General features: G+C 49.4%; 52 protein-coding genes and 1 tRNA gene (1 of these 53 running past the window's edge). 26 read left to right on the forward strand and 27 right to left on the reverse strand.

All coding sequences use genetic code 11. The annotated features are described in order from the left end of the window. The 9 genes from nth to ACW9SV_RS09290 form a co-directional block, all read right to left on the reverse strand. Positions 1 to 264: the beginning of an endonuclease III gene (gene nth, locus ACW9SV_RS09250; RefSeq protein ID WP_479556452.1), read on the reverse strand. The gene continues 414 nt to the left of window position 1, outside the view; the window shows 264 of its 678 coding nt (coding positions 1-264); it begins with the start codon at positions 262 to 264; its stop codon lies beyond the left edge, outside the window. Positions 265 to 504: 240 nt separating this feature from the next. Continuing rightward, positions 505 to 1,077 (reverse strand): heme NO-binding domain-containing protein, encoded by a 573-nt coding sequence (locus ACW9SV_RS09255; RefSeq protein ID WP_479556453.1) that lies wholly within the window; start codon positions 1,075 to 1,077, stop codon positions 505 to 507. A 311-nt stretch (positions 1,078 to 1,388) separates the two neighbouring features. Beyond that, positions 1,389 to 1,811: a hypothetical protein gene (locus tag ACW9SV_RS09260; protein ID WP_479556454.1), complete on the reverse strand. Its 423-nt coding sequence runs from the start codon at positions 1,809 to 1,811 to the stop codon at positions 1,389 to 1,391. Between the two features lie 3 nt (positions 1,812 to 1,814). Next, positions 1,815 to 2,324: a GAF domain-containing protein gene (locus ACW9SV_RS09265; RefSeq protein ID WP_479556455.1), complete on the reverse strand. Its 510-nt coding sequence runs from the start codon at positions 2,322 to 2,324 to the stop codon at positions 1,815 to 1,817. Between the two features lie 243 nt (positions 2,325 to 2,567). Next, complete coding sequence (locus tag ACW9SV_RS09270) at positions 2,568 to 2,798, reverse strand: anti-sigma factor (RefSeq protein WP_062543750.1); 231 nt, start codon at positions 2,796 to 2,798, stop codon at positions 2,568 to 2,570. Continuing rightward, positions 2,773 to 3,372 carry an RNA polymerase sigma factor gene (locus ACW9SV_RS09275; protein WP_479556456.1) on the reverse strand — a complete coding sequence of 200 codons (600 nt, stop codon included), beginning with the start codon at positions 3,370 to 3,372 and terminating at the stop codon, positions 2,773 to 2,775. The genes ACW9SV_RS09270 and ACW9SV_RS09275 overlap by 26 nt, the downstream gene beginning before the upstream one ends. Positions 3,373 to 3,816: 444 nt before the next feature. Continuing rightward, positions 3,817 to 4,704 (reverse strand): YitT family protein, encoded by an 888-nt coding sequence (locus ACW9SV_RS09280; RefSeq protein WP_479556457.1) that lies wholly within the window; start codon positions 4,702 to 4,704, stop codon positions 3,817 to 3,819. Positions 4,705 to 4,719: 15 nt separating this feature from the next. Further along, positions 4,720 to 5,352 carry a DUF6799 domain-containing protein gene (locus tag ACW9SV_RS09285; RefSeq protein ID WP_479556458.1) on the reverse strand — a complete coding sequence of 211 codons (633 nt, stop codon included), beginning with the start codon at positions 5,350 to 5,352 and terminating at the stop codon, positions 4,720 to 4,722. A 628-nt stretch (positions 5,353 to 5,980) separates the two neighbouring features. After that, the gene (locus ACW9SV_RS09290; RefSeq protein ID WP_479556459.1) at positions 5,981 to 6,376 is read right to left on the reverse strand and encodes a group III truncated hemoglobin; all 396 of its coding nucleotides are present in this window, start codon (positions 6,374 to 6,376) and stop codon (positions 5,981 to 5,983) included. Positions 6,377 to 6,702: 326 nt separating this feature from the next. Between ACW9SV_RS09290 and ACW9SV_RS09295 the strand changes: the two genes are divergently transcribed. Next, entirely contained in the window at positions 6,703 to 8,037 is a 1,335-nt protein-coding gene (locus ACW9SV_RS09295; protein ID WP_479556460.1) for a cytochrome ubiquinol oxidase subunit I, read from the forward strand. 9 nt (positions 8,038 to 8,046) lie between these two features. Beyond that, complete coding sequence (locus ACW9SV_RS09300) at positions 8,047 to 9,066, forward strand: cytochrome d ubiquinol oxidase subunit II (protein ID WP_479556461.1); 1,020 nt, start codon at positions 8,047 to 8,049, stop codon at positions 9,064 to 9,066. A gap of 143 nt (positions 9,067 to 9,209) precedes the next feature. Here ACW9SV_RS09300 and ACW9SV_RS09305 read toward each other — a convergent pair whose 3' ends face one another. Beyond that, the gene (locus ACW9SV_RS09305; protein WP_479556462.1) at positions 9,210 to 9,644 is read right to left on the reverse strand and encodes a hypothetical protein; all 435 of its coding nucleotides are present in this window, start codon (positions 9,642 to 9,644) and stop codon (positions 9,210 to 9,212) included. A gap of 183 nt (positions 9,645 to 9,827) precedes the next feature. Here ACW9SV_RS09305 and ACW9SV_RS09310 point away from each other — a divergent pair, with 183 nt between their 5' ends. Then, positions 9,828 to 11,087, forward strand: a complete 1,260-nt coding sequence (locus tag ACW9SV_RS09310) for an MFS transporter (RefSeq protein ID WP_479556463.1) — start codon at positions 9,828 to 9,830, stop codon at positions 11,085 to 11,087. Between the two features lie 117 nt (positions 11,088 to 11,204). Here the strand turns inward: ACW9SV_RS09310 and ACW9SV_RS09315 are convergent, their stop codons facing one another. Next, positions 11,205 to 11,333: a 30S ribosomal protein THX gene (locus tag ACW9SV_RS09315; protein ID WP_479556464.1), complete on the reverse strand. Its 129-nt coding sequence runs from the start codon at positions 11,331 to 11,333 to the stop codon at positions 11,205 to 11,207. A 277-nt stretch (positions 11,334 to 11,610) separates the two neighbouring features. On the opposite strand from ACW9SV_RS09315, the gene uvrA reads away from it, so the two are divergent. The 9 genes from uvrA (at position 11,611) to ACW9SV_RS09360 (ending at position 26,892) form a co-directional block, all read left to right on the forward strand. Further along, entirely contained in the window at positions 11,611 to 14,427 is a 2,817-nt protein-coding gene (uvrA, locus tag ACW9SV_RS09320) for an excinuclease ABC subunit UvrA (RefSeq protein ID WP_479556465.1), read from the forward strand. Between the two features lie 124 nt (positions 14,428 to 14,551). Further along, entirely contained in the window at positions 14,552 to 15,256 is a 705-nt protein-coding gene (locus ACW9SV_RS09325; protein ID WP_479556524.1) for a YiiX family permuted papain-like enzyme, read from the forward strand. A gap of 100 nt (positions 15,257 to 15,356) precedes the next feature. Next, positions 15,357 to 16,022, forward strand: a complete 666-nt coding sequence (locus tag ACW9SV_RS09330) for a carotenoid biosynthesis protein (protein WP_479556466.1) — start codon at positions 15,357 to 15,359, stop codon at positions 16,020 to 16,022. After that, positions 16,012 to 17,163 carry a lycopene cyclase family protein gene (locus ACW9SV_RS09335; protein ID WP_479556467.1) on the forward strand — a complete coding sequence of 384 codons (1,152 nt, stop codon included), beginning with the start codon at positions 16,012 to 16,014 and terminating at the stop codon, positions 17,161 to 17,163. Before ACW9SV_RS09330 ends, ACW9SV_RS09335 begins: the two co-directional genes overlap by 11 nt. Positions 17,164 to 17,346: 183 nt before the next feature. Further along, complete coding sequence (gene tpiA / locus ACW9SV_RS09340) at positions 17,347 to 18,111, forward strand: triose-phosphate isomerase (protein ID WP_479556468.1); 765 nt, start codon at positions 17,347 to 17,349, stop codon at positions 18,109 to 18,111. Between the two features lie 267 nt (positions 18,112 to 18,378). Beyond that, positions 18,379 to 19,218, forward strand: coding sequence for a 50S ribosomal protein L11 methyltransferase (gene prmA / locus ACW9SV_RS09345; RefSeq protein ID WP_479556469.1), 840 nt, complete (start codon positions 18,379 to 18,381; stop codon positions 19,216 to 19,218). A gap of 20 nt (positions 19,219 to 19,238) precedes the next feature. Next, the gene (locus tag ACW9SV_RS09350; RefSeq protein WP_479556470.1) at positions 19,239 to 24,467 is read left to right on the forward strand and encodes a hypothetical protein; all 5,229 of its coding nucleotides are present in this window, start codon (positions 19,239 to 19,241) and stop codon (positions 24,465 to 24,467) included. Between the two features lie 212 nt (positions 24,468 to 24,679). Beyond that, on the forward strand, positions 24,680 to 25,324 hold the full coding sequence (plsY, locus tag ACW9SV_RS09355) for a glycerol-3-phosphate 1-O-acyltransferase PlsY (protein ID WP_479556471.1): 645 nt from the start codon (positions 24,680 to 24,682) through the stop codon (positions 25,322 to 25,324). A gap of 197 nt (positions 25,325 to 25,521) precedes the next feature. Next, entirely contained in the window at positions 25,522 to 26,892 is a 1,371-nt protein-coding gene (locus ACW9SV_RS09360) for a dipeptidase (RefSeq protein ID WP_479556472.1), read from the forward strand. 119 nt (positions 26,893 to 27,011) lie between these two features. Here ACW9SV_RS09360 and ACW9SV_RS09365 read toward each other — a convergent pair whose 3' ends face one another. From ACW9SV_RS09365 to ACW9SV_RS09405, 9 genes are all read right to left on the reverse strand, one after another. Next, positions 27,012 to 27,662 (reverse strand): porin family protein, encoded by a 651-nt coding sequence (locus ACW9SV_RS09365; protein ID WP_479556473.1) that lies wholly within the window; start codon positions 27,660 to 27,662, stop codon positions 27,012 to 27,014. Between the two features lie 188 nt (positions 27,663 to 27,850). Next, positions 27,851 to 28,504: a porin family protein gene (locus ACW9SV_RS09370; RefSeq protein ID WP_479556474.1), complete on the reverse strand. Its 654-nt coding sequence runs from the start codon at positions 28,502 to 28,504 to the stop codon at positions 27,851 to 27,853. A gap of 427 nt (positions 28,505 to 28,931) precedes the next feature. Then, a complete protein-coding gene (locus ACW9SV_RS09375; protein WP_479556475.1) occupies positions 28,932 to 29,537 on the reverse strand; it encodes a porin family protein in 606 nt (201 codons plus the stop codon). A 71-nt stretch (positions 29,538 to 29,608) separates the two neighbouring features. Beyond that, positions 29,609 to 30,220, reverse strand: a complete 612-nt coding sequence (locus ACW9SV_RS09380; protein WP_479556476.1) for a porin family protein — start codon at positions 30,218 to 30,220, stop codon at positions 29,609 to 29,611. Between the two features lie 382 nt (positions 30,221 to 30,602). Then, positions 30,603 to 32,141 (reverse strand): YifB family Mg chelatase-like AAA ATPase, encoded by a 1,539-nt coding sequence (locus ACW9SV_RS09385; RefSeq protein WP_479556477.1) that lies wholly within the window; start codon positions 32,139 to 32,141, stop codon positions 30,603 to 30,605. Between the two features lie 288 nt (positions 32,142 to 32,429). Continuing rightward, a complete protein-coding gene (lpcA, locus tag ACW9SV_RS09390) occupies positions 32,430 to 33,014 on the reverse strand; it encodes a D-sedoheptulose 7-phosphate isomerase (RefSeq protein ID WP_479556478.1) in 585 nt (194 codons plus the stop codon). 3 nt (positions 33,015 to 33,017) lie between these two features. Continuing rightward, positions 33,018 to 33,503 (reverse strand): hypothetical protein, encoded by a 486-nt coding sequence (locus tag ACW9SV_RS09395; RefSeq protein WP_479556479.1) that lies wholly within the window; start codon positions 33,501 to 33,503, stop codon positions 33,018 to 33,020. 168 nt (positions 33,504 to 33,671) lie between these two features. Beyond that, complete coding sequence (locus ACW9SV_RS09400; protein ID WP_479556480.1) at positions 33,672 to 35,504, reverse strand: ABC transporter ATP-binding protein; 1,833 nt, start codon at positions 35,502 to 35,504, stop codon at positions 33,672 to 33,674. 156 nt (positions 35,505 to 35,660) lie between these two features. Continuing rightward, positions 35,661 to 37,352 carry a hypothetical protein gene (locus tag ACW9SV_RS09405; RefSeq protein ID WP_479556481.1) on the reverse strand — a complete coding sequence of 564 codons (1,692 nt, stop codon included), beginning with the start codon at positions 37,350 to 37,352 and terminating at the stop codon, positions 35,661 to 35,663. Between the two features lie 216 nt (positions 37,353 to 37,568). Between ACW9SV_RS09405 and ACW9SV_RS09410 the strand changes: the two genes are divergently transcribed. From ACW9SV_RS09410 to ACW9SV_RS09420, 3 genes are all read left to right on the forward strand, one after another. Then, positions 37,569 to 38,531 (forward strand): GNAT family N-acetyltransferase, encoded by a 963-nt coding sequence (locus ACW9SV_RS09410; protein WP_479556482.1) that lies wholly within the window; start codon positions 37,569 to 37,571, stop codon positions 38,529 to 38,531. Next, positions 38,486 to 39,139 carry a uracil phosphoribosyltransferase gene (gene upp, locus ACW9SV_RS09415; protein WP_479556483.1) on the forward strand — a complete coding sequence of 218 codons (654 nt, stop codon included), beginning with the start codon at positions 38,486 to 38,488 and terminating at the stop codon, positions 39,137 to 39,139. Before ACW9SV_RS09410 ends, upp begins: the two co-directional genes overlap by 46 nt. Positions 39,140 to 39,293: 154 nt before the next feature. After that, entirely contained in the window at positions 39,294 to 39,752 is a 459-nt protein-coding gene (locus tag ACW9SV_RS09420; RefSeq protein WP_479556484.1) for a hypothetical protein, read from the forward strand. 116 nt (positions 39,753 to 39,868) lie between these two features. Here ACW9SV_RS09420 and ACW9SV_RS09425 read toward each other — a convergent pair whose 3' ends face one another. Both ACW9SV_RS09425 and ACW9SV_RS09430 read right to left on the reverse strand, forming a co-directional pair. Further along, positions 39,869 to 40,531 (reverse strand): DMP19 family protein, encoded by a 663-nt coding sequence (locus ACW9SV_RS09425; protein ID WP_479556485.1) that lies wholly within the window; start codon positions 40,529 to 40,531, stop codon positions 39,869 to 39,871. A gap of 22 nt (positions 40,532 to 40,553) precedes the next feature. Further along, the gene (locus ACW9SV_RS09430; protein ID WP_479556486.1) at positions 40,554 to 41,993 is read right to left on the reverse strand and encodes a DEAD/DEAH box helicase; all 1,440 of its coding nucleotides are present in this window, start codon (positions 41,991 to 41,993) and stop codon (positions 40,554 to 40,556) included. Positions 41,994 to 42,128: 135 nt separating this feature from the next. Here ACW9SV_RS09430 and ACW9SV_RS09435 point away from each other — a divergent pair, with 135 nt between their 5' ends. The 4 genes from ACW9SV_RS09435 (at position 42,129) to ACW9SV_RS09450 (ending at position 45,428) form a co-directional block, all read left to right on the forward strand. After that, positions 42,129 to 43,469 carry a dihydroorotase gene (locus tag ACW9SV_RS09435; protein WP_479556487.1) on the forward strand — a complete coding sequence of 447 codons (1,341 nt, stop codon included), beginning with the start codon at positions 42,129 to 42,131 and terminating at the stop codon, positions 43,467 to 43,469. Positions 43,470 to 43,700: 231 nt separating this feature from the next. Then, positions 43,701 to 44,171 (forward strand): hypothetical protein, encoded by a 471-nt coding sequence (locus ACW9SV_RS09440; protein WP_479556488.1) that lies wholly within the window; start codon positions 43,701 to 43,703, stop codon positions 44,169 to 44,171. A gap of 111 nt (positions 44,172 to 44,282) precedes the next feature. Beyond that, positions 44,283 to 44,359 (forward strand) — tRNA-His (locus ACW9SV_RS09445). A gap of 145 nt (positions 44,360 to 44,504) precedes the next feature. Further along, positions 44,505 to 45,428: a PfkB family carbohydrate kinase gene (locus ACW9SV_RS09450; protein ID WP_479556489.1), complete on the forward strand. Its 924-nt coding sequence runs from the start codon at positions 44,505 to 44,507 to the stop codon at positions 45,426 to 45,428. A gap of 121 nt (positions 45,429 to 45,549) precedes the next feature. Here the strand turns inward: ACW9SV_RS09450 and ACW9SV_RS09455 are convergent, their stop codons facing one another. Next, a complete protein-coding gene (locus ACW9SV_RS09455; RefSeq protein WP_479556490.1) occupies positions 45,550 to 45,924 on the reverse strand; it encodes a hypothetical protein in 375 nt (124 codons plus the stop codon). 158 nt (positions 45,925 to 46,082) lie between these two features. Between ACW9SV_RS09455 and ACW9SV_RS09460 the strand changes: the two genes are divergently transcribed. Together ACW9SV_RS09460 and ACW9SV_RS09465 are read left to right on the forward strand one after the other, a co-directional pair. Beyond that, the gene (locus ACW9SV_RS09460) at positions 46,083 to 46,397 is read left to right on the forward strand and encodes a hypothetical protein (RefSeq protein WP_479556491.1); all 315 of its coding nucleotides are present in this window, start codon (positions 46,083 to 46,085) and stop codon (positions 46,395 to 46,397) included. 67 nt (positions 46,398 to 46,464) lie between these two features. After that, the gene (locus ACW9SV_RS09465) at positions 46,465 to 46,746 is read left to right on the forward strand and encodes a hypothetical protein (protein WP_210461896.1); all 282 of its coding nucleotides are present in this window, start codon (positions 46,465 to 46,467) and stop codon (positions 46,744 to 46,746) included. Positions 46,747 to 46,868: 122 nt separating this feature from the next. Here ACW9SV_RS09465 and ACW9SV_RS09470 read toward each other — a convergent pair whose 3' ends face one another. From ACW9SV_RS09470 to ACW9SV_RS09480, 3 genes are all read right to left on the reverse strand, one after another. Further along, entirely contained in the window at positions 46,869 to 47,762 is an 894-nt protein-coding gene (locus ACW9SV_RS09470) for a serine hydrolase (RefSeq protein ID WP_479556492.1), read from the reverse strand. 114 nt (positions 47,763 to 47,876) lie between these two features. Then, positions 47,877 to 49,628, reverse strand: a complete 1,752-nt coding sequence (locus tag ACW9SV_RS09475) for a M61 family metallopeptidase (RefSeq protein WP_479556493.1) — start codon at positions 49,626 to 49,628, stop codon at positions 47,877 to 47,879. Positions 49,629 to 49,721: 93 nt separating this feature from the next. Beyond that, complete coding sequence (locus tag ACW9SV_RS09480; protein WP_479556494.1) at positions 49,722 to 49,904, reverse strand: hypothetical protein; 183 nt, start codon at positions 49,902 to 49,904, stop codon at positions 49,722 to 49,724. 116 nt (positions 49,905 to 50,020) lie between these two features. On the opposite strand from ACW9SV_RS09480, the gene rpmH reads away from it, so the two are divergent. From rpmH to ACW9SV_RS09505, 5 genes are all read left to right on the forward strand, one after another. Then, positions 50,021 to 50,179, forward strand: a complete 159-nt coding sequence (rpmH, locus tag ACW9SV_RS09485) for a 50S ribosomal protein L34 (protein ID WP_071885432.1) — start codon at positions 50,021 to 50,023, stop codon at positions 50,177 to 50,179. A 35-nt stretch (positions 50,180 to 50,214) separates the two neighbouring features. Beyond that, entirely contained in the window at positions 50,215 to 50,625 is a 411-nt protein-coding gene (gene rnpA, locus ACW9SV_RS09490) for a ribonuclease P protein component (protein ID WP_479556495.1), read from the forward strand. A gap of 26 nt (positions 50,626 to 50,651) precedes the next feature. Continuing rightward, positions 50,652 to 52,313 carry a S41 family peptidase gene (locus ACW9SV_RS09495; RefSeq protein ID WP_479556496.1) on the forward strand — a complete coding sequence of 554 codons (1,662 nt, stop codon included), beginning with the start codon at positions 50,652 to 50,654 and terminating at the stop codon, positions 52,311 to 52,313. Between the two features lie 108 nt (positions 52,314 to 52,421). Continuing rightward, a complete protein-coding gene (tsaB, locus tag ACW9SV_RS09500; RefSeq protein ID WP_479556497.1) occupies positions 52,422 to 53,111 on the forward strand; it encodes a tRNA (adenosine(37)-N6)-threonylcarbamoyltransferase complex dimerization subunit type 1 TsaB in 690 nt (229 codons plus the stop codon). A 6-nt stretch (positions 53,112 to 53,117) separates the two neighbouring features. Then, positions 53,118 to 53,642 (forward strand): DUF2480 family protein, encoded by a 525-nt coding sequence (locus ACW9SV_RS09505; protein ID WP_479556498.1) that lies wholly within the window; start codon positions 53,118 to 53,120, stop codon positions 53,640 to 53,642. 317 nt (positions 53,643 to 53,959) lie between these two features. Here ACW9SV_RS09505 and ACW9SV_RS09510 read toward each other — a convergent pair. After that, positions 53,960 to 54,255: hypothetical protein (locus ACW9SV_RS09510; RefSeq protein WP_479556499.1), on the reverse strand; the 296-nt coding region annotated here is incomplete at its 5' end.

Here is a 54,255-nt window from a genome sequence, read left to right on the forward strand (position 1 = left end):
CTTGGCCTTGTTGTTGGGGTAGGAGATACTTTTGATGTAAGGGAAAATATCTTCAGAAGTGGCGGTAGCCAGCACATCTGGAGATGGGAAAGCTTCAAACAGAGCAGGAGTAACCAGATTTACCCGCTTGTCGGTGCACTGGGCGCTCAGGACCACGGCTACCAACAGTTCATACGGATTGCGGTAGTCCAGCTCGGTTTCGGCTTCCGGAAAGTTCTGGGTAAAATAAGAGATTAAGTGACGGTACCGCTCTGGTTTGCGCATCTGGTTAGCATGTTAAGAATACAAACTTAGCCAAAACGAGGCTTTCTTCCAGAACTAATTGGCTAAGGTTAGAGAGGGGAATCGGATTGCTGCGTCAGCAGCATAGGATATAAGGATTGGGATTTTAGCTTACTTTCGCAGAGAAGAGGACAAACTACGGGAAAGTACACGATTAAGAAGGCTGTTCTGCTTTTCTACAGGCAAATGCCTATGGGTTAAACCTGTTCTGGGATAACAAAGTTAGTCCTTAAAATCAACCAGAATCTGCACCCTTTCCGCATAAGGGTCGCTCATCCGGGTGACCGTTATCCTGTCGGACTCGCCGTAGTACTTGGCTATTCCTTTGATGATACCCACCGCTACCCCGCACATGCGCCGCTTGGAATGATAGTCAATGATCAGGCGATTGGCTCCCTGCTTTGTCACCAGCAATTTGGGGGGAGATGTTCGGGAGTCTTCCTTCTTGACTGCCCCGTGCATAGACTCTTCGGTGTTGAGCAGCATTTCGTAGGTGCGCCACTCGGGCTTAATGTATTTTTTGTAAACCAGCAGCAGGTCAGGTACCAGAAACTCTCCGTACTGCTCCATCAACTCATATGCGGGAATGCCTGTATCTTCAGAGGCCTGGTGCACGATGGCAAAGAGTTCATCAGTGGGGTACATGCCCTGCATCTGGTAAGACGGATGCTCCACCCCCACTTTCTCTAACAGCCGCACCCAGGTGCTGTAGTCATAGGTGCTTTCTACGAAACGTTTTAATAGCACGAAGATGGAGCCGTGCATCATGTCATGGAGACCCGTTTCAGTTGTCATTTGTCTGTTTGTTGTCTTAAGTATAAATACGAGGAAGCGTCTAAAGGTTTCTAGTGCCGCTAAGAGTGGGCAATCAGTTGTCTTGTTTGAGGCACCGGTCTCCGGCTTGCCGCAGTAGTTATTCTTGTAGAAGATACTACTGCGGCAAGCTTTGCTGTGCTCCCTATTTTTTCTGCGTTCAGGTCTAATTAAGCCTAAAGCCATGCACTGTTTGGCTTTACAAAGCAGTTTGCAGCAAATCTTATACGGAGAAGCACTTGCCGGGTAGATAAGTGAGTCTAGTTAACTCCGAAATCAGGGTTAAGCGTGTATTAAACTGCCATGAGCCACTCCTCAGCGGCCACTCTGCCTTGGAAAGTGGCTACCATCACTCCCTTGATTCCATACTCAATGGCTTTGTCAGCCGAGAGCCTCGCGTAGACATCGGGGGAGTAAACGTGGCCCAGGAATCGGCACCCGGCCTTCGCCATTCTAGGGACCCAGTCCAGGGCCACCCACTCCGCCGCGTCTGACCACATGCCCGTCACATGGGTGTTGTCATTAAGCAACTTGGTGCAGCGGTACACGGTCATGAACTTGAGGATCTTCTCGCAACCATCGCGCACAGTTGCTTCGGTCTGCTCGCCTTGCCAATCGGCGTACAGGGTGTCATTTACCACGTCACACCGTATGGCAATGTGGGGCTCGTTGGCCAGCAGTTTCCCGTGCATGTTAGCGTTCTTATGGTGTTCCATAAATTAGGTGGTGCCTCGCTCAATGTTCTCCATTACTACGGATGCGAGGCTTTCCAGTACACGCTGATCAGCTTCAGAGAACTCTCTTGGTTCCGTATCCACAATGCAAAGGGCACCTATGTTAAAGCCGTCGCTGCTTTTCAGCGGTGCCGCCGCGTAAAAGCGTAAACCAAACTCGCCCGTCACCATGGGGTTGGCTAACAGGCAGGGTTCTTCCAATGCATTCTCAAACACCGTGGCTCCATCTTTGAGCACTGCCAAGGAGCAAAGGCTAGTGCCTCTGGGCACCGGGTTCTTTACTTCCATTCCTACGCTGGCTTTGGTGTGCACATATTCGCTGTCTACCAGGTTCACAAGGGCGATGGGTACAGAAAACATGTGGGTGGCCATGCTGGCGATGTGTTTGAACGTGCCCTCTTCGCGGTGGGTGTTCAAGATATAAAGGCTACGCAGTTTGGCCAGTCTCTCCTCTTCGTTATCGGGTATAATCGGCAGGCCGAACGTGTTCATCATAGGGTGTTGTAAGTGAAAATAAAAGGGGTTTGTTCGAGGTTGTGCCTACTAGCAGGCAATAGGGGCTGTCAAAGATAGGCTTAAAATGCATGTGGTTGGCATTTTCAGTGTATTACCACCAAAGCGTTGCCGCCTTCACTAGGCGCTTTCTTTTAGCTGGAGTTTCTGAAATAAGCACTTAAAACATAAAGGCCTGATTACCATGAAGGTAACCAGGTCTTTGTCTTACTTTAATTTTGTTTCTTAAGGGTGAAAACTTACAGTTTTGGAGTAACTAATGATAGCGTCGGTGACCCGCTCGCTTGGTTGGGTGAGCGCTTCCTCCAAGCTAAGCTGGGTGAGGAGCAGATCAGCACAGGCTTCGGCTAGTTCCTGGTCCACCATCAAGGCTTCTTCCAGGGCTAAGCGTTGCTTTTTAGGCAGTTCGTTGTAAAGGTACTGTACTAGATCATGATGAGTAAAGGTTTTGGTCATAGGCTGTTTTATCATTGGACATTTTTTTCCGCAAATTGATTAATGCGTATCTCATTCTGCCCAAAGCCGTGTTAATGCTTACACCGGTAGCCTCTGCGATCTCCTGAAAACTCATGTCAGCGTAGTGGCGCATGATCAGCACCTCTTTCTGCGCGGCCGGTAACTGTTGAATCAGTTCCCGTAGACGGGCATGGGTTTCCTCTTTGATCCGGATGGATTCCACTGATTCCTCAGAGAAGCTTAACGTGTTAAACACATTACTGCCGTCTTCCAATGTAATCATAGGGCTCCGTTTCTCCCGACGGAAGTAATCAATAGCCAAGTTATGGGCGATACGGCAGATCCAGGATGAAAATTTGCCTTCTTCGTTGTAACGACCGCTCTTCATGGTATGGATGGCCTTCACAAACGTTTCCTGTAACAGGTCTTCGGCTGTGTAGGTATCTTTTACTATAAGCAGAATAGTGGTGTAAACCTTGCTCTTGTGGCGGCTAACCAATTCCTCAAACGCGCTCTCGTTACCAGCGATATACGACGTTACTAACGCCGAATCATTAAGCTGTACTGTATTCATCTAAATCTACAAATAAGGTAACGTAGAGGTTTATGCCATATTGTGAGGTTAGGTTTTTAAGATTGGTTTTCTATGATTACCAAATATATAAAATAACAGATCGAAATACAACGGGTGAAAACTTCTGAAAAATATTTTTTTTCCGTTTTTAGTAGATTCCCAAAATCTGGGTTTAAAACCGCTAAAACCAGAAAATCAAATCGCCTCAAATATCACACCAGTACTCCTGATCAGATCTTGAAGATACTACTTTCTGCTGTACAAATGAAAGCAAAGCCGCTACTTTTTACGCCAGAAAAAATGAAAAATTTGAGGAGAGTAGTAGCGGAGAGTGTATAACCTATTGAAAGAAAGCATCTACTGTCTCTCAAGTTGGTTAGGTGCAATGTCAATCGGCCGCTTTTGAGGTAGGCGACTAAAGTGGTAAAAACTGGAGGGAGTAGGCTAATGGGAAAGCGGTCTTTTCTTGATCATGCCCCCAGAGGTGTCATTGATACTGTGCATGATCAGGAAGGCGCCGGGGTCCAGTTCGGTGATGAGGTTTTTGAGCCGTTGCACCTCCAGGCGGGTGACCACGCAATACAGAATGTCAATCTCCTCACCCGAGAAGCCCCGCTGTCCTTTGTAAATAGTAACCGCCCGGCCTAGTTGGGTTAAGAGGGCCTGCCGGATGATGACGTTGTTTACCGACACAATGGTGACGCCAGTGTACTCTTCAATCCCATGGATAAGGAAATCAATGGTTTTGGAGGCAGTAAGATAGGTGAGCACCGAGTACATGGCGGGCTCTGCCCCCAACAAAAAGGCCGCACCCATGAATAGGATTAGATTGATGACCAGAATCACGTCGCCAATGGTGAGGCTGGTGCGTTTGCTTACCAGCAGAGCCAAAATTTCGGTGCCATCCAGCACGCAACCACCCCTGATGGACAAGCCAATGCCCGCCCCTAGAAAGAAGCCGCCAAAAACCGCCGTCAGAAGTTTGTCATCGGTGATGGTGGGGAAATCAAACGTGAGCAGCAAGGCGGCTAACCCTATCACTGCTAACAAGCTTTTTAGTGCAAATGACCTAGCCACCAGTTGATACCCCGCAATCAAGAAGGGGCCATTGATAAACAGAATCAGTAGTGGCAAAGGGGCACCTGTGCTTTTAGAAAGCAGCATGGAAAGGCCCGTCACGCCCCCGTCAATGAAATGGTTAGGAATGAGAAAACCTTTCAGCCCTACCCCCGCAGAGCAGATGCCAAAAACAATGAACAGAAAATCGCGGAGCCGGCCCCAAGGGCGCTTTATTTTTAAAACGGAGAGCTTTGAGGGTAAAGGCTGGTTCAAGGAAACTGCGGCTTTTTATTTAACAGAAGGGGAAAGGGTCTGCAACTGCTGATCTAAAGCAGTAAGTTGCTTGTTTAAGCCATTATAATACGCTTCTATGCTCTTGCGCTCAGCCGCGGAAAGGCTGGCTTCCAGAAGGGCTGCGCGTTGCTCCTGCAGCTTTACAATCTGCTCTAGCACCTGAATCTTTTTCTCCTGTGGTAGCTTATAGGTGAATTTCTGCTTCTGATTACCCGCCGATACAATCTGCCCATCTACAGTGACAATGCGCACCTCTGTGTCTCCCACTACTTTCTTTTCGTGCGCCACGATGGTACTATGGGTGAAAATGTCATCGGCGACTAATACTACCCGGCCCTGCGGATTGACGGCATTCTTTTGTTTAAGGGTGTAGTTTTTGCCATCTGGTAACCGTACCTGCCCGCTGGGCGAGACAATAGTGCCGTTGCTATATTGGATAGGCTCTTGCAACTCAAACAACTTTCCGCCTTTGTGCTGAACCAGGGTGCCCTTGTGCCAGAAGATTGTGTTGTCTTTAATGTTAGCCTGCGTGATGAGGCTGTCAGTCGTTTGCTGGGCAAAAGAAATTTGAGTAGTGCCTAGTAAGGTAAAAACAAATAATAGGCAGTATAGAACGGGTGTTTTCATAGTCATGCTTTTTGAGTCAGGATCTATATACGGGATATGCTATCTAGATGATTAGGGATAGATTCATAGAAAACCTGCTGCTCTCAATGGTTACTTGAAAGATGCAGAAAGGTTCTTTATAAAGTTAAATTTACAGCACATCTTTCCTTGAATCATAGGCGTATAAACCAGTGTATGAAATATGAAATTAACATGACGCCCGAATCTTGGGGATAGGGTGAGAGAGACTTCTAGGGAAAGAAGCCTTCATGTGAAAATCAAAGGTTTTTAATGATTGAGTAAAACTTGTTTATAGTAAACAATAGCAATACCAATCAGGAGTAACTCAAATAAGAAAGTTGATTATTTGGATTTTAGATGAAATAAAGGAGTGTGGCGGTCGTACGAAAGGGTGCTGTTGGAATGCAAATCCGCCCGCTTCTTTTTCTTTTCTCTTTCCGAATGGCAGACCTCAAGACAGGTGCCATCTAGATATATAAATAATATAATTAAAAGCAGAAGCGGAAGCCCCATAAGGCTTCCGCTTCTGCTTTATGCGGTCACCTAACTTAAGGACAGGTGAATTTAGGAGACCTGACGGTGTATTCTGTGTTTAGGACTTGGTTTCTAGAAATTGGGTTTAAAGCCATCAAGGCTTGACCAGCGGGGTAGCCCACAACCCCATTTTCATCTGGAAGATATTGGCAATGCTGGTGGCTTTTTGCTTTGCCTGGTCTGCCATGGAGCCCGTAAACAACTCATCCACGGTTTGGGTGAAAAGAGTGATCCAGCGGGTGAAATGCGCACGGTCTACCGGCAGGGCCAGGTGCTTGGGAAAGGGTTGCCCCTTATACGCCATGGAGCCAAACAAAACGGTGCTCCAGAAAGCGTACATCTTAGGGAGATGCTCTTCCCAGTTCACTTGGGCAAACCCGTTGAAGACCGGGCCCAGCAACTCATCCTGGTTCACGTGGTCATAAAAGGTATCTACCAATCGCTTTATATCGTCTTCAGAGACTATGTCTGGTTTTTGTTCTTCGCTCATATGCTCATTGCTTCTACAGAAGGTTCACCTTCTCTTTAACACAACAAGGTTAGCAGATGGTGCGCAGACTTGAAATGATATTGGTCATTTCAAAGGTGTTTTTAGCTAAACAGCCCTAAAATAATTAAAAGTGCTCTGGGTAAAAGAAAGGCGCCAGTTCCCCGGAAATAGTGAACAGAAGCAGGGAAGAGGGTGTTTTCTATATGAAGGGGTAAGAAAGATTGGCCTGGGGCTCCTGAAGAAATCTGTTGTTTTCCTGTACTCCTAACCTTTCCTGTCTTACCTTACCGTCCATTTGGACGGAGTATCCACTTATCTCTTTTGTCATGGATGACCTGTTTGCCGCCCGGTCGCAGATGGCGCTGTCGCTGGGATTTCATATTATCTACGCCTGCATTGGCATGGTCATGCCGTTCTTCATGGCCGTCTCGCATTACAACTATCTTACTACCCACCAAGACGTTTACAAACGCCTCACCAAGGCTTGGAGCAAGGGCGTAGCCATCTTCTTCGCCACCGGTGCTGTCTCGGGAACCATGCTGTCGTTTGAGTTGGGGCTGCTGTGGCCCAAGTTCATGGAGCACGCCGGGCCTATCTTCGGGATGCCGTTTTCGCTGGAGGGGACCGCTTTCTTTATTGAAGCCATTGCGTTGGGGTTCTTCCTTTACGGATGGGGCCGGTTCAACCCTTGGTTCCACTGGTTTACCGGAGTGGTGGTGGGCCTAAGCGGATTAGCCTCCGGGATTCTGGTGGTTGCTGCCAACGCTTGGATGAACAGCCCCGCGGGGTTTGATTACGTGAACGGGCAATACCTGAACATTGACCCCATCAAAGCCATGTTCAACGATGCCTGGTTTTCCCAAGCCTTGCACATGACCCTGGCCGCATTCACCGCCACCGGTTTCGCGGTAGCGGGGCTGCACGCCCTGATGATCCTGAAGAAGCGAAACGTGGTTTTTCATGCTAAAGCCTTTAAGATAGCCGCTATTTTTGGGGCAGTGGCAGCCATTTTGCAACCTATCTCCGGTGACATCTCCGCGAAGGATGTGGCCCAGCGGCAACCTGCAAAGTTGGCAGCCATGGAAGCTCATTTCCATACTGAGAAATCAGCGGATCTGGTGTTGGGTGGTTTGCCTGATGAAGACAAGAAACAGGTAAACTATGCCATTAAGATACCGGGTATGCTGAGTTTCCTAGCGCACGGCAACTTTGAGCAGGAAGTGATTGGTTTGGATAAGTTCCCGAAAGAAGACCAGCCGCCGGTGTTGGTGACGCACATCGCTTTTCAAATCATGGTAGGCTTGGGTTCGTTCCTGATGCTGGTTTCACTGTTTTATCTGCTGGCCCTCTGGAAGAAAAAGAACTGGCTGTACAGCACCTGGCTGCTTCGGCTGTTTGTGGTGGCAATCCCGCTGGGCTTTATTGCCATTGAGGCCGGCTGGACCGTGACCGAGGTAGGCCGGCAGCCCTGGATCTTGAATGGTATCATGCGCACAAAAGACGCGGTAACCCCAATGCCGGGCATCGCCTATTCTTTTTACCTGTTCACGGGGATTTACCTGTCCTTGAGTCTGGTGGTGATTTACCTGCTGTACCGGCAGATAAAGGCAGTGCCTACCTTGTATGATGTCACGCCCGAGCCAGTTCACGCTATCCATTAATCAGAGGTTATGTTATACGTTGTAATCGCTTTTCTCTGCCTGGGCATTCTGCTGTACTTTCTGCTGGGCGGAGCCGATTTTGGGGCAGGTATCATTGAGTTGTTCACCCATCGGCGCAACATCCGCCGGACCCGCACCACCATGTACCACGCCATCGGGCCTATCTGGGAGGCCAACCACATGTGGTTGATCATTGCCATTGTGATCCTGTTTGTGGGCTTCCCCAGAATTTACGCCACCATGTCGGTGTACCTGCATATTCCGCTGGTGATTCTGCTCATCGGGATCATTGCAAGGGGGACCGCCTTTGTGTTCCGGCACTATGATGCGGTGGTAGACGAGATGCAGGGAGTCTATAATAACATCTTTGTGTACTCCAGTTTCCTGACGCCGCTGTTTCTGGGCATCATCGCCGGCAGTGTGGTCTCGGGGCACATCAATGTGAACGCCACTTCTTTTGCCGAGGCCTATGTTTTTAGCTGGTTGCATTGGTTCTCGGTAGCGGTGGGCTTTTTTACGGTAGCTCTCTGCGGATTTCTGGCGGCCGTTTACCTTATTGGCGAAGCCGAGGAAGAGCAGGACCGTCGGCGGTTTGTGGAAAAGGCCTTGATCTTGAATATAGTTGCCGTGGTGTGTGGGGCCCTGGTGTTTGTGGCTGCTTTGGTAGAAGGCGTGCCGCTGCTGCAATGGCTTTTCGGGAACAAGGTTAGTTTTACGGCCATTGTGCTGGCCTCGGTATCATTGGTGTTGCTGTGGATCTTGCTAAGACGTGGGCAAGGGAAAGTGCTGCGGGTTTTGGCAGGTTTTCAGGTGACCATGATTCTGCTAGCTATTGGGTACGCACATTTCCCTAATTTCCTGCTTCTACAGGGAGGTAACCACCTGTCGCTGCTGGAGAACCAGGCGCCTGCCGCCACCATCAATGCCCTGGGTTGGGCGTTGCTCTTGGGAAGCGTTTTTATTCTGCCGGCCTTGGGATACCTATTCTACAGTTTCCAGAAAAAGCCGATCCATGACTACGAGGTGTAAGCCTTTGCTCACGGAAGTCACGAAGAGGTTTTAAGGCTAGTTTCCCAAAAGCAGGGGTAAAACGACATAGCATTAGCATAAATGAAAATGGCCCGCTTGGTAAGACACTACCAAGCGGGCCATTTTGTATTCTTAATCTAAGATTAGCTGATTGCTTCTACTAGCTGGCACTTCTTCAACCAAAGCAACGCTTCAGTTTCGGAGGTGAAGCCTTCAAAATCGGCGCCGGTGCCATACCAGGGCAAGGTTCTCATCTTCATAGCGGAAGACCTTGTCTCTAAATCGTTGGCGTGGGCTGGGGAAAGTAAGTAAGCTACGTGGGTGATGTGCCCTAATTGGCCGTGTAAAGCCGGGAAGTACGTATCACGTAACCAGTCAACGTCCTCCTTTGAAAGGGGACCTCTGCTTCTGATGTCAAACAGCCAGTAACGGGCGTGCGTTTCCTGTGCCAGTTCCAGAACTTGTTGGTAAACCTCCCGCACGGTGAGGGCATAAATCGGCTGCGGCCAACGCAAAATTAGCACGTCCAGGTCTGGACGATAAGTAAGTGCAACTGCATCTAAAAACGATGGCGACATAGGTTGGGGACTATTTGCGGTAAACTTACAACATTACGCACAATCATGGCCCTTTTAAAGGGAAATAGTTTGTGGGCTTTTGAATATAGTGAACACCTATATTTTGATGAACGTTCGCTCTAAAGGCAGAATAAACGTATTCCGTAGAAAAATGCAATATCTTTGCTTTCTTACTTTTAACCTGTGACGACACCTACCCCTGTTCCGGAGGAGCGACATGATCCGTATGCCGTGCTCCGGATTCCTGAATTCAGATTTTTTGTTTCTGCGCGTTTTTGCATTACCCTGGCCATGCAAATACAGGCCGTGGTGGTGGGTTGGCAGATCTATGACATCACCAAAGACCCCTTTTCACTTGGGCTGATCGGGCTGGTGGAAGCAATTCCGTCTATTACGGTGGCGCTGTATGCCGGGCACGTGGCGGATATCATCCCCAGAAAACGCATTATTATTACCGTGCTCAGTGTGTTGCTTTTCTGTTCGTTGGCGCTCTTGTTCTACACCCTGGATGTTGGTAAAATCCTGCATGCATTTGGCACACTGCCCATCTATTCGGTGATTTTCCTGAGCGGCATCGCGCGCGGATTTATGGGGCCAGCCGTGTTCGCCTTTATGCCCCAGCTGCTGCCAGACCGGAAACTGTATGCCAATGCCATTACATGGAGCAGTACTACCTGGCAGGCAGGCTCGGTGGCAGGACCGGCCATCGGGGGCTTGGTGTATGCTTTTGGCGGTGTGACCGCGGCCTTTGGGGTAGATGCTTCGCTGGTGTTGCTTTCGCTTTTGCTGTACTCATTTATTGCGGGCAAGCCATTGCCGGTGAGCGAGGGTCCTAAACTCAAGATAAGGGAAAGCCTACAGACTGGTCTAAAGTTCGTGTTCGGGAACCAGATCATCCTCAGTGCGCTGGCCTTGGATATGTTTGCGGTGCTTTTCGGCGGAGCCGTGATTCTGTTGCCGGTGTTCGCCTCTGATATCCTTAAGATCGGGCCACAGGGTCTGGGCTTGTTGCGCTCGGCACCTGCTATTGGCTCTGTGACCATGGCGCTGTTTATGGCCTACCGGCCGATTACCTTTAATGCCGGGAAGAAAATGCTGTGGGCGGTGGCTGGTTTTGGAGCCTGTATCATTGTGTTTGGCTTGTCTAAGTTGTTCTGGCTCTCCTTTGGGATGCTGCTGCTGAGCGGCGTACTGGACAGCGTCTCGGTGATTATTAGATCTACCTTGATCCATACGCTTACGCCCGAGCACATGAAAGGCCGGGTCTCCAGCGTGAACAACATCTTCGTGGGCTCCAGCAACGAGATTGGGTCTTTTGAATCGGGGCTTGCCGCCAAACTGCTAGGCGTGGTACCGTCAGTGGTATTCGGGGGTACCATGACTATTCTCATCGTCGCCTTCACCGCCTGGAAAGCCGATAAGCTGCGTAAACTAAGCTTGTAAGGCTGTGCGCAGCCTTGTCTGTGCTGCACATTTTAAGCGTGATTTCACGGGAACAGCCTAAAAACAGCGAGGCCCGCCAGAAAAATCTGGCGGGCCTCGCTGTTTTTAGGCAAATACTTAGGCTTTGCTGGCAGCCGTTAACTTAGCGGCTTTGGTGGCTTCGTTCTTCGGCTTCTGCGGACGGCTGTTACCAAATGAGCCTTTGCTGATCTTTCCTTTTTTACTTTTTTTATCTCCTTTTCCCATGGTAGTACTGTTTGTTTATAAATGAAACATGATGTGACAAGTACTCTCATCCGAGAACTACGGAAAGAAAGTTACAAAGTCTGCGAAATAAGCGCAAGTTTCTTCAGGGGCTTGTGGCTTGGTTTTCAGAAAGTAACCCTAAAACGGAATCTAGGCTTACCCTTCTAAAAACCAATGCGTATGCCTACATTTGCGGTTTGGTCTCCCGCTTGTTTTAAACCCGTTCAAACAGAATTATTCTGCCGCGGTTGTTGTTCTAGAGAGGCTATAATTCTATATGACAGAAGATCTCATCCAACAAGATACCGAATTAGACGCGCTGGACGCCCGCGAGCACATCATCATCAAGCGGGCCCGCGTCCATAATCTAAAGAACCTGAGCGTGGCCCTGCCGCGTAACCAGTTCATTGTGGTGACCGGCCTTTCCGGTTCGGGCAAATCATCCCTGGCCTTTGACACGCTCTACGCCGAGGGACAGCGCATGTACGTGGAGAGCTTAAGCTCCTACGCCCGCCAGTTCCTGGGCCGTATGGATAAGCCCGATGTAGATTACATCCGCGGCATCAGTCCGGCCATTGCCATTGAGCAGAAGGTCAGCATCCGGAACAACCGCTCCACCGTGGGTACCAGCACCGAGATTTACGATTACCTCAAGCTGCTTTACGCCCGCATTGGCAAAACCATTTCGCCGGTTTCGGGGCAGGAAGTGAAGAAAGACACCGTTTCCAGCGTGGTCGATTTCCTGATGACCTTGGAAGACGGAACCCGCATCATGATTCTGGCGCCGCTGCAGCAAAGCAAAGACCGCAAGCTTAGCAAAGAGCTGGACCTGCTGCTGCAGAAAGGCTATTCCCGCGTGCTCTACAACGGTGAGGTCTCCTTCATTGAGGAACTGATTGCCGAGGGCCAGAAAGAACCCAAGGGAACAGTATCGGTGCTGATTGACCGCGCTGTGATTAAGCAGGGCGAGGAAGACGAAAGCCTACAGATGCGCCTCGCTGACTCGGTGCAGACCGCTTTCTACGAGGGCCACGACGAGTGTCACATCCAGATCGGCGACGAGACCCGTGTGTTCTCCAACCGCTTTGAGCTGGACGGCATGGTGTTCGAGGAGCCTAACGTGAACTTCTTCTCCTTTAACAACCCATACGGCGCCTGCCAGACCTGCGAAGGTTGGGGCAGCGTGCTGGGCATTGACCCAGACCTGGTCATCCCAGACAAAAGCCTGACGGTGTACGAGGGAGCCATCGCGCCATGGCGTACTGAAAAGCAGAATGAGTGGCTGCAGCCCTTGCTCAAAAATGGGGTACGCTTTGATTTTCCCATCCACCGTCCATACAACGAACTTACTGAGGAGCAGCAGGAATTACTCTGGACCGGTAACAAGTACTTCGGTGGCCTCACCGATTTCTTCAAGCACATCTCGGCGCAGACGCATAAGATTCAGTACCGCGTGCTGCTCTCCCGTTATCGGGGACGTACCGCTTGCCCAGACTGCAAAGGCTCGCGCCTGCGGAAAGACGCCAGTTACGTGAAAGTAGACGGGAAAAGCATCACCGACCTGGTGCTCATGCCTGTGACCAAGACACTGGACTTCTTCCAGAACCTGAGCTTGAGCGAGCATGATATGGCTGTGGCGGATAGGTTAGTCACCGAGGTGACCAATCGTTTGAGTTATCTCACCCGCGTTGGTTTAGGCTATTTGACGTTGAACCGTCTGTCCAACACACTTTCGGGCGGCGAAAGTCAACGCATCAACCTGGCAACTTCTCTTGGCAGCGCACTGGTGGGTTCCATGTACATCCTGGATGAGCCTAGCATTGGGTTGCACCCGAAAGACGCGGACCAGTTAATTGGTGTCTTGCGCACCTTGCAGCAGATGGGCAACACTGTGATTGTGGTAGAGCACGAAGAAGGCATGATGGAAGTCGCTGACCAGGTCTTGGACATTGGTCCGGAAGCAGGATCTGGCGGCGGAAATCTCATGTTCCAGGGTACTTTCAATGAACTCCTGAAAAGCGATACCTATACCGGTCGTTACCTGAGTGGCCGCATGGAAGTGCCGGTTCCTGCCACTCGTCGGCCGTGGCGCAACTGCGTGGAAGTGCACGGTGCCCGCGAAAACAACCTCAAAAACGTATCGGCTAAGTTCCCGCTGGACGTAATGACCGTGGTGACGGGCGTGAGTGGCTCGGGTAAATCTACCCTGGTGAAGAAGATTCTGGCCCCGTCGCTCATCAAAGCGTTAGGTGGTCACGCCGATGCCACGGGTAAATTCGATAAACTCACTGGTGACATCAACAAGGTGAGCCACGTGGAGTTTGTGGACCAGAACCCTATCGGGAAGTCCTCGCGTTCTAACCCGGTGACCTACGTGAAAGCCTACGATGCTATCCGGACCATGTACGCCGATCAGCCGCTGGCGAAAGCCCGTGGCTTCAAGCCGTCGCACTTCTCTTTCAACATAGAAGGTGGCCGGTGCGAAGTGTGCCAGGGCGAAGGCCAGGTGAAAATTGAGATGCAGTTCATGGCCGATATCTACCTGACCTGCGAGGCCTGCGGCGGTCAGAAGTTCAAGCAAGACATCCTGGACATTCAGTACCACGAGAAAAACATCTCCGAGGTGCTGGACATGACCATTGATGACAGTTTGATCTTCTTCAAAGACCAGCCTAAAATTTTGGAGAAACTGAAGCCGCTGCAAGACGTGGGCCTCGGGTACATCCGGCTGGGGCAATCCAGCAATACCTTATCTGGTGGTGAGGCACAGCGCGTGAAACTGGCCTCGTTCCTGACCAAAGGCGCTACCCCGCACAACGGCAACATCTTGTTTATCTTTGATGAGCCCAGCACCGGTCTCCACTTCCACGATATCAGCAAGCTGTTAACGGCCCTGAATGCCTTGGTGGAAAACGGCAACACCGTGCTGGTGATTGAACACAACATGGACATCATCAAATGCGCTGACTGGATTATTGACCTGGGGCCTGAAGGCGGTACCAATGGCGGGCACTTGCTGTTTGAAGGCACCCCAGAAGATTTGGTGAAACAGGAGGACAACCATACAGGCAAGTATTTGAAGCCGAAGTTATAAACCTTTTTAGCGGCTGTTTTTGGGAAATTGCCCTTAAACCATAATTGATTGAGTTAGACCTGTGAGGATTTGAAAACCTCACAGGTCTTTTTGTTTTTGGGCATTTAGGCAAATCGGCTTGAAAATGATACCTTGGAACATGCTTCGTCCTAAGATTCTTTTACCGGCTCTGTTCCTAATTGCCCTCTTTGTAGCAGGTTTCTTTCTGGAAAAACGCTACGGCAAATCCAGTCCAGAGGAATCCCAGCAGATGACGGCGGAAGTGCAGAACCTAGCGGCAGAAGGTAAACTGCAGAACGGAGATCTTATTTTCCACACCTCACGCTCGGCGCAGAGCAAAGCTATTCAATTAGCCACGAAATCAAAGTACAGCCACTGCGGCATCGTGTACCAAGAAGGCGGAAACTACTTTGTCTATGAAGCGGTGCAGCCGGTTTCTACCACACCGTTGGCCGAATGGATTGCCCGTGGGGAGGGCAGTCATTTTGTGGTAAAACGCTTGAAAAATGCAGATCAAGTGTTAACTAAACCAGTGTTAGCCAAGATGAAAGAGGAAGGGCAGAAACTGGCAGGCAAAGACTATGACCTCACCTTTGAGTGGTCTGATGACAAAATCTACTGCTCAGAACTTGTCTGGAAAGTGTATCAGCGGGCTGCCGGCATAGAGATAGGCAAACTAGAGAGACTTAAAGACTTTGATTTAACGGCAAAGCCGGTGCAGGCAAAGATGCGGGAGCGCTACGGCCGCAACATTCCGTACGAAGAAAAGGTAATCTCTCCGGCCAGTATGTTTGCCTCAGATTTGCTAGTGACGGTGGCGCAGAAGTAAGCCGCAGATCAGAACAAATCTAATTGGTTCCGGTTGACTATATTGCCGTCGCAGCGTATAGCTGCCTTTGCGCCAACTTCAAACCAAGCTCAGTCCTCGAATGAAGGAACTTACCGCTCCTCTTCCTGTCAATAAACTTCAGATCTCCGTGGGCATTATCTGCCTGTTCCACGTGTGCGGGCTCATTGGGTTCTATACCTCTTACCGGGAGTGGTTTTTAAGCAACACGCCTTTGAACCTGATCCTGGCGACGGGGTTGCTGCTGTGGAACCATCAGGGGCTCACGGTAAAAATGGTGTTGGGCGCAGTAGGTGTCTTTTTGGTTGGCTTGACAGCAGAGATCATCGGGGTGGCCACTGGAAAGGTGTTTGGCGGCTACCATTACGGCGATGCCTTCGGGTTTAAGTTTATGGAAGTGCCTTTGGTAATTGGTATGAACTGGGCCGCTTTGTGTTTTGCAGCGGCAGCGGTGGTGAACCAATGGGATAAGTCTTATCTATTTAAAGCAGCCATCGCGGCAGCCATTCCGGTGAGCATTGATTTTCTGATTGAACAGGTCTGCGAGAAATTCGACTTCTGGTATTGGGATGGTCACACGCCGCCTTTGCAAAATTACTTGGCCTGGTACGTCTTCAGTTTCCTGTTTGCGCTGGTGCTCATTCCGTTGCTGAAAAACTCCAGAAACCTGTTTGCCCCATATTTTTTGCTGGTGCAGTTTGTGTTTTTCCTGCTTCTCAACCTGGTAGAGCTTTTTTATGCAGGATAAAACCCTCACCTACGATTACATCATTGCCGGGACGGGAGCTGCCGGGTTGAGCTTGGTCTGCCATCTGCTGGGTCATGAAAGCCTGCAACAAAAACGCATTCTGCTGCTGGACCGGGATTTGAAACAAACCAATGACCGCACCTGGTGCTTCTGGGAAACCAGCGAGAGTCCGTTTGAAAGCTGCCTGAAAAGCAAGTGGAGCAAACTGCACTTCCATTCTCAGAAGTTCTCGGCTTTGCTGGACATCAGCCCGTATCGGTACAAAATGCTGGATAGCCTCTCGTTTTACCAGCACTGCTTTTCTTTAATAGAGAAGTATCCTAACGTGGAGTTCCGGCAAGACGAGATTGTGGCAATGGAGCCGGAAGGCATGATCAGGGGGAAGAACGCGGTGTACCAAGCACACTACGTGTTCAACAGCGTGCTTTTTCAAATTCCTAAACTGCCGCATAAACATTATTTGGTGCAGCATTTTAAGGGTATTTTCATCAAAACCGCCGAACCCGTTTTCAAGCCTGAGGAACCCACGCTCATGGATTTCAGGGTAGAACAGCACCAAGACTGCCGGTTCATGTATGTGTTACCGGTCAACGCCTATGAGGCCTTAGTAGAGTACACTGGCTTTTCAGTGGCAGCTTTGTCCCAGGAAGAGTATGATAAAGAACTAAGCGCCTACCTGCGTGATTTCCTGCACCTCACCCAATATGAAGTCACGCATGAGGAGGTGGGCATCATTCCTATGACCGATGCTCCTTTCTCCAAGGGAATGAGCGAGAAGGTGATCAACATAGGTACGGCAGGCGGTGCCACCAAGGCGTCCACGGGGTACACGTTCAGCTTTATCCAACGGCAGTGTGCGGCCATCGCGCGTAACCTGGCTCAAGGCCGAAAACCGTTGGCGGGTTCTGGAAAAAGCATCGACAAATTCGCCTTTTATGACAGCGTGTTCCTGCGGGTATTGCTGGAGAAAAAGCAGGAGTCTTGGGAGGTATTCCATGACATGTTCAGCAAGTTGCCGGCGAGCCTCATCCTTAAATTTTTGAACGAAGAGACCTCGCTCCTGGAAGATATCCGGATCATGAACGCGGTGAACCGGCCCATTTTCCTGTCGGCAGTCATCAAGCAAGGATTGAATGGCTAAACGGCAGGTTTTTGATCTACCTATCTGGCAACGCACGTAAACCACAAATCACTAACTTAGCGGCTCAGGTACGGCTACTGTTTTCTGTAGCGGGAGCCTTTTTGACCTATTTTTAAGAAAAAGAACCTAAAACCTTGGTGGTGCGTAAAGCAGCCCCTTCCATCAAATACCTAATTCATGGCTATGAGAAAAAACATTGTTGCCGGCAACTGGAAAATGAACAAAACCTACCAAGAGGCGCAGGCCCTGGTAAGCGAGATTGATAACATGGTGAAAGACGAGGTCACCGGAGACAACGTGGAGGTGATTGTCACGCCGCCGTTTCCGTTCCTGAACTCCGTTTCTAAACTGATCCAGGGCAACCCGCGCATGCACCTGGCTGCGCAAGACGTAAGTGCCCATGAGAGCGGCGCCTACACTGGCGAAGTATCAGCGGCCATGCTGAAGTCTGTGGGCGTGGAGTATGTGCTGGTAGGTCACTCTGAGCGCCGTCAATACCACAACGAAGACGCGGATCTGCTTTTGAAAAAAATGAAAGCCGCTTTGGCACAGGGCATCAAGCCTATTTTCTGTTGCGGTGAGCCATTGGAGGTACGCGAGGCCGAGGATCACTTCAAGTATGTAGCCCAGCAGTTGAGGGAAACTGTGGCGCACCTGAGCAACGAGGAGTTTGACCAGATTGTGATTGCCTACGAACCCATCTGGGCTATTGGTACGGGCCGTACAGCCAGCAGCCAGCAGGCGCAGGAGATGCACGCTAGCATCAGAGAAGAACTGTCTCGCATTTTTGACGCCGAGGCCGCTTACAACAAGACCATTCTGTACGGCGGTAGCGCCAACCCCGGCAACGCCAAAGAATTGTTCGCCCAGCCAGACGTAGACGGCGGGTTGATTGGCGGTGCCTCGCTTAAGTCAAGAGATTTCACTGATATCATTAAATCTTTCTAAGGGGCTTCTGGCAGGCCTCTTTGCCTGATGTCTGAATATTTATATAGTGATAGCCTTATATTTTGGGCCTGTTTTGAGAAAAACAGGCCCAAATTGCTTTTAAACCATATATTTATGGGGTAGAAGGTAATAAATGCCCTCATCTACCTTTTAAGCTTTTTGCTTCCTTTTCTAGAAATAAGACTAAAACACAAGATATTACTCTTATTTTCGTTGAAATATTTACCTAGTCTTCTGCCAGATGGCAGAATTTTTATACAAACGTTTATGAGTTTCATTGAAGTAACGGTTACCGCTTCGCCAGAGTATTCTGAAATCCTGATTGCCGAATTGGGGGAATTAGGGTTTGATACCTTTCAGGATACCGATGAAGGATTTCAGGGGTACATTGAAGAAGAGCGGTTTTCTGAGGAAGCCCTGCAGGAGGTATTAGAGCGTTACCAATTTGCCGGAGAGTTTCCGTACCAGACCAGAAGCATTGCCAAACAGAACTGGAACGAGGAGTGGGAGAAGAATTTTGAAGCCTTACTGATCGCAGACCAAGTATCGGTGCGCGCCGATTTCCACCCTAAGCCCGAAGGAATCCAGTACGACATCGTGATCACCCCAAAAATGTCTTTCGGGACGGGGCATCATGAGACCACCACCCTCATGATTGAAAACCAATTGACCTTAGGCCATGCTGGAAAGCGCGTGCTGGACATGGGCTGCGGTACCGGTATCCTGGCCATCATGGCCGAGCAATTGGGTGCCCGCCAGGTACTGGCCGTGGACATTGAAGACTGGACCGTGGAAAACGCCCGTGAAAACGCGGAGCGTAACAACTGCTCTACTTTGGAGGTGCGCTTGGGAGATGCCACCGTGTTGCAAGGAGAGGCGCCTTTTGACCTTATTCTGGCCAATATCAACCGCAATGTGTTGTTGGAAGACATGCCCGTGTATTCCCAATTGCTGCTGCCCGAAGGGCCTTTGGTGCTGAGCGGCTTTTATACCGAAGATCTTCCGCTACTGCAAGAGAGGGCCGCTGAGCTTGGCCTTGCTTTTGAGTCTTCCAGAAACAAGAACAACTGGGTTTCGGCCATTTTCCGGAAAACAGCCACTAAATAGCCTGCTTAGCATCGTTTTATATGAAGCATTTTTATCTCTTCCTGATTCTTTTACTCACCGGGTTGGCCAGTAATGCCCAGACCTATAAGCTGTCTGCCGATAACCCGGAGCAGTTTGTGCTGGACATGCGCGCCTTAATGGCCGGTACCAAAAACACGGCGGCGGTGCAGGTGGGTACCAGTTTTGAGCAGGCTTGGGCCAGCGGCAGATTGAATGACACCCAGAAAAAGAAGGTCATGGACCTAGCGCAGCAAATGCTCAAGAAAAAGCTAAAGGCCCGACCGCACTATGAGCATTTTCTGGGTACTGTGAGTTCCAGCGTGAACCTGCACCAATACACCGGCGCCAATCTTGACCAGTTATTGGCCGTGATGGAGCAAACCCTCCAGAAACAGGACATCAAGGTATATGAGAAATTCCTGGCAAACACTCAGCAGTTTCTTTTAACCAAAACCTTATATAAAGGCCCCACCAACAGATTGCAGGCCCAAGGCGGCGTCTTCACTTTTGAGTACCGCGAAGGAACCCCGGCAGCTGTCACCGATTCTGGTTGGGGAACAGAAGAGCCTGCTGAGGCAGCCACTCCAAAGACAACTCCTACCAAGTCAGCTGCAACCCCGGCCGCAAAAGCAGCAACGGCTACCCCAAAACCAGCCCCTAAGAAAGTAGCACCCAAACCGGTAGAGGAAGATCCTTGGGCCGCTTGGGAAACGCCTAAGAAAGTAACAAAGCCGGCTGCTAAAACGGCTAAGAGCTCCAGCAGCTCTAAAAAATCTACGGGTACAAAGTCTCCTGCTGCCGCCAAGAAAGACACTCCGGCCCCGGCCAAAGCAGAACCTGCCCCACCGGTAGAAAAGGAGTACTTTTCGGCTCCTCTGCCGGTGCTGGCAGGCCCGGTGGTAGTGCTACAGAAGTCAGATTTGGTGTTTGCCTCTGCGTTTGACTCAGTGACCATCAAAGAAGCCAACGGTGCCGTTTCCCTGGCCAATGGCCAATATGCCGGTACCGGCGGTAAACTGGTCTGGAACCGGATGGGCGGAGATGCCACTGCCGAATTCAAGAACCTCGCTTTTGAAGTGGCCAAGCCAGGTTTCAAGGCGGAGGACGTAACGCTGACGTATCCGGCTGTGCTGGAAAACACGATCAGGGGTAATCTGGAGTATCGGCTTACGCGGCCTAAAGCCAACGGTGATAATGGGTTTCCTAAGTTCATCTCGCACACCAACAACGCCAACATCAAACGCTTTGGCGCAGACATCAAATACCTGGGCGGGCTTTCCCTGACCGGGGGTACCATCATGAGTGCCGCCCTGGATGGCAGCCCTTCCACCATTTGGGTATCTGATAACGGAGAAGCCAAGTTCAGGGCCTCTTCCCGTAACTATACCATCAATGACAGCATCATCACTGCCCCAGAGGCGGGTGTTGCGCTTTTCCAGGGCAAAGACTCCATTACCCACCCGGGAGTGAAGTTCAAGTACAACAAGGAAGGGAAACGGCTGGTGTTGATCAATCCGGAAGGGTTCTACAAGCAGACGCCTTATTACCACTCTTACAACCAGGTAGAGCTTACCACCGATATGGCTTCTTGGAACATCAAAGAGCCTAAAATTGATTTCTCCATCTTAACGGCTAAGAACGAGGTGCCGGTGCAGGTGAACTCTAAAGAGTATTTTACCTTAACTCGCTTCCAGCAGATCAAAACCATCTCCAACTTCCACCCGCTGTATACCACAGTAGGGTATGGGGCTAAGATTGGAAGTAAGACGTTCTACCTGGCGCAGATGTCTGAGGACACCAAGATCAAGAAGGAGGTGCTGCACAATGCCCTTACCACCTTGTCCCAAAGCAACTACCTGGACTATGACGCCACCACCGGTTACGTGCTCCTGCGCGAGAAAGCCTACCACTACGTAGACGCTTCCAGAGACAAGAAAGACTATGACTACATCCATTTGAATGCCCTGTCACCAGCAGGTAAGAACGCTACCCTAGACTTGGCTTCAGGTGATTTGATTCTGCATGGGGTAGAGTCATTCGCTTTTCATACAGACTCAGCAGTCATTGTAGAGCCAGACAGCCAGACCGTCCGGATACAGAAAAACCGCAACATGTTGTTCAACGGGAAAGTGAAGTCCACTGACTTTACTTTCAAAGGCAAGGAGTTCTTGTTTGATTATGATGGGTTTTTTATAAATCTGGCCAAAATCGATTCTACCGTTTTAACCACTAAAACCAAAGGCCAGGACGGAAAAGAGAAAGACACCCCCTTTACTCTGGTGAACCGGGGCGGCAAAGGTCAAGCTAAACTGTACATTAACCGCCCTGACAACAAATCTGGTCGCAAGAAATCATTAGGCTATCCGGCCCTGGATGCCATCTCAGGTGCCACGGTGTACTTCAATAAGCCAGAAATCTTGGGTGGGGTGTATGACACTACGGTGTATTTCAACATTCCGCCGTTCAAGATAGACAGCATGGCCAGCACCAAGCATAATGTCATCGGGTTTAAGGGAACCTTTAATTCCGGGGGCATTTTCCCTCCGTTTGAGACAAAGTTGGCCATTCAGCCAGATGGGGCGTTAGGGTTTATTTACCCAGTGCCTAAAGCTGGGTTTGCGGTGTACGGAGGCAAGGGCCGTTTCACCGATACCCTTACCATGGATACCAAAGGACTGAGAGGAAAAGGCGTTCTGAGTTACCAGACTGCTACCATGCACTCACCCGGGTTTGTGTTCTACCTTGACTCGGCCATTACCCAGGTTGGAAAGAAAGGAAGCTTTAAGGAAGGTACCGTTGCCCAAGGCTCTTACCCTAGCGGTACGTTCAAGGCCTTTAAGATGAACTGGTTCCCTTACAAAGACACGCTTCAAGTGCACACGGTGGGTAGAGAACTGATGAGCATTTTCAACGACCGCTTTACTTATAAAGGTATGCTGGGCTTTACGCCATCATCGCTGTTTGGGAACGGGGTAGTGGAAAACAAAGAGGTGGCCATGAAATCACCGCTGTTTGTGTTCAAGAAAGGACTCATCCACGGGAACAAGGCCGGTATGGAGGTAGCTTCCTCTGATAAGAAAATACCGGCCCTTACCACCTACGATGTCTACTTGGACTTCCACATGGATGCCGGCTACGCCGAGTACGGGGCCGAAACCAAAGGCAAAACTACCACTGAGTTTCCGTTTGCCCAATACAAATCTTCTCTGTCTGCCGGTAAGTGGGATTTCAAAACCAGAAAGCTCATCTTGACCAGCGGCAATACAGACGGTGGCGAGTCTTACTTCTACTCCATGAAGTCAGGCGATGACTCGCTTGCTTTCAAAGCAAAGAGTGCCACTTATGACTTCAGTAACTATACCTTGGTGGCGTCGGGCGTGCCGTACATTCCTATTGGCGATAGCTACATTGTGCCAGACAGCAACAGAGTACAGTTCTTGAAAGATGCAGAGTTGAAGACGTTCCAGAAAGCCGGGTTAGCCATGGACTCTGTTCAGAAATTCCACCAGATGGTGAAAGGCGAACTGCACGTAGACAACCGCTTTGGCATCACAGGTAACGCTACCTACTCCTTTGCCAATGCCAGTGGCGATGCCTACAAGATCAAGTTTGACAAGTTTACCTGGCAAAAACCAGAAGGAGGTAAGAAAGACGAGCCTAAAGCGCCGGCCTTCTTTTTAGCCGAGGGTACTGTCAATGAGAAAGACACCCTGTTCATCATCCCTAAGGTGCGGTACTACGGGAACGTGGCGGTGGCCTCTAACAAGAAGACCTTCAATTTTGACGGGCATGCCAAGATGCTTTTCGGCGGAAATGAGAGTGCCGACTGGTTCCCGTACAAACGCGATGGGGTAGACCCAGAGGATGTACGCCTAGAAATCAAGAATCCGGCCCTGGCTGATGGCACTCCGCTGAAAACCGGTATCCACATCAACACAACTTCCGGGAAGCTCTACAACACGTTCGTTTCCAAGAAGCAGTTTGATGATGACATAGATGTGTTTGACGTACAGGGCGTGCTTTCTTTCAACAAAGAAGAAAAAATGTACAAACTGGGCGATGAGGGCCGCGCTTACGGAAACTCCTATACCGGCAACATGCTGCAGTACAATGACGCTACCAAAGAAGCCAAGTATGACGGGCAGTTCAACCTCATCAGACCGGTGAAAGGATTCAAGCTGACCACAGTAGGTAGCGGTATTGGCCGTACCGATAGCAGCCGCTATGAGTTAGACACCTTCATGGCTTTTGACTTTGACGCGCCCTCCCAAGCCATTGAAAGCATGGGCGCAAAAGTAGCAAAAGATGTAGCCGGCCTTCCGGAAGGAGTGGACTTAAACAGCCCTACGCTTCCGTACAAACTGGCTGCGTTTATTGGAGACAAAGGCGTGCCGGCATTCACAGCGGCCACGTCTAAGGGCTACGTTCCTTTCTCTAAAATTTCTGACAAACTCATCCATACGCTGGTGCTGAACCAAGTGAACCTGAAGTGGTCACCTAAGAACAATGCCTGGTACAGCGTAGGCCCGGTAAGCATTGCCGGCATTGACAAGACAGACGTAAACGCGAAAATCACCGGGCACATTGAGATCAAAGCGGGTGCCGCCGGAGATGCCGTTTCCATGTACCTGGAGGTGAACCCATACGTTTGGTACTACTTCAACTTCTTTGAAGGCGGATTAGGAATGACCTCATCAGATCCGCAGTTTAACGGCGCGGTGGCTTCCAAGTCAAAAGGCAGAGCCGTGGCTGGTGGTGACTACACCTTCTATCCGCTGGAAGACATAGACCGGATGGAGTTCGTGAATTACTTCCGAAAAACATACCTGGGCAAAGAACCTATGAAGGCCGCTCCGCAGCAAGTGTACAACACCTTTGACACCGCTCCGGCAGAAGAAACTGACAAGAAGAGCAAGAAGAAAAAGAAAGGGGAAGAAACAGAGACCGGAGCTATTCCTTCAGGTTTTGACACCCCGGTAGTCCAGTCAGAGGAACCTAAGGCCAAGAAGAAAAAGAAAGAGGAAGCTGCCGATGCAGTTCCGGCCGGATTTGAAACCCCAGCCGCTCCTCAGCCAGAGGAAGCCAAAGGAAAAGACAAGAAGAAAAAGAAAGAGGCGGATGTAGATGTGGTTCCGTCTGGCTTTGAAACCCCGGTAACTGAGCAGGAAGATGCTTCTGGCAAAAAGAAAAAAGAAAAGAAGAAGAAAGCCGGCGAAGCGCCTCCAGACATTGACCCGGTTGGCAACTAACATGTAGTCCATCAGGCGGTTCAAAAGGTTTCCTTTTCTACTACCCTAACATCCCGTTTTCAGGCTAGTTTCTCAGGAACTGCCCGGAAACGGGATGTTTCGTGAAGGACCAGTATGGGTGTTGGGCCATGGGAAGGGTTTGTCTATATTTGAAAGGAGTTTCAGCGGTTATTGCCGTATAAGAAAGCAGATCTACAAAACATCGCAATCACATGGAGATAGTCACTATTGGCGGAATCATCTTGTTGGCTTATTTGATTGGGGCAATTCCTACGGCCGTATGGGTGGGTAAAACCTACTATGGTATAGATGTGCGTCAGCACGGAAGCGGCAATGCGGGGGCTACCAACACCTTCCGGGTGTTGGGGAAGAAACCAGGTTCTATTGTCATGGCCGTGGATATTCTCAAAGGCTGGGCCGCTACCTCGCTGGCTAACCTGTTGGTGTACTGGGACGTCATTGAGCCACAACAACTCATCATGTTCAAACTTATTCTAGGCGTGGTTGCTGTGATTGGCCATATCTTTCCGGTGTACGTGGGCTTTAAGGGAGGCAAGGGTGTGGCCACGCTGATGGGCATGGTGCTGGCGGTACATCTGCAGGTCGCCTTGATTTGCCTGGGCGTTTTCATTGTGGTACTGCTTTTGACCAAGTACGTGTCGCTTAGTTCTATGCTGGCTGCCATTTCTTTTCCGTTGCTGTTGCTGTTACCTATGTTCAAGCCAGACAATTACCTGTTGCCTACTTTTGGCGTGTTCATTGCCATCATGGTAGTGCTTACCCATAAGAAGAACATCAACCGGTTGCTGCAAGGTGTTGAAAGCAAAGCCAACATCAATCCATTCAAAAGCAGATAGAGAGTTTGGGCTAGTAGCCTTAATGGGTTTTTAAGGAGTGTTTTCCTAAAAGGAGCTTAAAGCCGGAAAGCCTCGCTAAAAAGTAGAAAAGTCTGGCTTTAAAGCTGGCAAATCTGATTAGATAAACCATAAAAGCGTCTTTCTTCAAGGAGAAAGGCGCTTTTTGTTTTAACTTCACCCATCATCAAACCTATACTATGAAAGCCTATATTGAAGAGAACAAAGACCGGTTTCTGCAAGAGTTGCTGGAGTTGTTACGTATTCCATCCGTAAGTGCAGACCTTTCTTTCAAGGGAGACGTGATGCGGGCGGCTGAATTTTTAAGAGAGAAGTTGCACGAAGCCGGGGCCGACAATGCCCAGTTGTTCCAGACGGCGGGCAACCCCATTGTATACGCAGATAAAATCATTGATCCGGCTTTGCCAACGGTGCTGGTGTACGGGCACTATGACGTGCAACCCGCTGACCCGTATGAATTGTGGAACTCACCGCCGTTTGAGCCGGTGATTAAAGACGAGAAAATCTACGCCCGCGGCGCCTGTGATGATAAAGGCCAGACCTACATGCACGTGAAGGCGTTTGAAACCATGATGCAGCAGCGGGCCTTGCCTTGCAACGTGAAATTCATGATTGAGGGCGAGGAAGAAGTGGGCTCCGTGAACCTGGCTACTTTCGTAAAGGAAAACAAAGAAAGGCTGAAGGCCGATATTATTGTGATCTCTGACACGGGCATGCTGGCCAATGACGTGCCTTCGGTAACGACTGGTCTGCGGGGCCTCAGCTACCATGAGGTGGAGGTAACCGGACCTAACCGTGACCTACACTCCGGCCTGTACGGTGGCGCGGTGGCTAACCCCATCAACGTCCTGTGCAAGATGATTGCCTCGCTGCACGATGAGAACAACCACATCACCATTCCGGGATTCTATGACAACGTGGAAGAACTGAGCCAGGAAGAGCGCGCCGAGATGGCACGGGCTCCTTTCAGCCTGGATGCTTATAAAAAGGCCTTAGACCTGTCTGATGTGCACGGCGAGGCAGGTTACGCTACCATGGAGCGTAATTCCATCAGACCTACTCTAGACGTAAACGGCATCTGGGGCGGTTACACCGGCGAAGGGGCTAAAACGGTGATTCCGTCCAAAGCCTTCGCGAAGATCTCTATGCGGTTGGTACCGCACCAAACCTCAGAAGAAATCAGCGAGCTGTTCCAGAAGCATTTTGAGTCTATTGCGCCACCTAGCGTGAAAGTAGTGGTGAAACCGCACCACGGCGGCGAACCAGTGGTAACACCTACTACCTCGGCAGGGTACCAGGCGGCTTCAAGGGCCATGGAAGAAACGTTTGGCAGGAAACCGGTACCGGTGCGCAGCGGGGGCAGTATTCCTATCGTGGCCATGTTCAAGTCTGTGCTGGAAACTGATACCGTGCTGATGGGTTTCGGGCTGGATTCTGATGCCATCCACTCGCCTAATGAGCATTTTGGCGTGTTCAACTTCATGAAAGGCATTGAAACCATTCCGTTGTTCTACAAGCACTTTGCCGCGTTGCACACCCAGGAAGCCTAATCATTTCAAGCTCTTTTCTCTGAAAAGACCTTAAAAAGAAAGCCCCGGTACCTTCAAAAGTACCGGGGCTTTTTACTTACAACCTGTCTTATGTCTGAATGGAGATCGTATGGTTCAGATTATCTGCTGAGCGGGAAACCCAAAGACAACAGGAACGAAGAATGACGGGCATTTTTGAAGTCGCCTCTTACCGGAGAATCATCGGTTAACTCAGTAAAAGCGCCGTTGTAACGCAGCCCTAAGCTGATACCGTTGGCAGTGGCGAAACCAACTCCGGCGGCGTAACCTACTTCAAAATCTGAATACCCTGATTTGCTTTTTTCGCTTACCTCACGGTTCACCAGTTCGCCGTCACGGTAGTGTTTGGTTTTGTCGTTAACGCTCACCAGGTAAGAGACCTGTGGACCGGCCTCAAAGAAGAAGCTGCTGGCTTTTACGCGGGCCAACACCGGCACATCTAAGTAGTTGAAGTTTGCAGTTCCTTCGTATCTATTTTCAACGCCCAGCAAAGTGGTCTCTACTTTGTCATCGTACTTGTAACCTTTGTTGGAGTAAAGTACCTCTGGTTGAATGGAGAAGAAATCACCGATGATGGGCGCGTTAAAGTACACCCCGGCATTAAAGCCGATCTTGTTGTTGAACCGTTCTTCGTTCTGTAAATCGCCGGAAAGGTTAGAGTAGTTAAGACCGCCTTTGATCCCGAAAGAAGATTGTGCCTGGGCCGCATAGGAAGCCACTATAGCTACGAATAAGAAGACGAGTTTTTTCATGATTTTAGAAATTTGAATTTAGTTCCATTGTTTGCAAGTATTTAATCAAACACTGTGCCTAAATCGAGTTAACTTAGTTTTTAGGTGTTTTTTAGAGTGGCTTTTCTTGTAAAACGTTGATACTAAAGGATAAAAAAATGGGAGAAACCGCAATGCAGTTCCTCCCATTTGTCAAGATTTGAAATTGATTAGCGGCCACCAAATACGTAGCCTAAAGTAAGTTGGAAAGCAGAGTGACGGGCATTCGTTAGTTCGTCATTGTCTTCCTTGGCCAAGGCATTGATACCTCCAGTATAGCGTAAGCCTAAGCTAAGGCCGTTTTGGGCCTGATATCCTAAACCAGCCGCGTACCCAATTTCCAGTTCAGAAAGATTGTCTTTCTCTACTTTGGTAGAACGTTCAAAGTCTCTGTCGCCTATTTTCTCTTCGGTGTTGTCTTTGATACCTAACAGATAAGACGCCTGCGGGCCTCCTTCAAAGAAAAGACCCCCCGCGTTGATTCTCAAAAGAACCGGCAGATCAAGGTAGTTGTAGTTAACATCGCCTTTGCGCTTGTACTCTACATTGTTGATGGTGAATTTCTCGTCACGGTACTGATAGCCGCGCTGAGAGAACAGAAGCTCTGGCTGCACAGAAAGGAATCCATCTCCGCTCAGGTCAAAGTTGGCGGTCAAGCCCCCTACAAAGCCTAGTTTGTTTTGGTAGATATCCTCGTTGGCCAATTCTTTGCCAGAGATGTTGGAGTAGTTTGCTCCTGCCTTGATTCCGAAACGTGGACCTGTTTGCGCTTGCGCTACACCAAAGGAAAGCACTGCTGCTACAAATAATACAATCTTTTTCATAGTGGGTTTAAAATTAAGTAACGGGTTGTTTGTCTAGGATACCCTTATAAAACCACCCCATTATACGGCTACGCAAGAGAATGTTGGCTTTTTGTAGATTAAATTATCAACAAGTTAAAGCGGGTCCGTATTTAAACAACTTAGAAAAAGATAAGAATTGGTATAAGAAGCCTTGCTTTTCAATAGATTAGCCCTTTTAAGACTTTGGCCTCGGCGAAGCAAATTTAGGAGCAAAGTAAAAATGGGTATTTCTACTTTGGAGGCATTTTCAGGAAAATACCGGCTAAATAGATAAGCCAACTAGAAAGACAAAAGCACTTCTTACAGATGGTAAAATGAGTTAGAAATCAGAAGGGTAGGCTAAGTGCAGAGCATAAAAAAAGGGCCTCCCGAGAGAGGCCCTTTCTGTGGTTTGATTAAGCAGGGATTATCTGCCGCCAAACATATAGCTTAAAGAAAGCTGGAAGACAGAGTTGCGTACTTTGGCATCATCATCTTCATTGATGCTGGTGATGCCTCCTTGGTAACGCAATCCTATGCCAACACCGGCAGGCATCTGGTAACCAATACCGGCCGCGTACCCAAATTCAAATTTCTTATAGCCTTCTCCGTCTTCAGTATCAAGGTCAAGCTCTTCTCCGCCTACTTCCAGGGTGTTTTTATCATTGATCATAAACCCTAAGGTTGGTCCTAGTTCAAAGAATAATCCGCCGGCATTGATGTGAGCCAAGATTGGCACATCAATGTAGTGGAGTCTTGATTTCAGAGTGTATTCTTCTCCATCTTCTTCTCCTTCAAATTTGAACCCTTTCAAAGAATACAGTAGTTCTGGCCGGATGGACACCATTTCTGAGATACCGTAGTCTGCAAAGAGACCACCATTGAAACCAAAGAGATATTCAGCGTCATCTAGGTCATCACCCGTGACGTTGGTAAAGTTCGCACCTGCTTTTATCCCCAATTTAATTCCCTCCTGGGCTTGGGCAAAGTAGGTGGTGAACAATGCGGCAATAAAGAATACTAGCTTTTTCATGAAGTTTATTTATTTAGGTTAGGTAATTGACTAAAGGTGAAAACTGGGAAGCTATGTGCCCCAAAAGCCTTTTACAAGCCTTTAAGCGTGTAACTTACTGATAGTTGGAAAGAGGAATTATAGGCTTTTGCCTCTCCTTCTTTATCTAATTTGCTTAAGCCTCTGTTGTAGCGTACCCCAAGGCCTAGGCCGCTCTGGAACTGATAACCCACGCCAGCTGCTACGCCAAGGTCAAATTTGTTGAATTCATCTGTCACGGTTTTAGTTTCTTCAAATTCCTCGCCCATAATCTCGCCCTCATCCCGTGTTTTTGCGCTTAACAGGAAGGAGAAGGTAGGACCAGCCTCAATAAAGAAATTACCCGCCTTAAATCTGCCTAAAACCGGAAGATCTAGGTAATGGGTGGTAAGGTACGATTTGTATTCAAAGTCTTCTTCCTCTTCTTCGGCATAGAAGCCTTTCAAAGAGTAGAGGAGTTCTGGTCTGATTGAAAACTTGTCTGTAACACCATAGTCTAAGAAACCGCCGGCATGAACACCTAGTATGTTGCCTAGGTTCTCTGTGTCATCACCAACAACACTGCTCACATTAACACCTGCTTTCAAACCTAGTTTGATGCCGTCCTGCGCTTGGGCAAAATAGGTAGTGAATAATGCGGCAATCAAAAAAACTACTTTTTTCATGAACTGAATAATAAAGGTTAAGGGGTTTAGGAATCTATTAAAGGTGCTATTTAGGACAAATATAGATTTTAGTATATACTAAAAAGTAAGTATTAAAGCGTTGATCTATGCTGGTAGGAAACCTGTTTAGGGTATTTAGTAAGTGGTTAAGGATGTACCTTCTACTCATAGGCTACATTACATAGCATGTCTCTGAAAAAAAAGTGGCATTTTGCACTGTAGTGTAGCCTCAAGCATGGTAATGCTACCTCTACTAGACAGCTTTATATTGGATTACCCCTATCCTTGTCTGAAATAAAAATCCTCCTGACGAACTGCCCGCTTAAGTAGCATGTATTCATCAAGAGGAGAAAGAAGCGGAATTGAATATTAAAGGGAAGAATTAGCCGGCCCAGCCTTCACGGTCCAGGCTCCGATACTGGATGGCCTCCGCGAGGTGCTCTATCTTGATGTTTTCTGAACCCGCCAGGTCGGCAATGGTGCGACTCACTTTCAAGATACGATCGTAGGCTCTTGCGGAGAGGCCAAGTTTTTCCATAGCGGCTTTCAACAGCAGTCTTCCGGCTTCGTTGATGCGGCACAGGTCTTTTACCATTTGGGGCGGCATCATGGCATTGGAGTGGATGTCTGGAAATGCCTTGAACCGCTCAGCTTGCCATTGACGGGCCCGTTCTACGCGCTCCCTGATGTCGGCACTGGTTTCAGTTTTGCGTGTCTCGGTCATTTGGTCAAAAGAGACGGGTGTTACTTCCACGTGCAGGTCAATACGGTCCAGCAACGGCCCGCTTACTTTATTTAGATAACGTTGCACCACCCCCGGACCACAGACGCAGTCCTTATTTGGGTCATTGTAGAAGCCGCACGGGCAGGGGTTCATGCTGGCCACTAACATGAAATTGGCCGGGAAATCAATGGTAAGACGTGCCCGCGAAATACTTACCCGCCGCTCTTCCAGAGGCTGACGCATAACCTCTAGCACCGTTCTTTTAAACTCCGGGAGCTCATCCAGGAACAGAACCCCGTTGTGGGAAAGGGAAATCTCGCCGGGTTGCGGATTGCCACCACCTCCTACCAAGGCTACGTCTGAAATGGTGTGGTGCGGTGCCCTGAACGGACGTTGGGCCATCAGAGCCCCCTTGGTGCCTAACTTACCCGCTACCGAGTGGATCTTCGTTGTTTCCAGCGCCTCGTGAAGGGTAAGCGGAGGCAAAATGGAAGGCAGCCGTTTGGCCAGCATGGTTTTACCGGCGCCAGGCGGCCCGATCATGATGACGTTATGGCCACCGGCAGCGGCTATCTCTAGGGCACGTTTAATGTTTTCCTGGCCTTGCACATCGGCGAAGTCGGCAGTGTATTGGTGTACCGTTACTTGGAAGAGATCGCGGGTGTCTACTTTTAAGGGCTCAATGGTCAGGTTGCCGCTCAGGAAATCAATGGCTTCTTTGAGGTTAGACACCCCTATCACATCCAGGTTGTTCACAATGGCGGCTTCCTGGGCGTTTTGTTGGGGTAGGATAAATCCTTTGAAGCCTTCCTTTCGGGCTTGAATGGCAATGGGCAAAACTCCTTTGATGGGTCTGAGTTCACCGTCTAGGGCCAGTTCGCCCATGATCAGATACTTTTCAAGCTGATCGGTGAGGAGTTGGTCAGAGGCCGCCAATATTCCTAAAGCAATAGGAAGGTCATACGCCGAGCCTTCTTTGCGTACATTGGCAGGGGCCATGTTGATGACCACTTTCTGGCGCGGCATGCGGTAGCCATGATGTTTCAAAGCAGACTCAATCCGCTGCTCACTTTCTTTGATGGCGTTGTCTGGCAGGCCTACCAAAAAATACTTTGTTCCCGGCGATACATTTACTTCAATAGTGATGGTGAAGGCATTGACACCTTGTACCGCGCTTCCGAAGGTCTTTACAAGCATAGATGATTCTAATACAATATTGGATTATTTTGTAAGTAGCCCAACAGCAATAGACCGGAATAAATTCCTTAAAAGGTTAAGCTGATAAATGGCCTGAGTACTTTCTCTTCAACCACACCGGTGCTAAAAGGAAAATCATCGCTTTCAAAGCCTTTTCCCAAAGCTTGGTCATAACCAGAAAACTGTCTCTGCTTGCCTTTTAATAAGCGCCCAACATGTCCATTTAAGCTTTACCCTTGTTTTCGTAAAACCAAGCAAAAAGCACATTTACGGAATGTTAAACCGAAGTTAAGCCATGTGTTTCTCCAGCAGCAGAATCAGGATGTGGATCACCTTGATGTGGATTTCCTGAATTCTGTCGGCGTAGCCGAAATGCGGGACCCTAATCTCTACATCGCTTAGAGACGCCAGTTTGCCGCCGTCTTTGCCGGTGAGCGTGACCACGTGGGCGCCTTGGGCTTTGGCAGCCTCAGCGGCTTTGAGTACGTTGCCCGAGTTGCCGCTGGTACTGATGCCTAAGAGCACATCGCCGGGTCTTACCAAGGCCTGCACATAGCGAGAGAACACGTGGTCATACCCATAGTCATTGGAAACGCAGCTCATGTGACTAGGGTCTGAGATGGAGATGGCAGCCATAGGGGCGCGGTCATCGCGGTAGCGGCCGGTGAGCTCCTCGGCAAAGTGCATGGCGTCACACATGGAACCTCCGTTACCGCAAGATAGAATCTTACCTCCGTTTTTCAGGCTGATGGCCATAAGGTGGGCTGCCGCTTCAATGGAAGAAACGGTGGCGGACTGAGCCAGAAAATTTGAGAGCACTTGTTGGGCTTGTTGCAGTTCCTGCAGAATAAGGGCAGAAGGCGAGGTGTTCATGTACTAACGCAAAGGCCGGTGATCTGTCGGCGGCAGGTTGGGGTTTTCGTCTGGGTTCAACGTAGGAGGCATGGGAGCGGGCGTGATGATCAGATTTCGCTCCTCCTGGTCTGCGGTGTTCCCTACAGGAGAACTGGTGGCGGGTGTGCTTGGGGTAGGCTCCGGAACCAGAGGGACAGCCGCAGTTCTTATCTGCTGGTCATAATGCTTCGCCTTCAGTTCAGTATGCTTTGTTTTCAGCTCGGTGTGCTGGCGGTACTCGCGGTCCAGTTTTCGTTTCAGGGCAGCAATATACACGTTTTCCACCAGCAGTTCAGCCAGCAGCAAGACCACCCCGCCCCAGAGCAGCCGGTTGTAGAACTCGGCATCGTGGGCTAAGTCAAACAAGGCCACAAACTTAGAGACACTTAAGATCCGCAGCAAGAACAGAAAGGCGATGAGCAAATATACCATCACCGCCACATTTATAAACTTCTTCAAAGACTCCATGGCCGTACAGATTGCTAAACATTAAGAATAATGAATATAATTGGCTGTACGCAAAAGCCGGCAAATAGCTGTGAAAGGTTCCGCTTCTCCTAAAAGCAAACCGCCGGTTTAGGCCTGCTTTTAATAAAACAGGCCTAAACTGGCGGCTAAAAAACAGTAAGAAGTTGCTTAGGTAGTATGCTGCATCTGGGTGAGTTTGTGATACAGCCCTCTTTGTTGCACCAACTCTGAATGGTTGCCGCGCTCTACAATGCGGCCACCCTGCAAAACAATGATTTCATCGGCGTGCTGAATGGTGCTAAGGCGGTGGGCAATCACCAGAGACGTGCGGTTCTTCATGAGGTTGGTCAAGGCTTCCTGCACTAGTTTCTCAGATTCGGTGTCCAAAGCCGAGGTGGCCTCGTCCATGATTAGAATAGGCGGGTTTTTAAGGATGGCGCGGGCAATGCTCAGGCGCTGGCGCTGACCACCCGATAGTTTGCTTCCTCTATCGCCAATCACGGTTTGGTAACCATCCGGGGACTGCGTAATGAACTCGTGGGCATTCGCAATCCTGGCTGCGGCAATTACCTCTTCCTCGGTGGCATCGGTCTTGTTGAAGGCGATGTTGTTGAAGATGGTGTCATTGAACAGGATAGACTCCTGCGTGACAATGCCCATCTGCTCTCTGATGGAGTGCAAAGAACAATCCCGAAGGTCTAGTCCGTCAATGGTGATAGCTCCCTCTGTAGGGTCATAGAAACGAGGAAGTAAGTCTGCCAACGTCGATTTTCCGCCACCCGATGGGCCTACCAACGCGATGGTTTTCCCTTTAGGGATACGTAGGTTGATGCCCTGTAGAATAGGGTCATTGGCGTACTGGAAACTCACATTCTTAAACTCGATGGCCTGGGTAAACTCTGGCAAAGTCTTAGAATCTGGCCGATCCCGAATCAGAGGCTCGGTGTCAATCAAAGCAAGTACCCGCTCCCCCGAAACCAATCCACGTTGGATATTGCTGAAGGCGTTGGAGATAGCTTTCACCGGCACCAACACCTGAGAGAATAAGGCCAAATACGCGATCAAATCCTCGCCGCCTAAGTCAGATTCCCCACGCAGCACCAAAGAACCGCCGTAGAATAAAATACCCGCCACCGCCGATACACCCATAAACTCAGAGAAAGGCGAGGCCAAACTGCGCTTGTTGTTCATGGAGGTGATGATGCGCGCGTACAGGCTGTTGCTTTGTCTGAACTTACCCAGCACGTACGGCTGCGCATTGAATCCTTTGATCACGCGCAAACCGCTCAAGGTTTCATCAATAATGCCCAGAATAGAACCCAGCGCATCCTGCCCCTGAGAGGACTGTCTTTTCAGTTTCTTGGAAATGCTGGAGATGATCAAACCTGATATTGGAAGTACCAGCAAGCTAAAGAAGGTGAGCTGCGGCGATATGTAAAAAAGCACCACAAAGTAGCCAATCAGTAGAAAAGGCTCCCGAAACAGTACGTTCAAGGTACTCACTACCGAGTTCTCTACTTCCTGCACATCATTGGTTAGCGTAGACATGATGTTGCCTTTGCGCTGGTTAGAGAAGAAGCCTAGCTGCAGTTGGGTCAACCGCTCAAACACTTGCATTCTTAAGTTCTTCACCACCCGGGCCCGCACCACGCCCTCAATCCGGAGACCGATGTAGCGGAACACGTTGGCCAGCAGTACCGAGATGACAAGCAGAATGCAGATAAAGCGCAAGGCACCAATGTTACCTTGGGTCTGAATGATCTGGCCCACGTGGTAGTAAAAGAATTGCGTAAACCAGCTGATATTGAATTCAAAAGCCGGCACAGCCCTGGGAATCTCATTCATGCTGTTGGCTTGGCCAAACAGGACTTTCAATAAAGGGGCAAGTAGTCCGAAGTTCAAAACCCCAAAGATGGTTGCCAGTAACGTGGCAATGGCGTACCACGGAACGTATTGACTAAACGGCCGCGCAAATTTTAAAATGCGGAAATAAGTTTTCATTCCTGCAAAGGTACGGCTTTGCAGGAATGAAACAGCACCACGTTTTAACTAAGCCTTTTAAGCCTGTTTTCCAGGAAAGGGACATAAAAACAGATCGGCTCCTTCTGTAGAAGAGAAGGAGCCGATCTGCTTACGAGGCGTTTTGATGAAAGAAGCCTAGAACTCGTGGGTGCGCTGCGGAATGTTCCACCGGAAAGAAACGCCCGTGAACGCGTTGTTCCGGTCATAGCGGTCATCCTCGGCATTGGCGCGGCGTACCACTTGGGTGACATCCAAGAACATGTTATACCTTAACTGGAAGGATGCGGTGGCCTCGCCGTAAATCTGGTCTGTGGTGATGCCGCTGCCAATCTGGTAGCCGTAATCGCCCTGGCGGGTGGTGTATGGTTTCAGAACATTACCTCCGTAGTTGTACTCAATAAGCCCGCCTTCTGGGTTCAGGGGATCAACGGTAGGCTCCGGGTCCTGGCCGTAACGGGTAGCAATGGCTTTGGCGGTAAGGGTCAACTTAGGGATGGGCTGATAGCGCACAATGGCTACGGCCTCGGCCAAGTTTGCGCCCATGGGGTGTGCCAGCGGTTGCAAGTAATGCTGGTAGTTTTTAGAGGGATCCTCATGCTGGTAGGTGAAAGGACGGGCCAGGTTGAGTTCTCCCTGCAAATCTAAGTTAGAAACCCCGAAGGCGTCAATGTACTTGGCGCCACCTTGCAGGGCAAATTTGTTTCCCCACCAGCCGTTACCTGCACGTAGTTCACTAATCAGGAATTCATCCAGCACGGCTTGTCCATAGAGCTGCACGCGGTTGTAGATGTTCCATTTGAAATCCATCCCCAGCAAGGCGTTGTCTTCAGAGCCTAAGCCCTGTTCAATGCTGCGGTAGAAAATGACTGGGTTCAGGTACTGCAGCTCAAACCGGCCTCTATCACGGCCAAAGATCACCGACTCAAACACGCCCACGTTCAGGTTGGGCAGGATGTTCACGCTCAAGTGGTGCAGGGTCATGTACTTTTTGGCGTACAACTGGTCTACCTGTTCAAAGTCCTGGGTGAGCTCGGCGTAGAGGTTGGTGTACTGCAGTTTCCAGATCTGGGTCTGCAGTTTCAGGAAGAAGTACGGCGCCGCGTAGTCAGACAAAATCATGGAGCGTAAACCGTTGCCGATGAAGTTGCGGTCATGGCCCAGCATCACGCTGATGTGTTTGGTGGCTGCGTAGTTGATATAACCTCTCGCCGAGAAAAAATCATAGCCGCCGGTGCCAAAAGGCTTCCAGTAAGCTTCGTGCGGTACAATGTTGTCACGTGAAACCCTCTCGTTCACGTAGCCGGGCAGCTTTGCCTGGTTATCGGCTAGGAAGGTGTAGAATCCTAGTTTCTCGTCAATGGTGCCTTCTACCTGTAAACCCCTGGTGTTGATGTAGCGCAAACCGTCGGTCTCGGTGTCTTTGCCGGCCTGCAGCCCAATGACTGGGTTCACGCGCAAGGTGAAATCAGGGCTTTCATAATGGTAGAGATCGGTCTTGTTTCTGAAAAACGGGCCCAAAGAGCGCTGGCTTTCGTTCGTGCGCGTGTTGCGGGTGTAATTCCAATTATCGTTGATCAGGTAATTGACATTGTACTCATCGGTGCGGGAGCCGGAGTTAGCATCCTGCCGGGCTTCTTCGCCTAGTCTTGCTACCCGGGCGCGGCCATAAGGTCTGAAAGAGGTGTGCAGGTCTTCGGTGTTGTGCTTGATGTGGTAGCGGTCAATGACCCGGTACACATCCTGGTTTAAAGGCACAGTGGCGTCTTGTGCCGTTGCAGAACCTGCCAGAACTAGAAGACCCAACAGCAGACGGTAAGTTTTTCTCATATAGAAGGAGTTGTGGACGCGAAGTTAGTGGATTTTTGACCGTGTACTCTCCTGAAGGCTTACGGGTTGCTTGCGGCGTTCTGCGCATTAACGTCAGAAGTAGCCTGATGCTTTTACCTTCTTTTCTGAAAAGTAGGGCGAAATTGGCGTTGACACTAGTTTGCCGAGGCGGCGGCTGCTTCAATACAATCCCGAAAACAGTATCTTGCCGGTAAGATGATACAACACCTGCGCCGTCATGAGATAAATCTGGAGCGTTGGGAGGCCTGCCTGCTGAAAGCCTACCAGCCCTTGGTGTATGTGCGGGCCTGGTATTTAGAAGTGGTGTGCTCCGGTAACTGGGAGGCGTTGGTAGAGCTACAAGGGGAGGAGTACGTATCGGTGTTTCCTTTCCCGGTTAGGTCGCTTTTAGGGAAGAAAAAAGTGTACCAGCCGCTCTTTACCCAGCAACTGGGTTTGGTGATCACACCAGCCAGCCAACACCTGGTTTTAGAGGAATACCTCGCTTTCTTGCCGGGGAAGTTCACACAGATACAGTACCAACTGCCTTGGACGAGTGAAGTGCCTCTTGTGCTGCCAGCCCCATGGACGTACAGAACGAGGCCTAATTATGAGTTGAGTTTAGCGCCCGATTATGACCATCTAGAGCAAAACTACTCTTCTAATCTCCGCCGGAACCTTAAAAAAGCAAGTCAGCAGCCATTGAATATGGCACCGGCGCACTCTATAAAAGGGTTGGTAGCGTTGTTCAGGACCACCAAAGGCAAAGAACTCACAGAACTCAAGAGCAGGCATTATGCAAAGTTAGTAGCCTTGTATGAACGGGCCAGGCAGGAGATGGCAGGTCAGGTATGGGAGGTGCGACATCAGAATAGGCTGTTGGCGGCTGCTTTTATTCTTCAGATAGACCACCGCATCACCTTTTTGTTTGGGGCCAGTTCTGCCGAAGGAAGGCAAAAAAGCGCCATGGCGTTTTTGTTAGACCAGCTAATCAGGCAGGAGGCCGGCTCGGGGAAAACCTTTGATTTTGAGGGGAGCGAAGTGGCCGGCGTCGCGAATTTTTACGCGGGCTTTGGCGCGCAGCCCGTCCCTTACGTATCTTTAAGCATCCAACCTAAACCATCGGCCCTGCAATGGACTCCAACCGTCTTCACATACTTAGCCAAACACCTTCGTTAGCCAATCATTTTATTTCTGAGTTGCGCGACGTGACGGTGCAGAAAGACAGCTTGCGTTTCCGGCGTAACCTGGAGCGCCTGGGCGAGGTGATGGCGTACAAAATCTCCGAGACGCTTCCTTACCAAGAGCAGACCATTGAGACTCCGTTAGCCCCAACGCAGCAAACGCTGTTGGTGGAGTTTCCGGTGCTGGCCACTGTGCTGCGCGCCGGCTTGCCGTTTCACCAAGGCTTCCTGAATTATTTTGACCATTCTACCAGTGCTTTTGTGGGAGCTTATAGGGTAGAAGGGGGGCGTCAGCTGTCTGTACACTTAGATTACATGGCTACCCCGCACCTGGAAGATAAGATTTTGATTCTGGTGGACCCCATGTTGGCCACCGGAAAATCTCTGGTGCTTACGTATAAAGACATGCTGCGTTTTGGTACGCCTAAACGCATTATTATTTCGGCCATCATCGCCAGCCCTGAAGGGGTAGCCCACGTACATGAACAAATCCCCAAGGCGGAATTGTGGGTGGGTGCCTTGGATGAGCGCCTGAACGAGCAATCGTATATAGTGCCGGGCTTAGGCGATGCCGGGGACCTGGCCTTTGGGTCAAAAAGTTAACAGAAGAAAAATGGTTTAAACTAAAGGTTTATGGCTGTGAATGTTAACGATAGTTGTATCTTTAATGCCCCCATATTTTGTGTGTGGTTGAGTTGAGGCGTCTTCGTATAAGCTTTGTTATGCTTCTGGGTTTTACTTTTCTGTTGAAGGCTGTATGATTTCTGCAGTTCTAAAATATATCTCTGTCTATCTGCTGAGCGCTGTAAAGTTCTTCGGCGGTCCCTTGGTAGGCTTAACCATGGGTATTCCGTTCTGGGCTACCGTCTGCCTCACCATTGCCGGCATGATGACCAGCGTATTTCTATTCTCGCTTATCGGGTCAGCTGTGCATGACCGGTACGTGGCCCGGCAGCGGGCAAAGAACAAGCCTATGTTCAGCAAGAAGAACCGCCGTATCGTTTCGGTTTGGAAACGGTTTGGCATGTCGGGCATCGCTTTTCTTACCCCAGTGCTGTTCACCCCTATTGTGGGCACCGTACTGGCTACCGTTCTGGGGGTATCTAAAAGCCGCATCTTATTGCACATGCTCTGGAGCGCCGTTTTCTGGGGATTTGCTGTAACCCTTACTTTGTACAAACTAAGCCATTTGCCTTTTCTACAGTTTCTTAAATAAAGGTTAATTCTTTTAGGTATAAAACGAGAGAGCCGCATGTAAATCATGCGGCTCTCTCGTTTTAAGGGCCTTCTCAGGAAATAAGGCCGAAATGTGTGCAATCAAAGTTCTAACCTCTAGCTTTTTGTGATGAACAAATCAGGATGTTTTCTGATGAACTGAATCTTAGCCTGCGCAAGTTCGCGCGGAAGAGAGTCGCGCATGACCTGGTATTCATCATACAAACTGTCGAAGCTCTTTGTGTTGATTCCTATAAGAATGCTTTCTTCTATTTCCCAATGGTGAGGAACACCGTACAGTTCATCAATCACTCCTTGTTTTCGCATAATCAGGTAGGCACTTATACATTGCTCAAGTATATCAACCATTTTACGGTTGCCCATAAGCTTGTATCCATTTAGTGCTTCTACTGCAAACGTTCCATTGTTTTGTAGGAAGAAATCAAAGTAACTGCCATTTAAAAACAAGCTGCTTTCAAAAAGATAGGTAGCGAATACCGCTTGTATTCCTGACGGTAGTTCTTGCAAGGCAACTCTCTCCCAATCCATTTGATTCTGGTTTTTGGAAGGTCTCCCAACACTTGCTATTCCTGCTTCAGCGAAGATGATGATGTTTTGCTCCAACTCTTCATCACTCCATTGGTCTAGGTGCTCTTTTGTTAATGGGGTCTTCAGGAGAGACAGTTGCTTGATTTTGGAAAAATGCTGCAGGACAGGATCAGTTTTAGCCTGCTCCTCTTTGTAATTCCTTTTCAGCTCTTGTCTTCTCTGCTTGTCCATCTAAGAAACCATCACCAACCAACTACCGGCTCTTGCGCTTGCTGCCGCCACCGGCTTTGGTTTTCTTCCAACCGGCTTTCTTGGCGTCTCTCACTTTGGCACCCTTGCCTTTGTTTTCGTACTGAGGGCGGGCTTTTTTCTCGTGGAAAGCTCCTTTAAAGTCTGGGTCTTCGCGGCGGCGTTGGTTGTCCAGCTCTTTGTTGATCACTTGCTGCTCTTCAAACGGCGTTTCGTACACCCTTACTTCTTGGGGCAGCGGTTCTTCCGGAATCTGCATTTTGATCAGCTTCTCAATGCGCTCAATGTGGTGCATCTCGGCCTCGTTCGCGAAGATGATGGAAGCACCTTTCTGCTCGGCACGGCCCGTACGCCCGATGCGGTGCACGTAGTCCTCGTAAATAATGGGCACGTCAAAGTTAATCACGTGGCTCACGTCATTGATGTCAATGCCGCGGGCCGCCACATCCGTCGCCACTAAGTATCGCACCTCACCGTCTCTGAAAGCTTCCACAGCGTTGATGCGGGTGTTCTGGCCTTTGTTTCCGTGGACCACGCGCACACCGCCCTGGCCTTTGCGATCCAAGAAGGAACTCACGTTGTCGGCGTTGGTTTTGCTGCGAGTGAAGATCATGACGCGGTTAAACGTCTTCTTGTCCTCAAAGAGGTATTCCAGTAAGGCGATCTTGGTGCGGAGGTTAGGTACGCGGTACAGTTTCTGGCTCACGGTTTCCACCGGGGTGGCCTGTGGGGTTACTTCCACCACCATCGGGAACTCCAGGAACTCCTCTGACAAGGTGTGCACCCGCTCATGCATGGTGGCCGAGAACAGCAGGTTCTGCCGTTTCCGGGGGATAATCTCTAAAATCTGCCGGATCTGAGGCATGAAACCCATGTCCATCATCTTATCGGCCTCGTCCAGCACCAGCGTTTTGAGTTCTTTCAGGTGCAGCTCGCCTTTGCGGTAAATGTCCATGAGGCGGCCGGGCGTGGCTACCAAGATGTCAATTCCGGCCTGGATACGCTCAATCTGGGTTTTCGGACCTACACCGCCGTAAATGCCTACGGTACGCAGATCAAGATAAGCGCTGAATTTGTGGATGTTCTCCTCAATCTGCATCACCAGCTCGCGGGTAGGAGCCAGAATGAGCGCGCGTGGGTGTTTGCCTTGGGCGTACTTCACTTTCATGAGCAGCGGCAACACATAGGCCGCCGTTTTGCCCGTTCCTGTCTGTGCAATCCCCATCACATCGTGCCCGGCCATGGCCAGGGGGATGGTTTGCACCTGAACAGGGGTGGGTTTCTGGTAGCCAAGTTCCTCAATGGCGTTCAATAGCTGACGGTTCAGCTTGAAATTCTCGAAACTAGGTAGCGCCTCTTCTTCCTGCGCGGTTTCCTCCGTTGCCTCTGGGGCTATGTTTTCGTCCTGCTCGGGGGCAAGGTTTTCGTTTTCTTCTTCTATCATTGGTGCAAAGGTACGGAATTGAGATTTGTGTCTACCGTTCACTCTTATAATACGTTATTAGGCTGGTTTTGGGAAAAGAGGTTGAAATCAAAAGTATTCGGTGTGGGGAATCAAGATCACCTTTATCTTAGCGCTATGAACAGCATCCTGATCAAGAACGCCCAACTGGTGAACGAAGGCCAGATCCAGACCGCCGATGTCTTGGTGAAAGACGGGTACATCCATAGCATCAAACAAAACCTCAACGTTCCCGCCGATACCGTCATTGACGCCAAAGGCCAGTACCTGCTGCCCGGCATCATTGACGACCAGGTCCATTTCCGGGATCCCGGCCTTACCTACAAAGCCGATCTGTATTCTGAGCCCAGAGCGGCTGTAGCCGGTGGCGTGACCACCTTCATGGAAATGCCCAACACAGTACCCAATGCTACTACCCAGGAACTGCTTAAGCAGAAGTATGACACCGCGGCGGAAAAGTCGTTGGCTAACTACTCGTTCTTCATGGGCGGGACCAATGACAACCTGGAGGAGATCCTGAAGACCGACCCGCGCAGCGTTTGCGGCATTAAGCTGTTCATGGGCTCCAGCACCGGCAATATGCTGGTAGATAACGTGCAGACGCTGGAGGAAATCTTCAAAAAATCACCTATGCTCATAGCCACGCACTGCGAAGATGAGGCTACCATCAGAGCAAACATGCAGCGCGCTACCGAGGAGTACGGCGAAGAGAACATTCCTATGAGCGCGCACCCTGTGATCAGAAGTGTAGAAGCTTGCTACAAATCGTCCAGCATGGCAATAGAGTTGGCCAAGAAGCACAATACCCGCCTACACATCCTGCACATCAGCACCGAAGAGGAATTGGCCTTGTTCAGCAATGACGTACCCCTGGAGCAGAAACGCATTACCGCCGAGGTCTGCGTGCACCATCTTTGGTTCGACGCGGCCCAGTACGAGACCTTGGGTGCCCAGATCAAATGTAACCCCGCTATTAAAGAAGCGCGTCACAAAGAAGCCTTGTTCCAGGGCTTGCTGGACAACAAACTAGACATCATCGCCACGGACCACGCGCCCCATACCTGGGAAGAAAAACAGGCTCCTACCTATAAAGGAGCCCCATCTGGTTTGCCTTTGGTGCAGCACTCACTACAGGTCATGCTGGCGTTTTACAAACAAGGGAAGATCTCGTTGGAGCGGGTGGTGGAGAAAATGTGCCATGCCCCAGCAATCTGTTTTCAGGTAGAAAAGCGCGGGTTCATCCGGGAGGGCTACTGGGCCGATCTGGTATTGGTTGACCTGGAGCAAAGCCAAACGGTGACTAAAGAGAATACCTTTTATAAATGTGGCTGGTCTCCGTTAGAAGGCCAGAACTTGCCAGGTGTGGTGACGCATACTATCGTGTCTGGGCACTTGGCTTATCAGAACGGACAATTTGATGAGAGTAAGCGTGGTGAAAGAGTGCTGTTTAGCCGGTAATGTTTACCCATTGACTAAAAAACTATTCTTTTGAGGACGAGGAAGATCCGAGGCTTGAAGCGGAGGCAGAAAAACATAGACGCTTGGTTTGAAGCAAACAAGCTTATCAACTTGAATCTGCTTAAGAGAACAGGCTATTATTACTGTAAAGCCAAGATACACCCATGGTCTAATCTGTATTATGATGCAACATACCCATCGGGCTATAGGAAACAGTTGTTCTCAAAGCTTTTGGATATCCATGATTTTTGGAAAGCACAACTGGCGGCTAATTTTGCAGAGTTCTACCTCGCTATTTGGGTCTTTGAGCGTGATTTTATAGACTCTCAGGTCGTTGCGGCAGTTGGGGAAAGTGTTTCCGATTATGAGGGAATGTGGCCTAAGGCCCAGTCCCAAGTTTCCTTTCCAACCAAGCTTTTTAATAATGAGTTAGAGAGAATCAAACTTTTCAATTGGTTTACTTCAGACGATGTGAGTTTTATCCGCGAAAGCGATTTCTTGGATGCAAAAATTGGTGACTTTTTTAGCCAAGATGATTATTATGGATATCAACGATATTACCAAAAGCTTGTAAAGGCAAATACGCCCATCAGATTGGTTGGAGAGGAGACTGATCAAGAAAGGATGTTTGTTTTAAGGCTAGGTAATGTTTGGATTGGTAACCAAGAAGCATGCCCTTCAAGCGTTGGAAAGATTCTTTAACATATTGTTCAGTGGCTCTTTATACACAGAGAAAGAAATTTCTAAAGAAAATTAAGGGCAGAAACTTGCGTTGAATGCCCTAACCCACTACTTTTGCTATCCAATTACACGGTGGCCGTAGTTCAGCTGGTTAGAGCACCAGATTGTGATTCTGGAAGTCGTGGGTTCGAACCCCATCGGCCACCCCAAAAAGCTCCTGATTCGTCAGGGGCTTTTTTTGTTTTCGGGCTGTTTTCCTGAGAATAGCCCATAAGCAATTAAATTTAACTTTGAGCGGAGGTGCGGCGCAGAGCCAACTACTTCCGGTAACTGAAGAACTGTAAAAGAAAACACATGAGTCTATTAGTAATTGGGTCGGTGGCGTTTGATGCGCTGGAAACTCCGTTCGGGAAACGGGATAAGATCATCGGCGGAGCCGGAACCTTCATTTCCTTATCAGCGGCCAACTTTGTGCAGCCGGTGAACCTGGTGTCTGTGGTAGGGGGCGATTTCCTGAAATCAGACATTGAAATGATGCAGAGCAAAGGCATCAACACAGACGGTCTGCAGATCAAAGAGAATGAGAAGTCGTTTTTCTGGTCGGGACGTTACTTCAATGACATGAACAGCCGCGAGACGCTGGTAACAGAGTTGAACGTGCTGGGCGACTTTGACCCGATTATCCCGGAGAGCTACCAAAACTGCAAATACCTGATGCTGGGCAACCTGGCCCCGCAGGTGCAGCGGCAGGTGATTGAGCGCCTGAACAACCGCCCCAAGCTGATTGTGATGGATACCATGAACTTCTGGATGGACATCGCGCTGGATGACCTGATTCAGACCATTGGCATGGTAGACGTGCTCAGCATCAACGACGAGGAAGCCCGTCAACTGAGCGGTGAGTACTCTTTGGTGAAAGCCGCCAAGAAGATCATGGGCATGGGACCTAAATACCTTATCATCAAAAAAGGCGAGCACGGCGCGCTGTTGTTCCACGAAGAAGAAGTGTTCTTCGCGCCGGCTTTGCCGTTGGAGGAAGTGTTTGACCCAACCGGCGCCGGCGATACGTTTGCCGGAGGTTTCATTGGCTACCTGGCCTCTACTGATGACATCAGCTTTGAAAATATGAAACGCGCGGTGATCCATGGTTCGGCTATGGCTTCCTTCTGCGTAGAGCAGTTCGGGACCGAGCGCCTGGTGGACCTGCAGCCTGATGAGGTAGTGCAGCGTGTGCTGGAGTTTGTGAAACTGGTGAATTTCCAGCCACAGCGTAGCTAATCTCTTTTTTAGGCGATTTTCCTGAAGTTGGGCCTTAAACAAGTATGATATTTAAAAGCGACGGGGCTATTGATCTGTATCAATAGCCCCGTCGCTTTTCTATTTTAGAGCAAGTTGCTCTTTACTTAGACCTCAACCACCTTCTAGCCGATTTCTCATCGGTGAAGTACTGGATTTCAATATCGCCGCGCTGGGCCATGTGTTTGTTAGTGGATTCCACGCTCATCTTCCCGAAGAAATCCTGCGGAATGAGAAAGGCCATGTGCGTAACGCCTGCGCTGATGGCTTTAGGAAACCATTCCTGGTTTATCCATTCCTGGCTTTCTTTTTGGATGATCTTGATCTTGCTGGTGTCTACCAATATCTTGGAATACCCAGTCTGCAGTACCAGGGCAAGACTGTCCTCGGCAATCTGCTTAAACTCGTGGTACTTCAAGAAACCCTCAAACGTGGCTTGCACAGCCCGTAAAATTGTGTCTGTTTGGTTCGTCCTCATGCTGCATAAAGGCAGTAACACACCTCCCGGTAGGTAGACGCTGCCTGTCCATTTTCCTAACGTGTATAGAGCTTGGTTTAGTGAAAAGGAATCGAAAACTGCTAAAAATTCTTACATTCTGCAAAGATTTGTTTAGGTTGGTTTTTGCCTGATTGAAAATGCGGAAGAAAAGCGAAACATCGGTGGCCATTTTTCTGGGAGCAGTGGTGTTCTTGGCGTTGGAAGTGGCCGTGTACTACGGCATGGTGACCTGGCTGATTCCCACGGCTCCGGAAGTAGAGGAGCAGGGCGGCTTTATTGTGCGCAACTGGAACAAGGTCATGTATTTCATCCTGATCTACATGGGTCTATTGGTAGGAGCCTTGCTGTTTGCCAGTTCGCTGGTGCCCCGCAGCTACCGCAAGCACGTTCTTTTCTGGTTTTACCTGTCTTTGCCCACGTTATTGGTGCTTCTTGTCCTAGCTTTTAGCTGATATAGTCATATACTTTTGCTTAAGGCCCTCGTATAGGAAGGTATCACTTAACCAAACGGAGGATTTTATGAGCAGCAATAAAAAGAATCACAGCGGAGAAAAGGATAACAAAAAAGGCGGTTTTATTGATAACACTGACAAAAACCACCTGACCCCGGATGATCAAACGCCCCAAACTCCTGAAAGTAGCTACATGAGCTCTAAGAGCGGTGGCACCACCATTCAGGACGAGCGTGCGGTATCCAGAACCGGTAACAACAACCGCGAAGGGGTGAATGCCTCTTACGGCGATGGCGGTGACCGTCCGCGCAGCAACCCAAGCGATAACCAAGTAGACCGCGGTAAATAAGAGACACCGCTAACAAACAAAAAAGTGGGGGCTGTTCTTCAAAGAGCAGCCCCCACTTTTTTTGCCTTTTCATCAGTCTCAGGTTCTATGAGAAGTAACTTTCCCCACCCCAGAACTCAGGACTATCTCACCATGTGCCGGTAGATCATCTCTGAGACGTTAGCCATAGCAGTGATACCGGCTTTTTCATCTTCCAGGCTTTTAGAGAGCAGCACCAGTACGTATTGGCGGCCATCTGGCAGGAACACAATGCCGGAGTCATGACGCACGCCGGTAATCCAGCCGGTTTTATGGGCCACTTTCACGTTTTGGGGCAGTTTTGCCGGAATCACATCCTTAAACTTCTGGTCCAGCAGTACTTTAATCATTTCCTGTGAGGCAGCCCGACTCACGGTTTGCCCTTGGGCCATTTTCTGGAAGAGCACCATCAGGTCATAAGCAGTAGTGGTGTTGTTCAGCCCCTGTCGATACGCCTTGGTGTCTTCCACCCCACGCAGCACCTGAATGTCTTTTGCGCCGAGGTCCCGCATGGTTTGGGTTACTTTCTTCGCATCCAGCTGCTCAATCACGATGTTGGTAGCCAGGTTGCTGCTCTGGATGATCATTTTATACAATAACTCCGACAAAGGGCGTTTCTGCCCCAGTTGCGTGTAGAGTTCCTGCTCGCTGTCATCCTCGGGCGCTATGCTGAAAGGGCTACCGTCTACAATACTCTTGAACTCATTTTTCACCAGGATAGAATCAGTGATGGCAAACCGGCCTTCCTCGGCTTGCTTGTAAGCCTCAATAAGTACCGGCGTTTTCATGGTGCTGGCTGCATGGAAGCTTTCGTGCTCGTTCACTAACAATTCCTCGCCGGTTTTCAGGTCTTTGAAGGCCACCGCAAAGGTGCCTTTTTGTTTGCCCAGTTCGGCTAAGACTTCTTCTCTCAGTTGAAGCATGTTCTTTTTCTGTTTAGAGATGGTACAGCCCAGCAACAGGAGCGCCAAGGCAAGTACAGAGATTTGAGAACGCATCTTCTTCGGGTTTATCATCAATTGAATATAAGTCTCCGCTTCTTAGTTGGGCCCCAGGGAGGAAACGGAGACATTTACCGCTGTTTTCCTGAAAATGGCCTTGAAACGTGTCTTTTACGCTTTGCGGTCTTTTGGTGCGTCATTGAAGTCCTGCTTCAGCCAGTGTTTGAAATTAGCTTGTTGCTCTGGGCTAGCCTTGGGATTCTTTGTCACGCAGTACTGCGGCAGGTAAACCGTACCATTTGGCGTAAGCGTAACCGTTTTCAAGGCTTTTTGCCGAAACAACGTGATTTCTATCTCCGCTTTGTTTTTGATAAGATTTGCAAGGTTGCTGTTCTCCAGTTTCCGGCCGTTGATGGCGATTAATTCGTCATCTACAGAAAGCGTCGCTGATGCTGGAGAGCCAGGGGCAACATAGCCCACCACTGAAGAAGAAGTTTGGGTCGGGTTCAATCGGAAGCCATACAGGCTTTCGTACGGCAGCACAGCCGGTTCTTTCTCCAGGGTACAGCCCACGTACTCCAGGGCGGGCGCTAGCCAATTCTCAAAAGGAACCGTCCCGAAAATCATTTCCCTGAAATACCGTTCCAGGGAGACCCCCGCCACTTCCTCGGCTAGTCGTTGGTAATCTCCTTCGGTGTAGCCAATGCCCGGTTGCCCAAACTCTTGCCACATGCGGCGCAGCACCTCATCCAGAGAACGGGTATTTTGGGTAGCTTTTCTAATTTCCAGGTCCAGTACCAAGGCCGCAATACAGCCTTTGTGGTAAATGCTCACCTTCCGGTCTGGGATACCGGGCTTGTAGCCGTCCAACCAAGTGTCAAAGGAAGAATCAGCCACGGAGAGTTGCTGTTCCCCTTGGTCTACTGTGTGGCGCTTGAGTACGGTGTTCAGTTCCTGAAAATATTGGTCAGCGGTGAACACGCCACTGCGGGCCAGCAGGTAATCGCCATAGTAAGTGGTGACGCCCTCGGCCACGTAGCCGGTCCTGAAGTAGTTCTCACAGGTGAAATCATATGGTAGCATCTCCTTGGGCCGGATTTGCTTGATGTTCCACGTGTGAAACAACTCATGGCAGCTCACGCCCAGTAGTTCTTTGTAGAGAGCTGGGGTCATCAACTGCTCTGATGGCCCCAAGGTGATCACGGTGGAATTCAGGTGTTCCACCCCGTGGTAATGGGTAAAAGGCAGAATGATGTTCAGGAAATGGTAATCCCTCACCGGAAAAGTCCCGAATAGGGCCAATTGCTCCTTGGTGAAAGCTTTGAAATGGGGAATGATCTGTTTCCAGTCTGGGGTGCAATCACCCTGAAACCACACGTGGAACGGGATGCCCTGCTCTTCATATACCCCATGCTGCAAAGTGGCACTGGCGATGAACGGAGAGTCTACTAAATGGTCAAAGTTTTGGGCTTGTAACGTGTGAGGGGCAGGTGAAGGCAATCCGCAGGCAATCTGCCAATGTTTGGGTAAAGTCAGTGCCAGCGTACAGGCTTCCTGCTCCTGACCTTCTAAGGTGAGCAAGCAATTCACCGGGTTTACGTACAGGAAATCTTCGGCTACCCAGGAGCCGCCCGCGTCCATCTGCCGGGCGTAAAAGTTGTAGCGCACCTCCAATGCCTCGTTCCCCTGCGTCATCACCTGCCAGCGGTCTTTCGTTACTTTGCGGAAGGGGAGGGGAGAGCCATCTGGTGCGAGTACCTCAAAGCTCTGCAGCTTCTGGGCAAAGTTTTGCAGTTCGTATCGGCCGGGGCGCCAGGCAGGCAGTTGCAGGTAAACCTCTGGGGCGGTAATATTCTCAATAGACGTCCGGACTTGCAAAAAGCCGGAGAGGGGGTTCAAGGAGGAGAGATGGTAGTGTGGCACGGTGTGTTAGGTATAAGAATATTGGTCTTAAATTCTGTAACGAAGGTAGAGGGTTTTCGGCCTGATTTCAGAAAAACCGGTTAAAAATGGAGATCAGATGGTTTTTTCAAATACCCCCGGAATTTTAGTTATTCTACTTTGGTTAGCAGGGCTGCCGAGTTCCTTTTTATGACGGTGCGAATTGGTTTTTAATCCTTTAAAAGGTTTCTCTGCTTTGAGCTTACTTTTTAAAAATGGGCCGAAAAATGCCTTTCTTTGCGCCAGATGATGTAGCAAGGCTTTCAGAAGAGAGAGGTAACATGCAAATAATCAAATTAAAATGTGCAAAGGGGTTTGATTTATCAGAATTCATTTCCTAATTTTGCAGCCCTTAATATAATGTTTAGTGTAAGATGAAAAGAACATTCCAACCTTCGCAACGCAAAAGAAGAAATAAGCATGGTTTCCGCTCTAGAATGGAGACTGCCAACGGACGTAGAGTATTAGCTAGCAGAAGAGCTAAAGGCCGTCATAAACTGACTGTTTCTGACGAAAGAAGACACAAAGCCTAATTTTTCTGAGTAGCTCGCTGCAAGGCGCCTCGCGAATGGGTACCTTCACTGAACATTCTGCAGAAGAGCATTCGATTTCTTATAGATTTCTGAAAGAAGAACGTTTACGGAGCAAAAAGCTGATTGAACAGCTTTTCCGTGAAGGTTCTTCTTTTAATTCCTATCCACTGCGTTTTGTGGCGCTGCACGTGCCCGGCCCTTCTGAACTCCCCGTTCAGGTATTGGTGTCAGTGTCTAAGCGGAATTTCAAGAAAGCCGTAGACCGTAACCGACTCAAACGGCAGATGCGCGAAGCATATCGCCTCAACAAACACGTGATTTCTGGGTCAACTACAGAGAGCGGCACTTGGTATATTGGTATTCTTTATATAGGGAAAGAAAAAAATCCTTTCAATCTTATCAGCAAAAAACTAAATTCAGGGCTAGTGCGTTTGCTTACTAAATAGTTTTTCCTATTTTCATTGCTGCTGATATGTTGAAGAAAACTTTTGCCGGCCTTTTGGTGGCGGGCACTGCGTGGGGCCTTTTCTCCTTCACGGGCGATGGTTCTGAACGCTATTTCGATATCGCTAAAAACCTTGACATCTTCGCCACGCTCTTCAAAGAGGTAAACACCTACTACGTAGACGATGTGGCTCCCTCTAAACTGGTGCGCACCGGCATTGATGCCATGCTCAAGTCACTGGATCCCTATACCAACTATATTCCGGAGGACGACATAGAAGATTTCCGCACCATGACCACCGGGCAGTACGGCGGTATTGGAGCTTTGGTAGGGAAAAGAGATGGTCGCATTATTGTTTCTTTGCCGCACGAAGGATCTCCTGCCCAAAAAGCTGGCCTAATTATTGGCGATGAGATCCTGAAGATTGATGGCGTTGACCTTTCCAAAAAATCAGACAACGAAGTAAGTAAGTTGCTCAAAGGGCAGGCGGGTACCATTGTTAAGTTAGAAATCAAGCGTTTCGGTGTGGACAAGCCCATGGTTCTGGACTTAACCCGCGCCAACATCCAGATCAACAACGTGCCTTACTATGGCATGGTCACCCCCGAGATCGGTTATTTGCAGCTTACTGGGTTTACCGTAGATGCGGGTCGTGAGGTACGCAACGCGGTAACTAAATTGAAGGAGCAAGGCGCCAAAAAAGTAATCCTGGATTTGCGGGATAACCCAGGTGGTTTGTTAAATGAGTCTGTTAACATCTCCAACCTGTTCTTGCCGCGCGGGAAAGACATTGTCAGCACTAAAAGTAAAGTGGCCGACTGGAACAAGATGTACAAGGCCTTAGACGAGCCTCTGGATGTGCAGATGCCTTTAGTGGTGTTGACCAGTAGCAATAGTGCTTCGGCCGCCGAGATCGTAGCTGGTGCTTTGCAGGATTATGACCGCGCCGTTCTGGTGGGGGAAAGAACCTTCGGGAAAGGATTGGTGCAGATGACGCGTCCGCTTTCCTATAACTCCCAGTTAAAGGTAACTACCGCTAAATATTACATACCAAGCGGCCGCTGTATTCAAGCCATTGATTACGCTCACCGTGATGCAGACGGCTCATTGCATAAAACTCCAGATTCCCTTCGTGTAGCATTCAAGACGGCTAGCGGGCGCGTGGTGTATGACGGTGGGGGGATTAGCCCAGATATTGAGGTGAAGGAACAGCCTGTGCCGGACATCATCCGCAAGTTGGTATCTAAAAACTACATCTTTGATTACGCCACCAGGTTCAGAGCCGCTAACCCAACGATCACCTCGGCTAAAGACTTCCGGCTATCAGATGCAGAGTACCAAAAATTCATGGCTTACCTGAACGGGAAAGACATCTCTTACTCTACCGACGTGGAGAAAGCCCTGGATGACATGATCAAGAAGGCCAAAGAAGACAAACACTACGATGAAGTGAAATCAGATATTGAGCAGATCAAGAAAAAGGTAGCTACCAATAAAGGGAACGACTTGATTCGGTTCAAGCCAGAAATTGTAGAGTTGTTGGAACAGGAAATTGTTTCTCGTTATTACCTGCAGAAAGGACTGGTAGAGTCTACCTTTAACGATGACAAGAATATAGTAGCAGCGGTGGAAGTCCTGAGTAATCTTTCCAGGTACCAGACCTTGCTAACTACCAGTACCAAGAAATAGCGTTAGCACTATAGTATATAGTATAGTAAGGGCAACCAGAGTATGGTTGCCCTTATCTTTTAGAATAGCGTAGCTTTGCAGAATAATTGCTGCATAGCCTTCTACTACATGGCCTACATTTTATCTTTAGAAACCTCCACCTCTGTTTGTTCAGTGGCGCTACATCAAAACCAGCAGCTGCTTTCTTACGCTGAGCTGCAGATGGAAAAATCCCACTCCTCGCATATCACCGTGATGGTGAAGCAGGTGGTGGAATATGCAGGTGTGTCGCTAAAGCAGGTAGAGGCGGTGGCGGTTTCTGGAGGGCCTGGTTCTTATACAGGTTTGCGCATTGGTTCAGGTACAGCTAAAGGGTTGTGCTTTTCTTTAGATAAACCTCTAATCTCGGTCAGCACGTTGGAGGCGATGGCGCAGCAAATCATCTCCGTCACGCCTGCCTCTGAGCGGTACCTGTACTGCCCAATGATAGATGCTCGACGCGCAGAAGTGTTTACTTGTTTGTTGACCCACACACTGGAGGTGCAACTGCCGGTAGAACCAATGATTTTAGAGGCCTCTAGTTTTGCTGCTTATTTAGAAAAGCAGCCCATCATCTTTTTCGGGAGCGGAGCAGCCAAAGCCAAAGAACTTCTGGCGTCTCACTCGAACGCTTTTTACCTGGAGAATGTTAAACCTACAGCCAAAGCCATTGGTGAGTTAGCCTGGCTAAAACTGCAGGCAAAGCAATTTGAAGATGTGGCTTATTATGAGCCCTTTTATTTAAAAGAAGTGTATATCACCAAACCCTCAGGGAAATAAAGGAACATGGAAGAGTTTGTAAACCGAGTTGCCAACAGCGGCCTCATTACTTTAAACCTGGAAGAATACCTGCACCCCGGAGAAAGAGTTGTCTACGATATAAAAGATAACCTCTTCATGGGGCTAATGCTGCGTGAAAAAGATTTCCGTGCCTTTGTAAAGGATAACGACTGGTCTCAGTACGCGGGCAAGAACGTAGCCATCATCTGTTCTACCGATGCTATTGTTCCCACTTGGGCTTATATGCTACTAGCGAGTAAGCTTCAGCCTTATGTAAACCGCTATGTGTTTGGAGATTTAGAGTCATTAGAGCAGGCCTTGCTGCAAGATGCTATCTCTAAGATCAATGTAGAGGAGTATCAGGAGGCGAAAGTAGTAATTAAGGGTTGTGGCCAAATACCAGTGCCCACCTATGCGTATGTGGAAATCATGCAGAAGTTGTTGCCGGTGGTTAGCAGCATTATGTATGGTGAGCCATGCTCCACCGTGCCGATCTACAAAAAGCCAAAGGATAAGGTAGCTACTGCCTAATTCTTCAACTGAGTAGGAAATACTTGCATCAAGTAATAGCTTTTGCCAAGGCTCTAACAGGGAGCGACCTTAACAAAAGCCAATCAGAAATTCGCTAATGAGAGGGAACTTCCCGGCGCCCGATCTTGGTTCTTGCCAAGGCTCCGGCAGGGAGCCGCTCTCAGGGAATACTGAAAAACCTCTTCCGCCCCGGGAACTTTCAGCTGTCCAAAAGCGGTTACACCTGAGGCTCCGGGTGGGAGCCAGCCAAGGAAAGCCCTCCTTAAAAAAACTTTCCCGCCTTAAGGAACTAAGCGCCACCGGTTTGCGGTTCCAGCTTAGTGCCAACCAAGGAAAAGCGGAAGATTCGGCTTGCGGAAAGGGGAACTTTGCTTACCTTTGCAGCCCGCTCGGCAGGAGGGGGCACGGAACTTAGTTGGAACGAAAGGCGAGGAAAAAAGTTTTCCGCATCCCTTGCGGGTTAGGAACTTCTTCTTACCTTTGCACTCCCTTCCAGAGAGGGGCTTCTTTAGGCGACAGGCTTGAAGGAAAACAAAAAAAAGTTTTGAAGATTGCTTGCAGAGAGAAAGAAGTTTCTTACCTTTGCACCCCGCTTGAACGGCAAGGTTCAGGC

It is taken from the genome of Rufibacter sp. JT20002 (genome assembly GCF_056491185.1).

Coding starts and splice junctions, on each gene's coding strand:
- ACW9SV_RS09255 (WP_479556453.1), bottom strand. CDS start 1,077: ATGACAACTGAAACGGGTCTCCATGACATGATGCACGGCTCCATCTTC.
- ACW9SV_RS09260 (WP_479556454.1), bottom strand. CDS start 1,811: ATGGAACACCATAAGAACGCTAACATGCACGGGAAACTGCTGGCCAAC.
- ACW9SV_RS09265 (WP_479556455.1), bottom strand. CDS start 2,324: ATGATGAACACGTTCGGCCTGCCGATTATACCCGATAACGAAGAGGAG.
- ACW9SV_RS09270 (WP_062543750.1), bottom strand. CDS start 2,798: ATGACCAAAACCTTTACTCATCATGATCTAGTACAGTACCTTTACAAC.
- ACW9SV_RS09275 (WP_479556456.1), bottom strand. CDS start 3,372: ATGAATACAGTACAGCTTAATGATTCGGCGTTAGTAACGTCGTATATC.
- ACW9SV_RS09285 (WP_479556458.1), bottom strand. CDS start 5,352: ATGAAAACACCCGTTCTATACTGCCTATTATTTGTTTTTACCTTACTA.
- ACW9SV_RS09290 (WP_479556459.1), bottom strand. CDS start 6,376: ATGAGCGAAGAACAAAAACCAGACATAGTCTCTGAAGACGATATAAAG.
- ACW9SV_RS09295 (WP_479556460.1), top strand. CDS start 6,703: ATGGATGACCTGTTTGCCGCCCGGTCGCAGATGGCGCTGTCGCTGGGA.
- ACW9SV_RS09300 (WP_479556461.1), top strand. CDS start 8,047: ATGTTATACGTTGTAATCGCTTTTCTCTGCCTGGGCATTCTGCTGTAC.
- ACW9SV_RS09305 (WP_479556462.1), bottom strand. CDS start 9,644: ATGTCGCCATCGTTTTTAGATGCAGTTGCACTTACTTATCGTCCAGAC.
- ACW9SV_RS09315 (WP_479556464.1), bottom strand. CDS start 11,333: ATGGGAAAAGGAGATAAAAAAAGTAAAAAAGGAAAGATCAGCAAAGGC.
- uvrA (WP_479556465.1), top strand. CDS start 11,611: ATGACAGAAGATCTCATCCAACAAGATACCGAATTAGACGCGCTGGAC.
- ACW9SV_RS09325 (WP_479556524.1), top strand. CDS start 14,552: ATGATACCTTGGAACATGCTTCGTCCTAAGATTCTTTTACCGGCTCTG.
- ACW9SV_RS09330 (WP_479556466.1), top strand. CDS start 15,357: ATGAAGGAACTTACCGCTCCTCTTCCTGTCAATAAACTTCAGATCTCC.
- ACW9SV_RS09335 (WP_479556467.1), top strand. CDS start 16,012: ATGCAGGATAAAACCCTCACCTACGATTACATCATTGCCGGGACGGGA.
- tpiA (WP_479556468.1), top strand. CDS start 17,347: ATGAGAAAAAACATTGTTGCCGGCAACTGGAAAATGAACAAAACCTAC.
- prmA (WP_479556469.1), top strand. CDS start 18,379: ATGAGTTTCATTGAAGTAACGGTTACCGCTTCGCCAGAGTATTCTGAA.
- ACW9SV_RS09350 (WP_479556470.1), top strand. CDS start 19,239: ATGAAGCATTTTTATCTCTTCCTGATTCTTTTACTCACCGGGTTGGCC.
- plsY (WP_479556471.1), top strand. CDS start 24,680: ATGGAGATAGTCACTATTGGCGGAATCATCTTGTTGGCTTATTTGATT.
- ACW9SV_RS09360 (WP_479556472.1), top strand. CDS start 25,522: ATGAAAGCCTATATTGAAGAGAACAAAGACCGGTTTCTGCAAGAGTTG.
- ACW9SV_RS09365 (WP_479556473.1), bottom strand. CDS start 27,662: ATGAAAAAACTCGTCTTCTTATTCGTAGCTATAGTGGCTTCCTATGCG.
- ACW9SV_RS09370 (WP_479556474.1), bottom strand. CDS start 28,504: ATGAAAAAGATTGTATTATTTGTAGCAGCAGTGCTTTCCTTTGGTGTA.
- ACW9SV_RS09375 (WP_479556475.1), bottom strand. CDS start 29,537: ATGAAAAAGCTAGTATTCTTTATTGCCGCATTGTTCACCACCTACTTT.
- ACW9SV_RS09380 (WP_479556476.1), bottom strand. CDS start 30,220: ATGAAAAAAGTAGTTTTTTTGATTGCCGCATTATTCACTACCTATTTT.
- ACW9SV_RS09385 (WP_479556477.1), bottom strand. CDS start 32,141: ATGCTTGTAAAGACCTTCGGAAGCGCGGTACAAGGTGTCAATGCCTTC.
- lpcA (WP_479556478.1), bottom strand. CDS start 33,014: ATGAACACCTCGCCTTCTGCCCTTATTCTGCAGGAACTGCAACAAGCC.
- ACW9SV_RS09395 (WP_479556479.1), bottom strand. CDS start 33,503: ATGGAGTCTTTGAAGAAGTTTATAAATGTGGCGGTGATGGTATATTTG.
- ACW9SV_RS09400 (WP_479556480.1), bottom strand. CDS start 35,504: ATGAAAACTTATTTCCGCATTTTAAAATTTGCGCGGCCGTTTAGTCAA.
- ACW9SV_RS09405 (WP_479556481.1), bottom strand. CDS start 37,352: ATGAGAAAAACTTACCGTCTGCTGTTGGGTCTTCTAGTTCTGGCAGGT.
- ACW9SV_RS09410 (WP_479556482.1), top strand. CDS start 37,569: ATGATACAACACCTGCGCCGTCATGAGATAAATCTGGAGCGTTGGGAG.
- upp (WP_479556483.1), top strand. CDS start 38,486: ATGGACTCCAACCGTCTTCACATACTTAGCCAAACACCTTCGTTAGCC.
- ACW9SV_RS09420 (WP_479556484.1), top strand. CDS start 39,294: ATGATTTCTGCAGTTCTAAAATATATCTCTGTCTATCTGCTGAGCGCT.
- ACW9SV_RS09425 (WP_479556485.1), bottom strand. CDS start 40,531: ATGGACAAGCAGAGAAGACAAGAGCTGAAAAGGAATTACAAAGAGGAG.
- ACW9SV_RS09430 (WP_479556486.1), bottom strand. CDS start 41,993: ATGATAGAAGAAGAAAACGAAAACCTTGCCCCCGAGCAGGACGAAAAC.
- ACW9SV_RS09435 (WP_479556487.1), top strand. CDS start 42,129: ATGAACAGCATCCTGATCAAGAACGCCCAACTGGTGAACGAAGGCCAG.
- ACW9SV_RS09450 (WP_479556489.1), top strand. CDS start 44,505: ATGAGTCTATTAGTAATTGGGTCGGTGGCGTTTGATGCGCTGGAAACT.
- ACW9SV_RS09455 (WP_479556490.1), bottom strand. CDS start 45,924: ATGAGGACGAACCAAACAGACACAATTTTACGGGCTGTGCAAGCCACG.
- ACW9SV_RS09460 (WP_479556491.1), top strand. CDS start 46,083: ATGCGGAAGAAAAGCGAAACATCGGTGGCCATTTTTCTGGGAGCAGTG.
- ACW9SV_RS09465 (WP_210461896.1), top strand. CDS start 46,465: ATGAGCAGCAATAAAAAGAATCACAGCGGAGAAAAGGATAACAAAAAA.
- ACW9SV_RS09470 (WP_479556492.1), bottom strand. CDS start 47,762: ATGCGTTCTCAAATCTCTGTACTTGCCTTGGCGCTCCTGTTGCTGGGC.
- rpmH (WP_071885432.1), top strand. CDS start 50,021: ATGAAAAGAACATTCCAACCTTCGCAACGCAAAAGAAGAAATAAGCAT.
- rnpA (WP_479556495.1), top strand. CDS start 50,215: ATGGGTACCTTCACTGAACATTCTGCAGAAGAGCATTCGATTTCTTAT.
- ACW9SV_RS09495 (WP_479556496.1), top strand. CDS start 50,652: ATGTTGAAGAAAACTTTTGCCGGCCTTTTGGTGGCGGGCACTGCGTGG.
- tsaB (WP_479556497.1), top strand. CDS start 52,422: ATGGCCTACATTTTATCTTTAGAAACCTCCACCTCTGTTTGTTCAGTG.
- ACW9SV_RS09505 (WP_479556498.1), top strand. CDS start 53,118: ATGGAAGAGTTTGTAAACCGAGTTGCCAACAGCGGCCTCATTACTTTA.